At 38.2% G+C, this 46,736-nt stretch carries 39 protein-coding genes; 19 read left to right on the forward strand and 20 right to left on the reverse strand.

What is annotated here, in order from left to right; all coding sequences use genetic code 11:
- Nucleotides 1-382: 382 nt before the first annotated feature.
- The 10 genes from cyoD to acnA all read right to left on the reverse strand — a co-directional run bounded on the left by cyoD (nt 383) and on the right by acnA (nt 13,174).
- Nucleotides 383-874 carry a cytochrome o ubiquinol oxidase subunit IV gene (cyoD, locus tag FS875_RS03525; RefSeq protein WP_246067847.1) on the reverse strand — a complete coding sequence of 164 codons (492 nt, stop codon included), beginning with the start codon at nt 872-874 and terminating at the stop codon, nt 383-385.
- Nucleotides 871-1,539 (reverse strand): cytochrome (ubi)quinol oxidase subunit III, encoded by a 669-nt coding sequence (locus FS875_RS03530; RefSeq protein WP_144753109.1) that lies wholly within the window; start codon nt 1,537-1,539, stop codon nt 871-873. Before FS875_RS03530 ends, cyoD begins: the two co-directional genes overlap by 4 nt.
- Nucleotides 1,536-3,554 (reverse strand): cytochrome o ubiquinol oxidase subunit I, encoded by a 2,019-nt coding sequence (gene cyoB, locus FS875_RS03535; protein WP_144753111.1) that lies wholly within the window; start codon nt 3,552-3,554, stop codon nt 1,536-1,538. Before cyoB ends, FS875_RS03530 begins: the two co-directional genes overlap by 4 nt.
- A gap of 75 nt (nt 3,555-3,629) precedes the next feature.
- Nucleotides 3,630-4,601, reverse strand: coding sequence for a ubiquinol oxidase subunit II (gene cyoA, locus FS875_RS03540; protein ID WP_144753114.1), 972 nt, complete (start codon nt 4,599-4,601; stop codon nt 3,630-3,632).
- Between the two features lie 106 nt (nt 4,602-4,707).
- Entirely contained in the window at nt 4,708-5,175 is a 468-nt protein-coding gene (aroQ, locus tag FS875_RS03545; protein WP_144753117.1) for a type II 3-dehydroquinate dehydratase, read from the reverse strand.
- A 55-nt stretch (nt 5,176-5,230) separates the two neighbouring features.
- Entirely contained in the window at nt 5,231-6,364 is a 1,134-nt protein-coding gene (recF, locus tag FS875_RS03550) for a DNA replication/repair protein RecF (protein ID WP_144753120.1), read from the reverse strand.
- A 20-nt stretch (nt 6,365-6,384) separates the two neighbouring features.
- A complete protein-coding gene (gene dnaN / locus FS875_RS03555) occupies nt 6,385-7,506 on the reverse strand; it encodes a DNA polymerase III subunit beta (protein WP_144753123.1) in 1,122 nt (373 codons plus the stop codon).
- A gap of 189 nt (nt 7,507-7,695) precedes the next feature.
- Nucleotides 7,696-9,267 (reverse strand): chromosomal replication initiator protein DnaA, encoded by a 1,572-nt coding sequence (gene dnaA, locus FS875_RS03560; protein WP_144753126.1) that lies wholly within the window; start codon nt 9,265-9,267, stop codon nt 7,696-7,698.
- Nucleotides 9,268-9,978: 711 nt separating this feature from the next.
- Nucleotides 9,979-10,245 carry a 30S ribosomal protein S20 gene (gene rpsT / locus FS875_RS03565; protein WP_144753129.1) on the reverse strand — a complete coding sequence of 89 codons (267 nt, stop codon included), beginning with the start codon at nt 10,243-10,245 and terminating at the stop codon, nt 9,979-9,981.
- 241 nt (nt 10,246-10,486) lie between these two features.
- Nucleotides 10,487-13,174, reverse strand: coding sequence for an aconitate hydratase AcnA (gene acnA, locus FS875_RS03570; protein WP_144753132.1), 2,688 nt, complete (start codon nt 13,172-13,174; stop codon nt 10,487-10,489).
- 297 nt (nt 13,175-13,471) lie between these two features.
- On the opposite strand from acnA, the gene ccmA reads away from it, so the two are divergent.
- The 5 genes from ccmA to FS875_RS03595 are packed head-to-tail and all read left to right on the forward strand — an operon-like array spanning nt 13,472 to nt 16,408.
- Complete coding sequence (gene ccmA, locus FS875_RS03575) at nt 13,472-14,083, forward strand: heme ABC exporter ATP-binding protein CcmA (protein WP_144753135.1); 612 nt, start codon at nt 13,472-13,474, stop codon at nt 14,081-14,083.
- Between the two features lie 11 nt (nt 14,084-14,094).
- Nucleotides 14,095-14,760 carry a heme exporter protein CcmB gene (gene ccmB, locus FS875_RS03580; RefSeq protein ID WP_144753138.1) on the forward strand — a complete coding sequence of 222 codons (666 nt, stop codon included), beginning with the start codon at nt 14,095-14,097 and terminating at the stop codon, nt 14,758-14,760.
- A gap of 46 nt (nt 14,761-14,806) precedes the next feature.
- Nucleotides 14,807-15,586 carry a heme ABC transporter permease gene (locus tag FS875_RS03585; protein ID WP_144753141.1) on the forward strand — a complete coding sequence of 260 codons (780 nt, stop codon included), beginning with the start codon at nt 14,807-14,809 and terminating at the stop codon, nt 15,584-15,586.
- Nucleotides 15,574-15,825, forward strand: coding sequence for a heme exporter protein CcmD (locus tag FS875_RS10450; RefSeq protein WP_144753144.1), 252 nt, complete (start codon nt 15,574-15,576; stop codon nt 15,823-15,825). The genes FS875_RS03585 and FS875_RS10450 overlap by 13 nt, the downstream gene beginning before the upstream one ends.
- Complete coding sequence (locus FS875_RS03595; protein WP_144753148.1) at nt 15,800-16,408, forward strand: DsbE family thiol:disulfide interchange protein; 609 nt, start codon at nt 15,800-15,802, stop codon at nt 16,406-16,408. Before FS875_RS10450 ends, FS875_RS03595 begins: the two co-directional genes overlap by 26 nt.
- 394 nt (nt 16,409-16,802) lie before the next feature.
- Here the strand turns inward: FS875_RS03595 and FS875_RS03600 are convergent, their stop codons facing one another.
- The 3 genes from FS875_RS03600 to FS875_RS03610 are packed head-to-tail and all read right to left on the reverse strand — an operon-like array spanning nt 16,803 to nt 19,986.
- Nucleotides 16,803-17,804 (reverse strand): Hsp33 family molecular chaperone, encoded by a 1,002-nt coding sequence (locus FS875_RS03600; protein ID WP_144753151.1) that lies wholly within the window; start codon nt 17,802-17,804, stop codon nt 16,803-16,805.
- A gap of 25 nt (nt 17,805-17,829) precedes the next feature.
- Nucleotides 17,830-18,777 (reverse strand): ornithine carbamoyltransferase, encoded by a 948-nt coding sequence (gene argF, locus FS875_RS03605; protein WP_144753155.1) that lies wholly within the window; start codon nt 18,775-18,777, stop codon nt 17,830-17,832.
- A gap of 27 nt (nt 18,778-18,804) precedes the next feature.
- On the reverse strand, nt 18,805-19,986 hold the full coding sequence (locus tag FS875_RS03610; protein WP_144753212.1) for an aspartate aminotransferase family protein: 1,182 nt from the start codon (nt 19,984-19,986) through the stop codon (nt 18,805-18,807).
- A 485-nt stretch (nt 19,987-20,471) separates the two neighbouring features.
- Here FS875_RS03610 and FS875_RS03615 point away from each other — a divergent pair, with 485 nt between their 5' ends.
- The gene (locus FS875_RS03615) at nt 20,472-21,002 is read left to right on the forward strand and encodes a GcrA family cell cycle regulator (protein ID WP_144753158.1); all 531 of its coding nucleotides are present in this window, start codon (nt 20,472-20,474) and stop codon (nt 21,000-21,002) included.
- A 957-nt stretch (nt 21,003-21,959) separates the two neighbouring features.
- Here the strand turns inward: FS875_RS03615 and FS875_RS03620 are convergent.
- Together FS875_RS03620 and FS875_RS03625 are read right to left on the reverse strand one after the other, a co-directional pair.
- Complete coding sequence (locus FS875_RS03620) at nt 21,960-22,550, reverse strand: Smr/MutS family protein (RefSeq protein WP_144753161.1); 591 nt, start codon at nt 22,548-22,550, stop codon at nt 21,960-21,962.
- Between the two features lie 47 nt (nt 22,551-22,597).
- On the reverse strand, nt 22,598-23,290 hold the full coding sequence (locus FS875_RS03625; RefSeq protein ID WP_144753215.1) for a Tim44/TimA family putative adaptor protein: 693 nt from the start codon (nt 23,288-23,290) through the stop codon (nt 22,598-22,600).
- A gap of 170 nt (nt 23,291-23,460) precedes the next feature.
- Between FS875_RS03625 and FS875_RS03630 the strand changes: the two genes are divergently transcribed.
- On the forward strand, nt 23,461-23,955 hold the full coding sequence (locus FS875_RS03630; RefSeq protein ID WP_144753164.1) for an FxsA family protein: 495 nt from the start codon (nt 23,461-23,463) through the stop codon (nt 23,953-23,955).
- A 144-nt stretch (nt 23,956-24,099) separates the two neighbouring features.
- Nucleotides 24,100-24,576 carry a protein-export chaperone SecB gene (gene secB, locus FS875_RS03635; RefSeq protein WP_144753167.1) on the forward strand — a complete coding sequence of 159 codons (477 nt, stop codon included), beginning with the start codon at nt 24,100-24,102 and terminating at the stop codon, nt 24,574-24,576.
- A 67-nt stretch (nt 24,577-24,643) separates the two neighbouring features.
- On the opposite strand, the gene FS875_RS03640 is transcribed toward secB, so the two are convergent.
- Nucleotides 24,644-26,944, reverse strand: a complete 2,301-nt coding sequence (locus tag FS875_RS03640; RefSeq protein ID WP_144753170.1) for an NADP-dependent malic enzyme — start codon at nt 26,942-26,944, stop codon at nt 24,644-24,646.
- 196 nt (nt 26,945-27,140) lie between these two features.
- Between FS875_RS03640 and mutS the strand changes: the two genes are divergently transcribed.
- Nucleotides 27,141-29,885: a DNA mismatch repair protein MutS gene (gene mutS / locus FS875_RS03645; RefSeq protein ID WP_144753173.1), complete on the forward strand. Its 2,745-nt coding sequence runs from the start codon at nt 27,141-27,143 to the stop codon at nt 29,883-29,885.
- Between the two features lie 1,037 nt (nt 29,886-30,922).
- Here the strand turns inward: mutS and ilvD are convergent.
- The 3 genes from ilvD to FS875_RS03660 form a co-directional block, all read right to left on the reverse strand.
- Nucleotides 30,923-32,761, reverse strand: coding sequence for a dihydroxy-acid dehydratase (gene ilvD / locus FS875_RS03650; RefSeq protein ID WP_144753176.1), 1,839 nt, complete (start codon nt 32,759-32,761; stop codon nt 30,923-30,925).
- Between the two features lie 1,055 nt (nt 32,762-33,816).
- Nucleotides 33,817-34,068: a BQ00720 family protein gene (locus FS875_RS03655; RefSeq protein ID WP_005774433.1), complete on the reverse strand. Its 252-nt coding sequence runs from the start codon at nt 34,066-34,068 to the stop codon at nt 33,817-33,819.
- A 26-nt stretch (nt 34,069-34,094) separates the two neighbouring features.
- The gene (locus tag FS875_RS03660; protein ID WP_144753179.1) at nt 34,095-34,526 is read right to left on the reverse strand and encodes an Hsp20 family protein; all 432 of its coding nucleotides are present in this window, start codon (nt 34,524-34,526) and stop codon (nt 34,095-34,097) included.
- Nucleotides 34,527-34,697: 171 nt separating this feature from the next.
- On the opposite strand from FS875_RS03660, the gene nth reads away from it, so the two are divergent.
- The 10 genes from nth (at nt 34,698) to FS875_RS03710 (ending at nt 45,689) form a co-directional block, all read left to right on the forward strand.
- Entirely contained in the window at nt 34,698-35,408 is a 711-nt protein-coding gene (nth, locus tag FS875_RS03665; RefSeq protein WP_373925586.1) for an endonuclease III, read from the forward strand.
- A gap of 157 nt (nt 35,409-35,565) precedes the next feature.
- Nucleotides 35,566-35,769, forward strand: a complete 204-nt coding sequence (rpmI, locus tag FS875_RS03670; RefSeq protein ID WP_144753182.1) for a 50S ribosomal protein L35 — start codon at nt 35,566-35,568, stop codon at nt 35,767-35,769.
- A 33-nt stretch (nt 35,770-35,802) separates the two neighbouring features.
- Nucleotides 35,803-36,204 carry a 50S ribosomal protein L20 gene (gene rplT, locus FS875_RS03675; protein WP_005774428.1) on the forward strand — a complete coding sequence of 134 codons (402 nt, stop codon included), beginning with the start codon at nt 35,803-35,805 and terminating at the stop codon, nt 36,202-36,204.
- A gap of 94 nt (nt 36,205-36,298) precedes the next feature.
- Nucleotides 36,299-37,384, forward strand: coding sequence for a phenylalanine--tRNA ligase subunit alpha (pheS, locus tag FS875_RS03680; RefSeq protein WP_144753185.1), 1,086 nt, complete (start codon nt 36,299-36,301; stop codon nt 37,382-37,384).
- A gap of 32 nt (nt 37,385-37,416) precedes the next feature.
- Nucleotides 37,417-39,831 (forward strand): phenylalanine--tRNA ligase subunit beta, encoded by a 2,415-nt coding sequence (pheT, locus tag FS875_RS03685; protein ID WP_144753188.1) that lies wholly within the window; start codon nt 37,417-37,419, stop codon nt 39,829-39,831.
- 1,550 nt (nt 39,832-41,381) lie between these two features.
- A complete protein-coding gene (locus tag FS875_RS03690; RefSeq protein WP_005774423.1) occupies nt 41,382-42,290 on the forward strand; it encodes a metal ABC transporter substrate-binding protein in 909 nt (302 codons plus the stop codon).
- Nucleotides 42,287-43,117, forward strand: coding sequence for a manganese/iron ABC transporter ATP-binding protein (locus FS875_RS03695; RefSeq protein ID WP_144753191.1), 831 nt, complete (start codon nt 42,287-42,289; stop codon nt 43,115-43,117). Before FS875_RS03690 ends, FS875_RS03695 begins: the two co-directional genes overlap by 4 nt.
- A complete protein-coding gene (locus FS875_RS03700) occupies nt 43,114-43,980 on the forward strand; it encodes a metal ABC transporter permease (RefSeq protein ID WP_144753194.1) in 867 nt (288 codons plus the stop codon). The genes FS875_RS03695 and FS875_RS03700 overlap by 4 nt, the downstream gene beginning before the upstream one ends.
- Nucleotides 43,977-44,882, forward strand: coding sequence for a metal ABC transporter permease (locus FS875_RS03705; RefSeq protein ID WP_144753197.1), 906 nt, complete (start codon nt 43,977-43,979; stop codon nt 44,880-44,882). Before FS875_RS03700 ends, FS875_RS03705 begins: the two co-directional genes overlap by 4 nt.
- Before the next feature lie 420 nt (nt 44,883-45,302).
- Entirely contained in the window at nt 45,303-45,689 is a 387-nt protein-coding gene (locus FS875_RS03710) for a YbaN family protein (RefSeq protein ID WP_144753201.1), read from the forward strand.
- Between the two features lie 265 nt (nt 45,690-45,954).
- Here the strand turns inward: FS875_RS03710 and FS875_RS03715 are convergent.
- Nucleotides 45,955-46,736, reverse strand: a 782-nt coding sequence (locus FS875_RS03715; RefSeq protein WP_483977067.1) for a beta/alpha barrel domain-containing protein, incomplete at its 5' end; no start/stop codon positions are given.

Consider the following 46,736-nt stretch of genomic DNA (forward strand, 5'->3'; position numbering starts at 1 on the left):
TCTAAATTGCCGATTTCAGTTGCGCATTGTTATTAAAAATAACTTCAATGTTTTCTTTAATATAAACCCTTTAAAACTAAAATGTTACGTCTTCGTAGCTTTATTTCACATAAACATAAAAACTTATTTTTTACGCTCTCTTTCTTGTATTGAATTATATAAATGCCATTCTTTATGTATTCTACAAATAGCTATTTGTCTCAAAAATTAAAGCTTAACTCAATACTCAATGGACTTTCTTAAAAATAAAAACACATCTAAAATATAATACTCATTCCACTGGTACCTTACACTTAAGCCCACTCTTCATATCCTACGAATCTTTATGACAACCCCTGTAGAGCTGATACATGCCGCATCAGCTCTACAAGTATTTCTCACTCTATTCTACAGGAGAATGCATACTTGGAACTTGCTCCATAGGCGCTTCTGAGTCTAGCGTCTTTTCTGGCTGTTTTCTTATAGATATATCTTTGTTTGATAACTTCTCAGATACTGAAGAATTATCCATTCTTGATATATCTGGTTCAATAACACGTCCTGAGCCACCCATCATATTATAATTCAAATGGGAAATAGCCCACCATGTACCTCCAATAATAACAAAAACGCAAATAGCAGCAAACCATAAAGCGCTTAAATTCCATTTGGCATCTGGACCAGAGTTCAAGTGTAAAAAGAAAACAATTTGTACTATAATCTGAATAATTGCCATCCCAATAAGATACGCAACTTTTGTACTAATTGCCCAACTTCCTAACATTCCATACATTACAGGAATAAAAGAACCCAAGGTGAAGAATACAGCCAGAATAAAACCAACTAAATAAGAACCAGTACTGGGACCATGTGTTTCATTTTGCATGCTCATCATAACGCTCCTAATAGATAAACCATGGTGAAAACACCAACCCATACAATATCAAGTAAATGCCAAAAAATGGAAAGGCATGCTAAACGTGTTTTATTATTCTGATCCAAGCCATTACGACGAAGATGAAAAAACATCACAACCATCCACAAAAGACCAACACTTACGTGAAGTCCATGAGTGCCAACCAAAGCAAAGAATGCTGACCAATAAGCCGAGAGAATTTCGCGTCCAAAAAGCTGTAGACCTGTTGAAGGATCAATACCCGCATAAGCATTTGGATCGTAATAAAATACCTCACTCAAAAGTTCATGGAATTCGTAAAGTTCCATGCCAATGAAACAACATCCCAATACAAAGGTTATAGCCATCCATAAACGCACACCACTGATGTTGTTTTTATGTGCTTGTACCATTGCAAAGCCATAAGTGACAGATGAAAACAATAAAAAAGCAGTCTCAACCAAAACAAACTTTAAATCAATAAACTCATTGCCCGCTTTACCGCCCCCATAAGAAGCAGAAAAGACAGCAAAACTTGAAAAAAGCGTTGAAAATAGAATTAAGTCTGAAAGAATATAAACCCAAAAACCAAACGTCATGACTGAGCTACTATCGTGGTGAAGTTTATCCACAGTACTCACATTATTCATTGTTACTGCACTCATACTGTCACTCCTTGTTCTTTAAGAACAGCTGTAAAGGCATCTTCAGTTTTTTGTACTTCTTCAGCTGGAATATAATAACCATGGTGATCACCTGTTAATGAATGACACACAAGCGTTGCAATAAAACCAACCAGTCCGATCGCAACAAGCCACCAAATATGCCAAACAAGCGCAAAACCAACAACTAATGAGAAGAATCCAGCAATAATTCCAGCTGATGTATTCGATGGCATATGAATTTTTGTAAATCCACTTGTTGGGCGTTGATAACCACTTTTCTTCATATTCCAATAAGCATCATCAGACTGTATCTTCGGAAGAAGAGCAAAATTATAGGAAGGAGGCGGTGAAGAGGTAAACCATTCAAGTGTACGTGCATCACCCCAAGAATCATTTAACGTTACCGGTAAGTGACCTTTATGCTTAATACCGTACCAAATTGCCAAAACAACCTGTAACACAAAACAAAGGATACCAAGTAAAATAATAAAAGCACCTAGAGCAGCAATAATAAACATCGGCTGCCAACTAGGTTCCATGTAATGCTGAAGACGACGCGTCGCTCCCATTAGCCCGAGGGCATAAACAGGGAAAAAGGCAAGATAAAAACCAATAAACCAACACCAGAAAGATGCAATCCCTAGCATGCGATTTGGTTTATAACCAAAAACTTTTGGAAACCAAAAAGCAAGTCCAGCTAAATAAGCAAAAACCACACCTCCAATAATTGTATGGTGGAAATGTGCTACTAAAAAGAGTGAGTTATGAAACTGCCAATCAGCAGGGACAATCGATAATAAAACACCGGTTAATCCACCACCAACGAAGGTAAAGATCATGCCCATGCACCAAAGCATTGGAGGTTCAAAGCGTATCCTTCCTTTATACATCGTGAGCAACCAATTGAAAACTTTTACACCTGTTGGAACAGCAATAATCATTGTTGCGATACCAAAGAAAGTATTTACAGCTTCACCGCCACCCATTGTGAAGAAATGATGTCCCCAAACAAGAAGCGAAAGAATCAAAATAACCACCATGGCCCATATCATGGAAGTGTAACCAAAGAGGCGTTTTGAAGAAAAAGTTGATACAACCTCAGAAACAATTCCAAAAGCAGGAACAACCAAAACATAAACCTCAGGATGACCAAAAACCCAGACATAGTTAATCCATACCATCGGATTTCCACCACCAACATTGGAAAAGAAATTCATACCCAAATAACGATCACAGGCCAAAAGTGCAAAGGCTACAGTTAAGACAGGATAAATAACTAAAATAAGGACATTACTGACAAAAGCACTCCAACAAAAGACAGGCATTCTCATCATTGTCATTCCAGGAGCACGCATTTTAATCAGTGTCGCAACAAAATTGACAGCCCCCATTGTTGTCGCGATACCAGACAGTTGAAGTGACCATAAATAATAGTCTACCCCTGTATCTGGACTCGTTTGCAATTCTGTAAAAGGTGGATACATGAGCCAACCACCACGACCAAAATTACCAACACCTAGCGATATATTAATCAAGATCGCCCCAGCTGCTGTAATCCAAAAACCTAGATTATTTGCAAAGGGAAAAGCAACATCACGCGCACCAATTTGCAGCGGTATAAGATAATTGAAAAGACCAAATAAAATGGGCGTAGCCATGAAAAAAATCATGATCGTGCCATGCGCCGAAAAAATTTGATCAAAATGCTCAGGGGGCAAATAACCCGCTGTTTCACTCCCAAGAGCTAAAGCTTGATGCGTTCGCATCATAAGTGCGTCCGCAAAACCGCGAACAAGCATAATAATTCCAAGAACTATATACATAATACCAATGCGTTTATGATCAACAGTTGTGATCCAATTTCGCCATAAAATCCCCCACCACCCAAGCGCTGTTAAAGCAACAACAGCAACTAAACCAATCACAACAATCGCGATACATGTATACAAAACGATTGGTTCATGTGCAAGTGCATGAAAAGCACCTGCCGTAGGATCTGTAAGTCTTCCAAACATTTCTCAACCCATTTCAAATGAAATTCAAGTTTTAAAGAAACCTTATATTAAAAGGGCTCTTTCTCTACTGACCCTTTAAATAACATCAGGATCAAATACTGAACACAATGCACCCCATAGTGTCTGAGCAGCTGCACGTTTCATTAAATCTTCATTACATACCGTATTTTCATCGACACACCGATTAACAATACGATAGTAAAGCCGCCGCTCAACAGGTGCAAAATAACGAACTTCAGCATCTTTTTCCTTCGCAGCAATATCACCCATACGAGGCGCAATAGAAAGTTGACGATAAGATTTACGATCAAGTACTTGACCATTAGCCCGAGCTTTTACAATCCAATCTTCAAAATCCTGCGAAGACACAGAATGCCACTTAAACCGCATCCCTGAAAAACCATCACCACTATAATTTGCTGAGGTTCCCTTGAATACGCCTTGTTCTTCAGCGATCAAATGCAACTTAGCATTCATCTGCGGCATCGCGTAAAGAACTGTACCCAATTTAGGAACCCAAAAGGCATTGACAGAATTTTCTGACGTCAATTGCAATAAAACTTGACGTCCTTTAGGCGCGTAAATTTCATTGACCGATGCAACACCATATTGAGGGTAAATAAAAACCCATTTCCAATCAAGAGCTATAGCATCAATCTGCAATGACTCTCCTTCACCCACAACCTCTACTGGAAGAGGCTTTGCAGGCTCAAGCCTATAAGTATAATAAGCCGTTAATGAACCTAAAACCATCACGATTACAATTGGAATACCCCACATTACAGCTTCAATTTTATTTGAATGCGCCCAATCGGGAGAATAGTTTGCTTTCGTATTCGATGCACGATATTTTATCGCTAAAAATACCACACTCACCATGACTGGAATGACAACGCAAAGCATAACAAGCACACAAATAACAATCAAAATGAGCTGTTGTTGTGCTACATAACCTGATGGCTGAAGGACATCCATTTTACAACCAGACAAAAGCAGTGCTCCCCCTAAAACCACAAGCATTCCTAATTGTCGAACAAAGCTTTTCATCTTCTTTTACCCCCGTCATATGCACTAAAAATTGCCATAAATATAATACCTCATATTGTACAGATTTGAAAATAATTATCAAGTGAATTCAATGCCTATATTACTCTTATTCAACACTTAATTCTTTACCTTTACAACTTATTAATTGTTTTGCAATATACTCAAGTGCAAAGCGATATCCATCACTTCCAAAACCACTTATAATAGCGTCTACACCTGAAGATGTATAAGAATGATGACGAAAAGATTCGCGTTGATAAATATGGGATAAATGAACTTCTACTTTTGGCCCTGAAAACATTTTTAGAGCATCAAGAAGGGCAACAGATGTATGACTATAAGCCGCTGGGTTGATGATCAATCCAGAGCTTAGTCCTATTGCTTCTTGTATCCATTCTACTAGCTGACCCTCATAGTTACTTTGATAAAATTTTATGACAACATCAGCTCTTTTTGCCCATTCTCTGCAATTTTTTTCAATATCTTCTAGAGTTTCAGTTCCATAAATTTCCGGCTCACGTTGACCCAGAAAATTTAAATTAGGACCATTTAAAATCGTTATCACCACAGACATGGCATCCCTTTTCTTCTCGACCATCACTTATTTAAAAAAATATTTATCATGTTTTTTACAGTAATAAAGCGCCATCCTTAATCTCAAAAAATTCTGCACGCCCTTTTAAGGCATCAAATAAAAGACGATCTGTTCCTGTCATAAAGGTTTGCACAGCTAAATCATCAAGAATATCAAATAAAGCTGCACGTCGATGTGAATCAAGATGAGCAGCCATCTCATCAAGAAGAAGGATGGGAGCCCTTTCCGATATCATACCCGTTAAACGGGCATGACACAAAACCAAACCTGTCAACAGCGCTTTTTGTTCACCTGTTGAACAAGATGTTGCTGCTCTATTTTTATCCGCATAAAAAACTTGTAAATCTGTGCGATGCGGCCCTTCTAATGTCCGCCCAGCAGCACGATCCATCGCGCGATTACGCTGTAACAGATCACAAAATTGCTCTTCAACTTCAGTGGCTGATAGTTTCTTTAAAGCTGTTTCCAAAAAACCATCAATTTGCAATAAAGCCCGTGGAAAAGGTATCTGTGATGGCATTTGTGTAAACATGTCATTTAAAAGCCGAATAACATCAATACGCGCCGCAGAAATAGCTGTCGCCAATTCTGCCATCTGCTTTTCTAAAGCATCAAACCAAGCAGTATCTTCATTGCCATCTAAAAACAAACGATTACGTGCGCGCATCGCCCTATCATAATCGGCTATGCGGCGACTATGCAAAGGATCAATCGCCAAAACCATACGATCCAAAAAACGACGCCGCTCAAGCGAAGGGCCTGTAAAAAGACCATCCATTGAGGGTGTTAAGATACTAATATGACAGTAATCTGTTAAACAGTCACTTGGCTCACTCACACCATTAATATGGACCTTTCGACTGTTATCGCTAACCTCTAAAGCTGTACCAATCTTTACCTCACCATAAAGAGCACATTCAAGACATGCAAAGACAACAAACCCTTCACCTCCCCCATCTATAAAGCTAACATCAGAATATGCAGCCCGTCGCAAACCACGACCCGGCGAAAGAAAAGATAATGCCTCTAAAAGATTCGTCTTACCAGCACCATTATGCCCCGTGAAAACCACATGCTGGCCCGAAAAATGAATATTAAAAAAAGAATAATTGCGATAACGTAAAAGCTTTAGCTGTTTCACAGCCACTTTGTGCACATGACTTGCCATGCATTGCAAAACAATTGTCCCTAAACGCGAATAGGCATCAGCACATAAAGCACATCTGCATCATCATTATCACGAATCAAAGCTGGCGCTCCAGCTTCAGCCAACATAAAAACCATCTCATCGCTTGAAAGCTGCCCAGCAATATCCAAAAGATAACGTGAATTAAACCCTATCTCAAGTGGTTCAGATGTATAAGTTACGGATAATTGATCTTCCGCACTACCTGAATCAGGACTATTCACAACAAGCCTTAATTGTCCATGCTCAATCGTTAACTTAACTGCACGCCCCCGATCACTTGAAATCGTTGAAACACGATCAACTGCAGAAGAAAAATCCTGCCTATTAACAACTAATTCTTTATCATTTCCAAGAGGAATAACACGTTGATAATCTGGAAATGTTCCATCAATTAACTTTGACGTAAAAATCACAGAACCTACAGAAAAACGAATCTTTGTTTCTGAAAGCTCTATACATACCTCACCATCATTTTCTTCTGAAAGAAGCTTTTGCAACTCTCCTACAGCTTTACGAGGAACAATAACACCGGGCATTCCCTCAACTCCTGAAGGAGCTTCCATCTCAACTTGCGCCAAACGATGACCATCCGTTGCCACCAAACGCAGTTTAAAAACATCATCATGAATAACATGGAAGTAAATACCATTAAGATAATAGCGTGTTTCTTCAGTAGAAATGGCAAATTGCGTGCAATCAAGCAAATGTTTCAACCCTGATGCCGATAGAGAAAAGCGATAACCAAATTGCCCAGGAAGAGACTCTGGAAAATCTGCCTTTGGAAGACATTGAAGCTGAAAATGCGCACAACCAGAAACAACGGACATTGTATTTGCTTGGCTCTCATCAACGGATAATACAACTTCATTGCCATCAGGAAGTTTACGAATGATATCATAAAGCAAATGTGCCGGAACAGTTGTTGCTCCTGCCTCTTCAACATTGACTGTAAAAGATTCTGTAACCTCTAAATCAAGGTCTGTTGTTTTTAACTGTACATGACTATCTTCTGCATCAATCAGAACATTTGACAAAATAGGAACAGTATTACGGCGCTCTACCACACGGTGAACACGACCAAGAGACTTAAGAAATTGATTGCGATCCACTGTAATGCGCATAAAAGCCCCATATGATTTACCAAAAACGATAAGAATTCCTTAGAATTAAAATAACAGACCCTTTTTTAAAGAATCGCCTGCTAGAGTTTATTAAACCTCTTTTAAAATGGCAAGTCACTCCTGCATAAGAAAAAACAAATCCTTTCATTCAATCTCTTAAAGTTTCTTCAAAAAAAGAAATGATAAATGCTATACAGCTTGTTCTCCAATCAACCGCTTCAGTAATTCAAGCTCCTTGGCCAAGGTCTGATCACCACAAACCAAATCTTCAATTTTACGCACAGCGTGTAAAACTGTTGTATGATCACGCCCACCAAAACGGCGTCCTATTTCTGGCAACGAGCGAGGCGTTAATACTTTCGCTAAATACATTGCAATCTGCCGTGGTTTTACAACCGTCCGTGTTCGACGATTAGACAACAAGTCCTGTTTGGAAACATTATAATGGCGTGCTACTGTACGCTGAATTTCTTCAATCCGAATGCGCTTAGGTTCACCTGGACGTGTCAAATGACCTAATAACTCATCAATCCGTTCTAAAGATAAATCAGACTCAAAAGACTGACGAAATAAGAGCTGGTTAAACGCGCCTTCAATATCGCGCCCTGACCCTAAAACCGTTTTCGCAATATAGTCCAAAATATCATCAGAAATCGATACCATGCTATCATCTTTTTGTGCCACCTTCAACCGCTGGCGCAACATTTGCAAACGCATTTCATAGTCTGGTGCCTCAATTTCAAGGGCAACCCCTCCTTGAAGACGAGACCGAACGCGAAGATCAAGCGATTCTAATTCCGCTGGTGGACGATCTGCAGCGACAACAACTTGTTTTGCACTATCAAGCAACATATTAAGTAAATGGCAAAATTCATGTTGTATCGACTTACCCTGCAAAAACTGCATATCATCAATAATCAAAAGGTCGATATCGCGAAGCTGTTCTTTAAAAGAAAGAGCATCATTATCACGAATAGCTGTTGCAAAACGCCACATAAAATATTCAGCCGTTAAATAAATAACACGCGCAGATGTTAAACGTTTCAATGCAGAAGCAGCAATCGCTTGAAGCAAATGTGTTTTTCCTAAACCAACAGACGCGTGAATAAAAAGAGGATTAAAACGCAAAGCACTTTTATGCCCCTCTGCTATTGAACGTGCCGCCGCTAAAGCAACACGATTAGATGCCCCCTCAACAAAGCTTTCAAAAGTATAACGAGAATCAAGCGGAGATCCAAAAACTCCCGCTTGAGAACTTTTTACTGAATGCTCTACACAATTCTCAACAAAAGATGAACTTGCCGGCTCCTCCAGTACAACTGAAGGTGCGCTTGTTTTACAAACAACATCTCTTGAAACCCGCTCCATACCGCGAACGATAACTTCAACACGAAGAATTGCTGAATTCTCTTGTTTCCATAAATGAGTCAAAAGAGAACCATAGTGATTATTAATCCATGAACGTAAAAAAGCTGTCGGAACAGAAAGTTTTACAAGAGTATGACTATACTCAGCAAGCTTCACACGACCAAACCAACTGGTATAAGCCTCAACACCAACCTGTGCCTTTAATTGCGCCATAACACGTATAAAAGCCGCCGCACCCTCCTCCTCTGAAACAATAGAATGCCCTATAGAAGCATTTCTACAAACAGCCCCATCACTCTCTGCCATTCTATTCTTTATTATGTTCTCTGCCGACAGGATATTCACCGAAACCCTTTTAAAGGAACTAGCTTTAGAGTTCAATTTATCCACCATCTTCCATCCTGATAAAAATAAAATTTTGTCCTACCAAACAGCTAAAATAAATCTAGCGAAGGCAAAACGCCCTACCCCAAATAAGATTACTCATCCTCCCCTAGGATAGCCTCATCACAACCCCACTAATAAAGATGACCAATAAGATTTACTTGTACTCATGATATGACCCACCCTTCTAAAATGGTAAACATACCAACCAAGAGAACTAAAAAAACCATCCAAAAATCTACCCAACACAAAAGCTTTTAAAAAGCCTAAACCAAAGATTTTATATTCAACAAAATATAGGATAATGTGCTGATGTGACCCCTTCATGCTTTTTAGTTTTCATAAGAACCATACAAAACAGCAGAGGTAAAATGCAAGAGGTCAAAATACAATCAAAAGCTCCAAAAAAATGCTGTAAAAATGCTTATTTCAATGAGGAATGAGAAAAATAGTTGATTCAATTCATTTTTTTTTTTTGAATTTACCAATCATTAAAGAATCTCTTCAGATTAAAAAAAAAAAATAAAATGCTTGACAAAAAAGACTCTGTAAAAATCCACAAAGCTTGTGGATAACCATACTCCCCCCTATAAACTTTCTCTCCTTTTTCAAGAGGAGAATCGCAGTCGATTCCTGCTTTCAATAGAAACTTTTTGAAACAATAAAAAAAGCCAGCACCCTTACGGACACTGGCTTGACTCTTAATAAAACAGAAAAATCTTAAACGCTGAGAGCCTTTAAACGCTTCGCTAAACGTGATACTTTCCTCGCAGCCGTATTTTTATGAAAAACGCCTTTAGAAACCGCACGCATAATCTCAGGCTCAAAATTCTTAAATGCAATTTCTGCCGATGCTCTATCGCCCCCTGCTAGAGCATCATCAAACTTACGCATAAAAGTACGTACGCGTGAACGGCGGGCCTTATTAACCTGTGTGCGTGCTGCAACCTTGCGCACCGCTTTTCGAGCAGAAGGTGTATTCGCCATAAATATAATCTCTCTTTCAACACCTTGGTAAAATGATTCTCAATAACAACTCTACCAATGTAAACAAACCTAACTCAAGCAAAACTATAAAGCTGCCTATAACTCATGTGGCTTATAGCGCAATGTCAAAGCCAACGTCAATTAAATTTTCAAAGACAGGCATAAAAAACAAAGCCAAATTCTTTGATCCTCAACTTTATAGCTTAATTGTTTAAAGATATTCCTCAACGAACAAAGGCATTTAAACAGCTAGCTTGCGCAAGACATATTGCAAAATTCCACCATGATGCAAATAATCTAGCTCATCTTCAGTATCAACACGGCATAATAATGGAACAGTTTTTATCGTACCATCAGAAAAAGTAATTTTTGCTACGGTCTTTTGACGAGGTTTCAAGTTATGAATACCTTCAATCGTTACCTTTTCATCTCCTTTTAAGCCTAAAGATTTCCAACTTACCCCCTCTTCAAAGACAAAAGGAACAATACCCATACCAACAAGATTAGAGCGATGAATCCTTTCAAAGGATTGTACAATCACTGCTTTGATACCAAGAAGATTAGTCCCCTTGGCGGCCCAATCACGTGATGATCCATTGCCATATTCAATACCCGCAAAAACAACGAGCGGAATACCTTCTTGTTTATACGCCATTGCTGCATCGTAAATGGTTTGTTCTACCGCTGAGGGATAATGAATCGTATAACCGCCTTCTCGACCATTTTCTCCTAACATGAAATTACGAATGCGAATATTGGCAAAGGTCCCACGAACCATAACTTCATGATTCCCACGGCGTGTCCCATATTGATTAAAATCAGCGACGCTAACACCATGATCCATTAAATACTTTCCAGCAGGAGAAGCAGCCTTAATAGAACCAGCAGGAGAAATATGATCTGTCGTTATTTTATCACCAAACAAACCTAAAATTCGTGCCTCCTTAATGTCTGGTAAAACATCTGGTGTTTTCTGCATATCATCGAAATATGGTGGATTACGAACATAGGTGGATTGCTCATCCCAAGAATAGGTAGATCCCGTAGGGATCTGAACTTTTTGCCAATTTTCATCACCCTTAAAGACATCTGCATACTTTTCAGCAAAAACCTTACGTGTGACATTTTCTTCGATAAACGCCTGTATTTCTTGAGAAGTTGGCCAAATATCTCTCAAGTAAACCGGATGACCATCTAAATCTTCACCAAGAGGTTCCTTGGTTAAATCTTTACACACCGTCCCGACAAGCGCATGAGCAACAACTAACGGAGGTGAAGCTAAATAATTTGCTTGCACATCAGGAGAGACACGCCCTTCAAAATTACGATTTCCTGAAAGAACTGCAGCAGCAATGACGCCATTGTCATTAATCGTTTTGGAAATAGCTGGATGCAAAGGACCAGAATTCCCTATACATGTTGTGCACCCGAACCCTACTAAGTTAAATCCTAATGCATCTAAATCTTTTTGCAGACCCGAATTTTTAAGGTAAGCTTCAACAACTTGTGAACCAGGTGCGAGAGAAGTTTTTACCCATGGTTTGCTTTTGAGACCTTTTGCCACAGCATTTCGTGCCAAAAGGCCTGCTGCAATAAGAACACTTGGATTTGATGTATTTGTACAGGAAGTAATCGCAGCGATCACCACATCACCGTGACTAAGCGTATATTCTTCACCTTCAACCGGATAATGCTCATCTTGTCCTGAAGTTTTCTTATAGTCTTCAACCAATGCCTTCCCAAAACCTTGTCCAACATTTTCCAATGCAATACGCCCTTCCGGACGTTTAGGACCAGCCATAGAAGGAACAACAGTTCCCATATCTAATTCAATTGTATCGCTAAAAATGGGATGAGCCACCTTTTCGTCATGCCACATCCCTTGTGCTTTGGAGTAAGCCTCGACTAAGGCAATCCGATTTTCATCACGCCCTGTCATGTTGAGATAACGCACTGTCTCCTTATCAATTGGAAAAAAACCACAAGTTGCTCCATATTCAGGGGCCATATTCCCAATTGTCGCCCGATCAGCAAGAGTCATATGCTCCAAACCAGGGCCAAAAAATTCAACAAATTTACCAACAACACCCTTCTGGCGGAGCATTTGGGTCACCGTTAGTACGAGATCGGTGGCTGTAACACCTTCTTTAAGCTTCCCTGTTAGGCGAAAACCAATTACTTCAGGTAACAACATAGAGACGGGTTGGCCTAACATTGCCGCTTCGGCTTCAATGCCACCAACCCCCCAACCTAAAACCCCCAAACCATTGACCATCGTCGTATGCGAATCAGTTCCCACACAGGTATCAGGATAAACCGTCTCATCCCCTTCTTCATTCTTCATCCACACACATTGTGCTAGATATTCGAGATTAACCTGATGACAAATCCCTGTTCCTGGAGGAACAACACGAAAATTTTGAAAGGCTTGTTGCCCCCATTTCAGAAAACGATAACGCTCACCATTGCGTTCATATTCATGCTCAACATTTTCCTTAAAAGCCATAGGAGTGCCAAAATCATCAACAATAACTGAGTGATCAATAACAAGATCAACAGGGATGAGAGGATTAATTTTTTCAGCGTTCCCACCAAGTTTGACCATAGCATCACGCATTGCAGAAAGATCAACAACCGCCGGAACACCCGTAAAATCTTGCATAAGAACACGTGCAGGACGGTAGGCGATTTCTGCCCCTGCGCTTCCTTTGTCGCTTAACCATTTAGAAACATTGAGGATATCTTCTTTTTTAACTGTGCGCCCATCTTCAAAACGCAATAAATTTTCGAGAATAACTTTCATCGAAAATGGTAAACGCGAAATGCCTTCAAGTCCATTCTTCTCCGCTTCGATTAAGCTATAATAAGTATATTCTTTGCCACCAACCTTTAACGTTCTGCGACAATTAAAGCTATCAATGTGAGTCATGACTGTCCACCCTCATACTATAAACCACCCAATTTCCAGGAATGAACAACACAAACTACGAGTCAAGGTCGCAGCTTGAGCGCAGACGCAATTACCTCCGCCATCCATTTCCCCCTCCACCTTTCAGTAGGTAAATGCGGAAATCAGCGCCAAAAACCATTCTACACCAGATCTTGATGTAACGTATCCCTTATAGAACTATTTCTAGAACTATTCTAGGGACAATTGCATAAAAAAACGTGTTTTTTTATGCAATAATGCAATAAAAAAGAGGGAAATATAAAAATAGGCAATCACATGGTGTTATCAGGCAAAGATTTAGCAGCTTACAGAAACGGGGAAATTCTGTTCAAAGATCTTTCTTTTTGTTTATTTCCACAACAACTGATGACAATCACCGGACCAAATGGCATCGGAAAATCTACATTATTGCGAATCATTGTCGGCCTTCTTGAAGCTGCTGAAGGTCATGTCATACTTAAAGATGATGAACAAAAATATCCTGTTGCCACTGCATGTCATTATATCGGGTCTCAAAATGCCATGAAACCTTTCTTATCTGTCATTGATAATTTGCAATTTTGGGCAGAGTTTTATGGACAGCCTCTGTACTCCCCCCATGAATCCCTTACCGATATTGGTCTTGCTGATCTTGAATATTTACCCTTTAACATACTGTCAACTGGTCAACAAAGGCGTGTCGCTCTTGCTCGTCTTTTGCTCTCCTATCGCCCTATTTGGGTTTTAGATGAACCGATATCAGGACTTGATAGCTATGCTCAAAAATGCCTGACTCATATTTTTCAGCGCCATCTCAATCAAGGAGGGATGATTATCGCCGTCACCCATCATTCCTTAGGTATTCCAGAAAACCATACAATCGCTCTGGAAAAATTTTTACCTCTCTAGGAGAGAATAAAATGAAAGCACTGTTCTGGCGTGATCTTAAACTATTATTAGCGCCACAAACCTCTTCGCTCACAGGATTATTGTTTTTCATCGCTGTTGTGATTATAACCCCCTTTGCCATTGGACCAGATCCAAAAATTCTTGCACAAATAGGTCCAGGGATATTGTGGTTTGGAGCCCTTCTCGCAGGACTTCTTAATCTGAACAAACTTTTTCAAATCGATCGCGATGATGGCAATCTCGACCAATTTATCCTTTCAGGACAAAGACAAAGTTTTATGCTAATTGTCTTTATCAAATGCATCGCTCATTGGGTAGGAACAATGCTTCCTCTCATTTTTACCACACCTATTTTAGCCCTCATGCTCCACTTAGATGTCACGATAACTTTTACAACAATACTTACCCTTTTATGTGGAACACCTGCTATTATTTTTATTGGCGCCATAGGAGCGGCGCTTGCAAGCTCATTGTTACATAGCACGCTTCTTATTTTTATCATTATCTTGCCGTGGATCATTCCAATTATGATTTTTGGCGTTTCTGCGGCGACAGCGCCAACAAATCCAAATGCCTCTTTTCTAACTTCCTTGGCTCTTCTTAGCGCTTTTTCACTGTTTTTGTGTCTCTTTAGCTCTTTTGTTGCCGCTCTAACGCTCAAGCTTTTATCCGAATAATAAAAGATGATTGCCGCATAGAAAAATTCTCCCTATTATGAATTTCATGAATGAACTATCGCCCACATATAAAATGAGGTCACTCCCTATAAGTTTTACCCGTTTTATGAAAATAAGCAAAATCATTTTACCATGGCTTGCCAGCATAACGTTATGTCTTCTGATCTTAGGGCTTATTTTCGTGATATATTCACCAGACGACTATCAACAGGGTATGACTGTTAAGATTATGTATCTCCATGTCCCTTTCGCGTGGTTGTCTACATTCTGTTATATAACGATGAGTGCAGCAGCATTAGGAAATTTGATTTGGAAATATCATCTTGCTGATGTAGCTCTCAAATGTGGAGCGCCCATTGGAGCAATTTTTACCGCTTTGGCCCTCATGACAGGAGCGCTTTGGGGGCGCCCTACATGGGGAACATGGTGGGTATGGGATGCACGATTAACCTCAGTTTTAATTCTGCTTTTTATCTACCTTGCCATTATCTTGCTTGGACGTGCTTTTGACAATCAAGTAAAAGCCGCTCGCGCGACTTCAATTCTTACCCTTGTTGGCTTTGTTAATATCCCTATTATTAAGTTTTCCGTTAATTGGTGGAATACACTGCATCAACCAGCCTCCTTATTACGTGCTGGAGGACCAACAATCGACAATACTATGTTATGGCCTCTTATAACCATGTTATTTTGTTTCGTCTTTATGTTTATTGCGCTTTATTTGATGGCTATGCGAAATGAAATCAACAGCCGTTATATCAAAATACTTCAGATTAAAAAATCCCGTCGTGCACAACAACAGGACTCTTCATCATGCTTGACCTAAATGGCATCCATAGCGGACTTTTAGGAAACTTATCTCAGAAAATCGATTTTTTCCTTGGTACCCTTAAACACAAGCAAATTGTTGTTTTAAGCTATACCCTTTCTGCAATATCCCTCCTCTGTCTTATTGGCTATATTCTTTGCAAGAGCATCTACCAAAAAAAAATTCTCCAACAATTAAACAAAAAAGAACGATCACAAAAAGAAAAATATAATGAAGAACATCCCTCCCAAACTTAAAAAAAATATATCTTTGCCTGTTTTCTTTGTTCTTTTTGGACCATTAATGCTTTTTCTTCTTCTCATGGTGTTTTTTTTCAACTTTATGCATAAAAAATATCCGCAAGATCCTTCTCTTCTCCCAAATGCATTAGCTGGAAAACCAGCCCCCGAGATATACCTTCCCCTTCTTAATCAGGAAAGTTATCTTCATTCAAAACAATTTAAAGGACGTGTCACATTGATCAATTTTTGGGGGTCTTGGTGTTTACCCTGTCGCGAAGAACATTCTCTTCTTATGAAAATTGCACAAGATAAACGTTTTGATCTGATTGGTATTAATTATAAGGATAACAAAGCAAACGCTCTGCGCTTTTTAAATCGTTTTGGTAATCCTTTTAAATTGATTGGCCTTGATATTTCAGGATATACAGCTATTGACTGGGGGGTATATGGACCACCAGAAACCTTTCTCTTGAACAAAGAGAGCATTATCATCGCCAAGCATGTTGGTCCCCTAACATGGCAAATTTATCAAAAAAAAATTCTCCCCAAAATTGAACAAGCAATCGTAATAGAAGAAAATAAAATATCAACATATTGATTTATAAATATAATTTACCATTTCTCTCGATTAAACGAAAACACTAAATACTATGAGATTTTTTTCAAATTCTTTTATCTTGAATCAAAAAAACAGCTTAGAAAAGGTTAAAAATGCCTTTTCGTGTATTTTTAATATAAGTATAATGAACAGCTTTTTAAATTTAAAAATACAAGAATAAATAAAGAAGCTCTTTCAAGAGGAAAAAATATCTTTTACAGGACACTCTTTTTTAAAAAGTATATCCAGTGAATAGTGATTTCAACAAAAAGATCATTGGCACACATCGAAAAATGCTAAAAAAAATATTCAAGAGATCATATGGGCTTATGCTTTAGGTTTTTACAGCGCCAATAAAATGGTTTTTTTGTAATCATCATTTTTATGAAGTTGATTATATTTTTTCTTCTAAAAATTCTTGCAGTGTAAAACGATACATTTTCGAGCAAAACTCGCATGTGACTGAAATATATTTATTTTTAACCATTTCATTTCGTTCATCACTGGGAAAGCTTTCCAGCATTCCTTTAATTTTTTCACGCGAGCAAGAACATTGGTCGACAAGAGAAAGCGGATTAAAAACTCTCACACCTTGTTCATGAAAAAGACGGAATAAGAGCCGTTTACTCCCTACTTGAGGATCTGTTAATTCTGAACTTTCAATCGTTGCCATGAGTATTTTAGCTTCTTGCCATTGGTTATCTAATTGGGTTTGGTCTTTCGTTTCTTCTTGCTTTTGATGAAGGTCATCTATTTGATGATGGGACGATGCTTGGGGCAAAAATTGTGTCAAAATACCCCCAGCTCGCCAGCTTTTCTGAGGTTTTCCTTGGTTGTCACGATTGATTAATATAGCAACAGCCAAACGGATATCCGTAGAAATTTGCTCTGATTGATCAAAATAAATACGAGCAGCTTCTTGTAAATTTGATCCATCTAATGCAACTATCCCTTGATAGGGTTGCATGTGAGGACCTTGATCAATCGTGAAAGCTAAAGTACCCTTTCCTAAAAGTGTTTCTGAAGAGATTTGATTATTATCTATGGCTTGTTTAAGTTGTTCTTTATCAAAACGAGCGTATCCCCGTAAACTGGAAGGAGGAGAAAAATCGCATACCAGCATATTAACCGGTCCATCCGAATGGGTTTGTAAAATAAATTTTCCCGTAAGCTTGAGAGAAGTTCCAAGTAAAACGGTCAAAACCAAAGCTTCTGCCAAAAGATAAGAAACTGGTTCAGGATATTGATGTCTGTTAAGAATAGAATTTAAAGCTTTACCAAGTTGTACAGCACGCCCACGAATATCTAATTCTTCGACTTGAAAAGGAATAACAGTATCATCTTCACTCAAATGGATATTGTTGAGAGGAGCTTCATCTGTGGTTTGTTCACACATATCTTTTCTTTGCCTTTTATATGATCTATTTTGCAAACGATTGTGAAGAAAAAAATGCATCTTGTAAACACCATGCAAGAATTGCTTTTTGAGCATGAAGACGGTTTTCAGCTTCATCAAAAACAACGGAATGTGGTCCATCTATCACAGCATCAACAACCTCTTCACCACGATGAGCAGGAAGACAATGCATGAAAAGAGCATTGGGTTTGGCTAATTTCATTAAAGCTTCATTGACTTGATAAGGCTGAAAGGCAGAATGATCACGGGCCCGAAACTCTTGTCCCATGGAAAACCATGTATCGGTGATAATACAGTCAGCATCTGTAGCAGCCTTTTGTGGATTATACGTTAATGTAATATGAGCTCCTCGTTCACGTGCCCAGTGAACAAATTTTTCTTGTGGTTCACAACCTTTTGGAGTGGCAATACGTAAGTAGAAATGAAAAAGAGCAGCTGCTTCAATTAAGGAGTGAAGCACATTGTTACCATCTCCTATCCATGCAAATGTTTTTTTTGCAATTGGTCCACGATGTTCTTCATAGGTCAAAATATCTGCTAGAATTTGGCAAGGATGTGTATCATCTGTAAGGGCATTAATAACAGGAATTTGTGCATATTGTGCTAATTCAAGCATTCGATTATGTGTTGTTGTTCGTATTGTAACAATATCTACAAAACGCGATAAAACGCGTGCTGTATCAGCAATGGTTTCACAATGACCAAGTTGCATCTCTGAACCTGTGAGCATGATCGTATCACCGCCAAATTGGCGCATACTGATATCAAATGAAATACGGGTTCGTGTGGAGGGTTTTTCAAAAATCATCGCCAGTGTTTTACCAACAAAAGGTTTAGATCCTTTCCCTGCTTTAAAAGATGCTTTAAGGATTTTTGCATAATCGATCAAAGCACGTGCTATTTGCGGGGTTAAAACGGATAAATCAGTGAAATGACGAAGAGCATTTGTCATGTTTATGATACTTGCCTTTTTATTTATTTACGAAAGAGTAGCAATTGCTTTTTCAATACGATGCAAAATTTCATCGATTTCTTTTTCCGTGATGATAAGAGGAGGCAATAAGCGCACGACATTATTGTTGGCACTCGTACAGAGAACATATTCCTTTTCTAAGGCATCCACGACAACATTTGTAGGTACAACACATTGAATACCTATCATAAGACCTACTCCCTGAATTGCACAGATAATATCAGGATAGCTATTGAGAATCTTTGAAAGTCCATGTTTTAGCTTATTGCCTACGTGCTGAACATGCTGGAGAAAACCTGGTTCTAGTATTGTATCAAGAACACTATTGCCGACCGCCATTCCAAGAAGATTTCCTCCAAAGGTTGAACCATGGGTCCCTGATGTCATACTTTTTGCAGCTTTTTCTGTTGCAAGACACGCCCCTAATGGAAATCCACCCCCTAGTCCTTTTGCAAGAGTAAGAATATCTGGTGTGATGTCACTCCATTCATAGGCAAAAAGTTTTCCTGTTCGTCCAATACCCGTTTGAACTTCATCTAAAATCAAGAGCAAACCATGATCATCGCATATTCTGCGCAAAAATCTTAAAGTTTCGTGAGGAACTGTTCGTATTCCTCCCTCTCCTTGTATAGGTTCAATAAGAATAGCGGCTGTATTTTTATTGATAGCGTTTCGCAAAGCGCTTTCATCACGAAAAGGAACTTGAATAAATCCATCAACTTTTGGACCAAAGCCTTCAAGATATTTTTTATGCCCAGTAGCAGCAAGCGCTGCAAGGGTGCGTCCATGGAATGCACCTTCAAAAGTAATAATTTCAACGCGTTTTGGATGGCCAGATGCGTAATGATAATGACGAGCCGTTTTGAACGCACACTCTAGTGCTTCAGCACCAGAATTACAGAAGAAAACTTTCTCAGCAAAGCTATTTGCACAAAGCCGTGCAGCAAAAGCCTCTTGTTCGGGTGATTGAAAAAGATTGGAAATGTGCCAAAGTTTTTCAGCTTGTCTTTTGAGAGCCTCAACCAACTTTGGATGTGCATATCCTAATGCATTAACAGCAATACCAGATGTCAAGTCGAGATAACGCTCTCCTTTATCGGAGATAAGCCATACCCCCTGCCCCTGTTTAAAATGTAAATTTCGTCGTGCAAAACATTCATAAAGTGGCTGTATAGAAATGGCATCCATCATAATTCCCTTTATATTTTAACCTTTTCAATATATATAAAAAGAGACACTACAAATAAAACAACTTGATACATTTCATTCCGGTGCTTTCAACATTTCGCTCGATTAATGATTACACCTCATGGAATAGATCATTACACCAATTGAAAAAAAGTCAATGAAGGTTCTAAAAATAAGCATTTTGGGAAAAAGCCTTAAATAAAAGTGAACGTTTAACCTATGATTGATTTGCAAGTTGGGGAAAACATTCTAAATAAACTTTTCAAGAGGCAAAGGCTCTTGTCATAGAGTGAGTGCATATTGTAATTTATACTATCGTTAAGCAAGATGATATGTTTTGATTTGTAAGTTCCACAGGTTGGATGATTTTTTATGCTCACTTAGAGTGTAAAATTCTTTCATTTAGTGCATTGAGAACATTATTGAAACATTTGAAGATGCAAAGGGGAAGCATCTTAGTGACGTAATCGGAATGGAGTGCTGATATGGGTTGGACATGTGAACGCGTTGAGCTTCTTAAAAAGCTTTGGAGTGAAGGGTTAAGTGCGAGTCAAATTGCCGCTCAATTAGGTGGGGTCAGCAGAAATGCAGTCATCGGCAAAGTGCATCGATTGAAGTTGCCAGGACGCGGAAAAACAGCACAGGGAAATACACGTGCGCAAAAAACTCCCGCAAGCAACCCATCATCTCCACGTGTGCGTCGCAACACCTCCACAGTATCGCCAATAAACACATCATCTGTCAACGTTGAAGAAACAACTTTAAAGACAGAGTTTGTAGCAGAAGATGTCAAAGAAGTTGATATGCCCACAAAATCTAATGTAGTGGTGCCTATATCACGGCAACTTAATCTGCTACAATTGAGTGAAAATACATGTAGATGGCCGGTTGGCGATCCATTATCAGCCGATTTTCATTTTTGTGGCGCTGATTCTGATGAAAATAGTCCCTATTGTGCTTTTCATGCTAAGCTAGCATTTCAACCAATATCTGAAAGACGGCGAATAAGGGTATAATATCCGCCGATATAATTTCGTATTCTGCGCCTTATGATTAAATTTCAATGATAGAATTATTATGAGAAAGAGATTTGATGAGTTTTTTAATGAATGAAAACGTTTCTTCATGAAAATATTCAACGAAATTGTATCTTTTAGTGCTATTGCGCAGCCATGTGTTATAAATTTACGCTCTTTTATTTTCACGATTCTCTTTAATTGAATTGTACAGCTTTTAAAACGATCTATAGCAATATCTTTTGAATAATGCAGTTTCTCAATCTATCATGTTTTTATTCTTTGTGTTCTAATAGCGTAATATCGTGATTTATAAAAATAATTTATCGTTTAACAACCTGAGTAAAATCCACAAATATATCTCTCTTATTTTAAGCTCTCTTATATTGAATCAATCAGAACCTTTGGTTTGCCTGTCATGTGCAAAGGGAGTCCATGCAGAGTAAAAACACTTTAAAAAAAGCATACCGCCAATAACCCCTCTCAAGTTCCAAGGGTTTTGCAATATTAGAGGCTAGAAAATGTGTGATCGTGTGGCTTACACTTTTATTAAGCATAAAAATGGAGATCTATAATTGATTTTATATGCTTCATGGAGATTACTATTGCATGCGCTCATGTCACAGAATAAGCTTGAAATTATTAAGAGATATTGCTCTAAAATAAGCTCGTAAATATGCAATATAAGTACATTCCTACTTGAAACGTTCTATTTTGTGTGAAGAGCGTAGGCCCAAAAGACACGCAATAAACAAAAGTATGACGCAATGCGTAGTGCATAAGATGAATAGTCTTTGTAATTCTTTATAAAAAATTAAAATAAGGAAATATTGTATTCAAAACTCTTATGCAATAGACAGAAATTATAAATTAATATGCCATCATGCCTCTTCTATGATCTATAATATACGAGATCCTTTAAAATAAATATTGAACCTGGAACAACTACAAATAGCATCACATTCCTTTTCTCGACACAAAACGACGCAGCCAAACATAAAGCGCACCTTCACCACCATGCTGACGCGCTGCTTGCTCAAACGCATGAACATAATATCGAAAAGCTGGTGTTGATAACCAATACGGAACAAATCTATATAAAGCTCCATCACTCCCAACAGATCGACCTTTTCCTGTAATCACAAGGACATAACGCAATCCACTCTGTTGAGAGGATTGTAGAAATTTTTTTAAGAGAAAATAAGCTTCTTCCTGCATATAACCGTGAAGATCAAGACGTGCCTCAATAGGATAACGACCTTGGGAAATTTTACGATGTGCAACATGATCAAAGAAATGAATTTTATGCACTTGTGTAACAGCTCTCTTTTCTTTTTTAATAATTGTTGAGCGTTGTTGATTTTCCTGCCTCCCTAGAGGGACTTGAGTTATGCACTGTTTTTTATCATTAATATTTGCAATATTTTCTGATATAGAAGAGAGCCTCTTATTATGAAGTGGTGTTATTGTGTGACAAACTCTCTCCCATAAAAGGCGATCTTGTAAAGCTAATAAATCTCTTTTTTGTCTCCATTCACTTGAGGGCATTTCAATTTCTCATAAATTATTGAGTACTTATAGAAGAAAAAAATACTTTAATTTTCATCTTCTGTAGCGAAAAGCTTCCAGTTTGGATCCGAAGATAGGCTATTACGAACAAACGTCCAAATATCCCTAATTTCTATAATAGCGTCGGAATCACCGTCTATACGCTCACCCTGTTCATTATAAGTAACAGAAATCATCTCACTGATAATACGTACTGTTAAAAGTTCATCCTTTTCTTGCATTGCCGCCGCAACAAACTCGATTTTATTAACTCCAACAAAAGTAAACTCTATTCTTTCTTTGTTTTTTTCTCGTTGTTCAATAGCAGAACAAAAGCTTTCAAAAACATCCTGACAAAGTAAGCTTTTAAGCTGACTTCGATCACCTTTAGCAAAAGCTGTGACAATTATTTCATAAGCAATCCCTGCACCTTTTATAAAAGATTGAGGAGAAAAATGAGGATCAATTCTACGCAGTGCGCGCAAATTTTCATTCAAAATACTCCCTTCTGGTGCAATCTCATCAATTTCACTAAAATCGCCTTTTTGTAAATTTTTTTGATGAGGGAACGAAACAATATTATCCGTCGTTTCTGCCTCAGCTTGCTTTTTAGAGTGACGTGAATAAGGATCAAAAGGAGGCTTTTCAAATCCAATTCGCTTCCCTAATACACTACGGAGTTGCACAAGAATAACAACCATAACAACAAGAGCGATGACAAGTATAACGTCAAATTCCATGGGCGCTGTCAATCTCCAAGCTTTAAGTCTGTAATAAACATTGCAGTCAATACCATTTATCAATAAATATGTAAAATAGGGAATCCTACCATTCAAATATTTTTATAGATTTTATATAAGGAATGCTTTTAAGAATTTCTCCTCTCCTCATTCCATAAGGAAATTTTCATGTGATAAAACTTTATTCTCTAAATCCTCGTTTTTTTGTCATTATCTTTCTCTGCATTCTTTTAATTGAGATCGCTGGTTTTATTTTTGTTGGTCAAGAAATTGGCATTTTGGCAACTTTAAGTTTAGTCATTCTCACAACCCTAGTTGGGGTTGTTTTATTGCGAATTCAAGGGATTAGCCTTTTAAAAAACATACAAAGTGAACTTATTCAAGGACGCACATTAGAAAATAATATTATTCATGATGCTTTCATCATATTGAGTGCGATTTTGCTTATTCTTCCCGGTTTTGTGACTGATCTCTTGGGAATATTCCTTCTTATTAAACCAATTCGCTCTGTTGCGTGGCATTTCTTTTCATCATTAAAAAACACAATAAATCCCAATACGAAAAGAAAAAATGACTCTGAAAAAATAATTGATCTTAACGCTGAAGATTACAAAGTTCATGATACAACAGAATCTCCATGGCGTAAAAATGATGATAACCGTTGAAAGTCCTAGAAAATCTGTAATGAATGAAAAAAAATAATCAAGATAAAGAGCGCATTCCTTGCAACCTTTTGCAAGGCGTGATAACCAGTTCGATCTTTAGATCTAAAATAAATATACATATTATAAATGAGAGAGGTTCGTCATATGGCCGAAGGTGAAATGAACAACAGTGGCGGAGAGCCGGTTTTTGCTGTATTAACGCAATATTTAAAAGATTTATCATTCGAAAACCCAGGTGCTCCCCATTCATTGCGTGCGCGTGAAAAATCACCACAAATTGATATCAATATTAATGTCAATGCTAATCCAATTGGTGATGACAATTATGATGTCGTTTTGTCTCTCTCCGTCAAAGCTAATGATAATACTGAAACCTTATTTCATGTAGAACTAATTTACGGAGGCGTCTTCCACCTTAAAAACATTCCACAAGAACATGTTATGCCTCTAGTCTTTATTGAATGTCCCCGTCTTTTATTTCCATTTGCTCGTCAAATTATATCTGATGCTACTCAAAATGGTGGTTTTCCACCTTTGTGGATTGATCCTATTGATTTTGCAGCTCTCTTTCAAAAGCGTCTCGCTGAAGAACAACAAGACAATCAAATACAGCCTTCTTAAAAAAATTGTTCTTTTGCTATCATAAAGCCCTTTAATATATTATTGATCTATTAAGGGCTTTTTTTCTTTAGATAACTTTTGCCGCATGATAAGCTGCAAGCATTGCAATATTGACAACATCTGTATCGCTTCCACTAAACGGTACAATTTGAACAGATTTTTCCAATCCAATTAAAATAGGACCGATGATGGTTGCTTCTCCAAGTTCTTGTAACATTTTGCTTGCAATAGAAGATGCGTGATAGCTAGGCATAACCAAAATATTAGCAGGCTCTGTTAATCCCATAAATGGATATTGCTGCATCAATTTGGAATTAAGTGCTACATCAGCACTCATCTCTCCATCAAACTCAAAATCGACTTTGCGTTCATGCAAAATATTAATCGCATCCTGAATTTGCTGTGTGACCTTCCCTTTCATATAACCAAACGTAGAAAACGCTAAAAACGCAACCCTTGGCTGATATCCAAATCCACGCACAAACGAAGCGGTTTGTTCCGCTATATCCGCTAGTTCTTTAGCATTAGGATTTTCATAAACAGCAGTATCCGCAATAAACACAGTTCGTCCACGGCAAATAGCCATTGAAATACCAATCAGTCGTTCTTTTGGTTTTTCATCAATTGCCCGACGGATATCAACCAGCGCCGTTTCATAATTGCGTGTCACCCCTGTAACCATTGCATCCGCATCTCCTAATGCCACCATACACGCAGCAAAATAATTTCGATCATTATTGATACGTCGATGACAATCGCGCAACAGCCAGCCTTGACGCTGCATCTTTTTATAAAGATAATTTGCATAAGCATCTGTACGACAGGAAAGCTTAGCATTCATAATTGATATACCTTCACGCTCCAGATCAATTCCAGCGATAAAAGCCGTTTCTCTTACTTGCTCTTCACGACCAACCAAAATCGCTTTTCCTAATTGTTGATGAACATAGGAAACAGCAGCCCGCATGACTTGCTCTTCTTCACCTTCTGCAAAAACAATTTTTTTTGGCGCTTGACGAACATGGTTATAAATCCCACGCATCATTGAAGAAGTAGGATCACGTCTCGCATTCAAATCGCGCTCATAAGCCTCTAAATCATCTATGTTCTTTTGCGCTACACCGCTTTTCATCGCTGCTTTTGCTACCGCGATTGAAACAACCGTAAACAAACGTGGATCAAAAGGAACAGGAATGATATAATTTGGTCCAAATTTCAACCGCTTTCCATGATAAGCTTCTGCAACACTGTCTGGAACTTCTTCATGGGCTAAATTAGCAAGAGCTCTTGCCGCAGCAATCTTCATATCTTCATTAATAACGGTTGCACGCACATCAAGTGCACCACGAAATATATAAGGAAAACAAAGAACATTGTTAATCTGATTTGGATAATCCGAACGACCTGTCGCAACAATGGCATCATTACGCACTTGCATAACTTCTTCTGGGGTAATTTCTGGATCGGGATTAGCCATAGCAAAAATAATCGGCTGCGGTGCCATGGACTTTACCATTTCAGGAGTCAGTGCACCTTTAGCAGAAACCCCGAAAAATATATCTGCCCCTTCCATTGCTTCGGCAAGTGTGCGTTTATCCGTTCGGATAGCATGAGCAGATTTCCATTGATTCATTCCCTCTTTGCGTCCTTCATAAACAACACCTTTGGTATCACATAGGATGATATTTTCAGCTCTAAATCCCATCGCCTTAATCAATTCAATACAAGCAATGCCGGCGGAACCAGCACCATTACAGACAAGCCGCGCATTTTGCATATCACGCCCTGTTAGCTTCAAAGCATTGAGCACACCAGCAGCGACAATAATTGCTGTACCATGTTGATCATCATGAAAAACAGGAATATTCATCACCTCGCGTAAGCGACTTTCAATCATAAAGCACTCAGGCGCCTTAATATCTTCAAGATTGATGCCGCCAAAAGAAGGTTCCAAATGGCGCACTAAATTGATAAAATTCTCTGGATCATTTGTATCAATTTCTAAATCAATGGAATCAATATCGGCAAAGCGCTTAAAAAGCACAGCCTTACCTTCCATCACAGGCTTAGATGCGAGCGCACCTAAATTGCCTAAGCCTAGAATAGCTGTTCCATTTGATATAACAGCAACAAGATTGCCCTTTGCTGTGTAATCATAAGCCAATGCTGAATTTTGAGCAATTGCCTTAACGGGAACTGCAACACCTGGGGAATAAGCAAGGGCTAAATCATGCTGTGTTGCCATAGACTTTGTTGCAACAATCTCAAGCTTTCCTGGTCGACCACGACTATGAAAATCAAGAGCTTCTCGTTCGCTCGCACTGTAAATCGTTTGATACATTTTCTGATCCTGCTCGCTCTTTTTCATCTCACTTTATTTTCTCCAAAAACAGTGTAAATTTTGCTTGATAATGCGTATAATCATTCGATTTGATTCATATGTTAGAAATCGTTATTCTTTGCCTTAGCAAATCTGATGATGCGTTTCAATTTAGAGATAAATAAATATCGAAGTAAACAAAAAAGAGTAAAAGATTCACTGAAAGGGAACAGGCTACGTAAAAATGGATAAAAAAAATGACCATAAAAATAATTTAATTCCACAGCCTGCTTCCCTCTCTGCTTCCTCTTCAGAACGTCTTACACCTATGATGGAGCAATACATAGAAATCAAAGCCGTCCATCATGATTCCCTTCTTTTTTACCGGATGGGGGATTTTTATGAACTCTTTTTTAAGGACGCAATTGAAGCTGCTCAGGCTTTAGGAATAACGCTCACAGCACGCGGAAAACATTTAGGGCAAGATATTCCTATGTGTGGTGTTCCTGTTCATGCTGCAGATGATTATTTGCAAAAACTCATTGCTTGTGGTTATCGCGTTGCTGTTTGTGAACAAACAGAAGATCCTGCTGAAGCAAAAAAACGGGGGGCAAAATCTGTTGTTCGGCGTGATGTTGTTCGCCTTGTAACCCCCGGAACGATAACAGAAGAAAAACTCCTTGATCCAACACGCGCAAATTATTTGATGACACTTTCCCGAATAAAAACTGGCGACGGAGAAGAATTTGCCCTTTCTTGGATTGATATCTCAACAGGTATATTTCGTGTAACTGAAAGCCGCCAAGAAAAACTTTTAGCCGATATTATGCGTGTGGACCCACAAGAAATCATTGTTGCTGATTCCTTTTTTCATGATAAATCGCATAAATCACTTTTTAATGTTCTTGATCGTATCGTTTCACCTCAACCGGCTTGTCTCTTTGATACCCTCACTGCTGAACGCGATATTTGCACTTATTTTAAACTTTCAACGCTGGAAGGTGTTGCCGATTATTCACGCTGCGAACTCTCTGCAATCGTAGCCGCTATCCGTTATATCGAAAAAACACAAATCACGCATCGTCCCCCCCTCATGCAACCTGAGCGTCAAAATGAAAGTGCTACCCTTTTTATTGATGCTGCAACCAGACTAAGCCTTGAGCTTATTCGAACGACATCAGGTCAACGGGATGGAAGCTTATTAAAAGCTATTGATCGCACTGTAACAGGTGGAGGATCTCGCCTTCTCATTGATCGCCTTATTGCTCCCCTTACCACCCCTTCTGCTATTGATACGCGTTTGGATTCTATCGATTTTTTTCTCCGTAATCCTTCTCTTGCAGAAGCAATAAAGCTCACTTTAAAAGGGGGACCAGATATGCCCCGCGCCGTTTCACGTTTGGCTCTTGGACGAGGAGGTCCCCGTGATATGGCAACGATTCAACGCGGCTTTGAAATCATTCGTGAAATTCATCAGCTTCTTAATAATGAGCTCCCGCCTCAAGAAATAAGTGATATACAACAGGTGTTTTCAAATCTCCCCGTTGCTTTACATCGCCATTTAGACCAAGCATTGGCTGATGATCTCCCACTGCTTAAACGTGATGGTGGTTTTATTCGTTCCAATTATCATCAAGAGCTCGATGAAATGCGTGCTTTACGGGATGAATCACGCCGTGTCATTGCTGAACTTCAAGCACAATATGCCCAAGAAACAGAAATTAAGACACTTAAAATAAAGCATAATAATATTCTAGGCTATTTCATTGAAGTCACCAGTACACAAGCATCTTCCCTTATAAATAATCCACAAGCTAAAGCACGCTTTATTCACCGGCAAACAATGGCAAATGCTATGCGTTTTACAACAACAGAGCTTGCTGATCTCGAAAGTCGTATTGCCCATGCTGCCAGCCACGCCTTGACACTTGAACTAGAGATCTTTGATACGCTTGTTCACGAAATTACTGAACAAGTTGATTTTATTCGTAAAGCCGCTGAAGCACTTGCTATTTTAGATGTTTCTGTCGCTTTAGCACATCTTGCTGAAGAACAAGGATATTGCCGCCCTAAAATTGATCATTCACTGACCTTTCATATCACCGCAGGACGCCATCCGGTTGTTGAGCAAGCACTCCGCAAACAAGCAGCAGAACCCTTTGTTGCCAATAATTGTAATCTCTCTGTGCAAAAAAATCAGCAATATGCAGCAATCTGGCTTTTGACTGGACCTAATATGGGAGGAAAATCAACCTTTTTACGGCAGAACGCTCTTATAGCTATTATGGCGCAAATGGGGTCCTTTGTTCCTGCAACTTCAGCACACATTGGCGTTGTTGACCGCCTGTTTAGTCGTGTTGGTGCTTCTGATGATCTTGCTCGGGGGCGCTCAACCTTTATGATGGAAATGGTTGAAACGGCAACGATTCTCAATCATGCAAGTCACCATTCTCTTGTTATTCTCGATGAAATAGGACGTGGAACATCAACCTTTGATGGACTTTCTATTGCTTGGGCTGCTGTTGAATATCTCCATGAAGTTAATCACTGTCGTGCTATTCTCGCTACCCATTTTCATGAAATGACTGCTCTTACCGAAAAACTTGATAGACTGCACAATGTAACCATGAAAGTCAAAAATTGGAATGGTGATGTGGTTTTTCTTCATGAAGTCACGCCAGGAGCCGCAGACCGATCCTATGGTGTACAAGTTGCAAAACTTGCTGGACTTCCTTCAGCCGTTATTACACGAGCAACAGATGTCCTCCATCAATTAGAACAAGGTGAAATGGCTGGAAAAGGACATAAACTTATCGATGATTTACCACTCTTTTCTCTCAAAACAGCCTCTCCCCTTAATGAAGAAAAAAACAAACATGATGTACTTCACGAAGCTTTAAAAAATATTCATCCCGATGAGCTTTCCCCTAAACAAGCCTTAGAAACAATTTATCACCTCAAACAACTTGAAAAAAATAATTCCTTATAAAGGAATAAACATTCCCTTTTATTAAAAAGCTTTCTTAATAGAAAATTAAAGTACCCTTTTTGATATGTTTTAGTATAAAATAGTTGTTTACTGTATCCTCATCACTTTTCTGCACAACATATTTTGATAAGCATAGAGAGAAAAAATCCTACGCATTCTCATATTTTCTTAGATCAAGATTAGCTCTTAATACAAAAAATTAATCAACATCGATTCTTTTTACAACACAGTCCTTTTTTGCAAAAATTGTTATGAAATTTTCTCTCCCCTATAAATAAATAGATTTAATGAATCATACTTTTTTATGATCAATATTATTGTTATCATAGCAACAGCTTTGATTTAAAGCTGTCTGTGTTGGAATGCCACCCAATTTTACATGATAAATTCATAGATAATGGGTTATAGATTTTGTTTACATTTTTAACGATCAGAAAACTCTTTTACTGTTTTTACATACGTTGTATGAATAAACCTACTGCTTTTGATTTTCCTAAAAAGCCTTTGAACTTCTTCTCGCATCTCAAAAATAGAAATTTTCGCTTAAATCTGGGTTGTTTTCAGACTAGATTCTAGAAGCTTTTCCTTGAATTCCAATCATATAATTCACTTAAACTAAAGAATTGACAAGCTTTTTTAAGAATATTCCCACACACTAAAAAATACTTAATGTTGAAGGTCGTTTTATATCACAGCCCCCAATAAGGGTGTTTTACGACATAACATGATAATATCACCGATACAGTAAATATCTTTCCTAAATACGCGTAAAAAGAGCTCGCAATCTCCTACAAAACTTAGAAGATATTATGAAAAGTAATTAATCCCCTTCTTCACCTATCTTAAGCTAGTTACTAAAACGGAAAATCTGCAATAAGCGTTTAAATCATATTTATATTTTTTAATCATACTCACAATGATTCAAAATATTATGATAAGTTCGTAAACTTATAGAATAACCTGCTTAGAATATCGTGCAAAAAATCAGAGCATATTTTCTCTTTAACTTTTCTTATAAGGACGCATCCTTCCTCTCATCAAATATTACGAACAGCACCTTTTGCGGCAGATGTTGTCATCGCAGCATAAGCTTTGAGAGCCTTTGAAACTTTGCGCTGACGCTTCTCAACCGGTTGCCAAGCATCTTTTCCTTTCGCTTCCATCTTGGCACGACGCTGTTTCATCTCAATATCATCAACCAATATATGAATGCTACGGTTTGGAATATCAATTTCTATGATATCCCCTTCTTCCACCAACGCAATTTCTCCTCCTTCAGCCGCTTCTGGTGAAATATGGCCTATCGAAAGCCCTGAACTTCCCCCTGAAAAACGTCCATCCGTAACAAGTGCACAAACTTTGCCCAATCCTTTAGATTTGAGATAACTCGTTGGATAAAGCATTTCTTGCATTCCAGGTCCCCCACGCGGTCCTTCATAACGGATTAAAACAATTTCACCTGTTTTAATTTTATCATTTAAGATCGCTGAAACAGCTGAATCTTGGCTTTCAAAAATTCTTGCTGGACCTTTAAAGGTCAAAATTGATTGATCAACGCCTGCTGTTTTTACAATACAGCCATCTTTAGCAAGATTTCCATAAAGAACTGCCAACCCTCCATCTTGTGAATAGGCATGTTTCCTATCGCGAATCACACCTTTTTCACGATCAAGATCAAGAGTCTCATAGCGACAAGATTGGCTAAAAGCTATCTGTGTTGGAATACCCCCTGGAGCGGCACGATAAAATGTACAAACTGTTGATTCTTTGGTTTGTTTTATATCCCAATGATCAAGAGCTTCTTTCATGGTTTTTGCGTGAACCGTATAAGTTGATGTATCAATGAGTCCGGCCGCATCCAATTCGCCTAAAAGCCCCATAATACCACCCGCGCGATGAACATCTTCCATATGGACATTCGCAACAGCAGGAGCAACCTTACACAAAACTGGAACACGACGTGAAAGGTGGTCAATATCCGTCATGGTAAAATCCACCTTACCTTCTTGCGCCGCTGCTAAAAGATGCAGTACCGTATTGGTTGATCCCCCCATGGCAATATCAACAGTCATAGCATTTTCAAAAGCCTTGCGTGAAGCAATAGAGCGTGGCAAAATTGTTTCATCATCTCTTTCATAATAACGCTTGGCCAATGCAACAATCTTCCTTCCAGCTTCTTCAAAAAGCATCCGTCGATCTGCATGTGTTGCAAGCACCGATCCATTTCCAGGAAGCGAAAGCCCCAAAGCTTCTGTTAAGCAATTCATGGAATTAGCCGTAAACATTCCTGAACAAGACCCACATGTAGGACAAGCAGCACGTTCCATTTTAGCAACTTCTTCTTCTGAATTCTGTTCTGAAGCGGCGGCAACCATGGCATCAACCAAGTCAACCCTTAAATCTTGATCTTTCCATTTAATCTTACCGGCTTCCATAGGACCGCCTGAAACAAAGATTGTTGGAATATTCAATCGTAAAGCAGCCATTAACATTCCAGGTGTAATTTTGTCACAATTAGAAATACAGACAAGAGCATCCGCACAATGGGCATTGACCATATACTCTACAGAATCAGCAATAATTTCACGTGAGGGCAAAGAATAAAGCATTCCATCGTGACCCATCGCAATTCCATCATCTACAGCAATGGTGTTAAACTCTTTTGCAACGCCACCGGCAATGGTTATCTGTTGTGCAACCAATTGTCCAAGATCTTTTAAATGGACATGTCCTGGTACAAATTGTGTAAAAGAATTTGCAATCGCAATAATGGGTTTACCAAAATCCGCATCTTTCATCCCTGTTGCACGCCAAAGACCGCGAGCTCCTGCCATATTACGCCCGTGTGTCGATATTCTTGAACGGTAAGAAGGCATTATTTTTTTCCCCTCAAATAATTCCATTTTACTTGTTGTGCTGTAACTTCATTATAAAAACAAGAGCTTTAATATTCAAAAAAGAAAAATACCTTGTACTGAAGCAGTCGAAGCACAAAATTAAAAGCCTTACATAAACTTCCTCATAAAGTTTTTATTTTGCTATTACCTATTAATCAATATCTAATCGCAGAATAACTGAACGTTTGAGAAAAATTCAAAATGATTCAGTGCAGAACAAACTATTCTAAACTTTTATATGCAAGATTTAGTTGTATATTGCATCAATCTGTTTGCGTAATTTCTGGAAAAAGAGGATAGTCTAATTGGTGAAGAATATGAAAGTATAATGGTATAAGAACCTACCATCTCCTTACACTTTCAGCTTTATGCCTTTCAAAAGCATCCATAGCGATCTCTTAAATAATGATAACACATTCTCTCATGCTTTTGTTTTTCACATGCTTCAATGAAATCAAAATCTTCACGCAAATAGAGTGCTCCAGTGGAATGAACTTTTCCTACCCATTCACGCACTCGTTTTAAAGAAGTATCTCTTAATATGCTCTAGCCCATTTCATCACCGAGCCCCTGAATGATACAATGTCCCCATAAATAAAACTTATAGAGCACCACCACCTTTACACTTATGTAAAGAAAAATTTGGTAAAATCATCCATTTTACTCATCCCAAATGTTGCGAAAATCCTGGACAATTAAGACAATTCATAAGGGAGATATTCTTTCCTTCAAATATTTTTACCTACACACCAATTCTGCTTATGAACGAAAGAAGCTCATAATTTTTAGGTCTCTCATTTCAGTTGTAAAAAATTAATTATGAATAGTCACCAATCTTTTATTTTAGTGATAACACTACCATTGCAGCAAAATGCCAATCCTTCTAAGCCCTCCACACAATACCAAGATACCGCGGCCCTCAGCAACAAAAGAAGGCAAAATCTAACAATACCGTTAAATAGCCCAATATCTTTTAATTGAGAAAAAACGGATAGAATTTATAAAGAGATCCGTTTTTTCTCGTAAAGCGCAATCTAGTGTAAAGTGACAATCTGGAGTTCGTGCTCATTGGCTCCAGCAAGAGCAATAGAGCGCTCATCGGATAAAATGATAGGATAACCTGTCTCACCAAAAAGCGCCCATATGGTAATGCCTGGGGTCATAGGTGGAAGATCTGGAAAGTTTTTAGCCAGATCATCTGTACAAACCTTTTTTAAATAAGCAATCTGTCCCGCATCAGAGTAGGACGTGTTCTGAAATGATAAGCTTTGTTTATGTTCTCCCATTTCACTCTTCCTTTACGCCTTAACTTTTATAACTCATCACGACTGATTTTAATTGGAATCTGTTTTATTTCTTTTTTTAATTTTGGTTGGCATAGATTAATTGATAAAAGACCATTTTTCAACTCGGCATTTGTAACATTCATCCCTTCCGCAAGGACAAAGATCCGCTGGAATTGCCGCGCGGCTATACCGCGATATAAATATTGATGATTTTGATTGTCTGTTTGTTTACCATGAATAACCAATTGATTATCATCGAGCAAAATATTAAGATGATTAATTTTAAATCCAGCAACAGCTAATGTTATCCGGATATGATTTGCATCATCGTTTTTATGTAAACGCTCAATATTATAGGCTGGGTAAGCCTCATCAGCTTTACCGATACGTTGTAATATTTTTTCTACGGTTTCAAATCCTAAAAGGAAAGGATTAGAGAAAGGTGTCACATGTGTCATTCATGAGTATCCTCTTTAAAGCGGCTTTACTTGACCAAACTCTATATAAAGTGTTCGCTACATTCTTCTCATATGGCGAGCGTGAATGATAACTTCAAGAGAGAAGATTAAGAGAGTTCAATGTCTCAAAGTAACATAAAAATATCTCGAAATACCATAAATTTGTCAAAGATGCGAAATTTATCTGGTATATTATATAATGAAGATGAAATTGCAGAAATATTTCGCCGTTTTTCTGTGCAACGCCCAACACCTAAGAGTGATCTTAACTATACAAATACTTTTACACTGTTGATTGCCGTTGTTCTTTCAGCTCAAGCGACAGATGTAAGCGTTAATAAAGCGACAAAAGAACTCTTTCGCCTTGCTGATCAACCGGAAAAAATGGTTGCATTAGGGGAAGAAGAAATAGCACGCTATATCCGTTCAATTGGTCTTTGGCGTGCAAAAGCACGTAATGTTTATGCACTTTGCAACTGTTTAATGGAGCAATATGGTGGTCAAGTCCCTGATACGCGTGAAGCACTTATGGCCCTTCCAGGCGTGGGACGCAAAACAGCGAATGTTATTTTAAACGTTGCTTTTGGTCAGCCTACATTGGCGGTCGATACACATATTTTTCGCTTAAGCAATCGTCTTGGTTTGGCACCTGGCAAAACACCCGAGATTGTTGAGAAAAAATTATTAAAAATTATACCGCTTCATTATCTTCGTCATGCGCATCATTGGCTGATTTTACATGGGCGTTACGTCTGCCAAGCGCGTAAAGCACAATGTAGGCAATGCATCATTGCCGATTTATGTAAAGCCGCAAGCAAAACAAATGCTATTCCGGCTCCTTTGGTTGAAGTTCAAGGCAATGGAGCGCCGATTTTTTTGTAATACACTCTTGCTATTTTATGTATACTAGCTTATGAGAACGTCTGTTGAAGAGCCGCCCGGCAGGGCATGCCGTGGCTGTTTAAATGCTTATTCAAGCGTTGGTCCGCTTGAGTGAATAAAATGTTCGATTGAATTAATTAATGTATGGAGTAGCAAAATGCCCAAGATGAAGACCAAATCATCCGCGAAAAAGCGGTTTAAAATCACTGCGTCAGGCAAAGTTAAAGTAGCAGCTGCCGGTAAGCGCCATGGTATGATTAAGCGTTCGAATAAATTTATTCGTGATGCACGTGGAACGATGGTTTTGAGTGAGCCAGATGCCAAGAAAGTTATTCAGTATTATTTGCCGAATGGTCATTAAACCTTACGCTTTTGATTTTGAGGAGAGTATTACATGGCACGTGTAAAAAGAGGTGTGACAGCCCACGCTAAACACAAAAAAGTTTTAAAACAGGCTGAAGGTTTTTACGGTCGTCGTAAAAATACCATTCGTGCTGCTAAGGCAGCAGTTGATCGTTCAAAGCAATATGCTTATCGTGATCGCAAAAATAGAAAGCGTACTTTCCGCGCTTTGTGGATTCAGAGAATTAATGCAGCCGTTCGCGCAGAAGGTTTAACGTATGGGCGTTTTATTGATGGCTTATCAAAAGCTGGTATTGAAGTTGATCGTAAGGTTCTTTCAGATATAGCAATCTATGAGGCAGAAGCATTCTCTGCTTTAGTCGCTTCGGCAAAAAAAGCTTTAGAATATTTAAAAGATACAACACCTAATGCTTTTGAAAGCGCTGTCAAGTAAGCCAGTCGTGTTCTCTTAAAGCATTTATTTATTCGAGGTCCCGTGCTGGCTATTGCGAGTGCGGGGTTTTTTTATTAAAAAAATAGGCAAAAATATGAACGATATTGAGCGTCTGGAACAAGAAATTTGTTTAGCCTTAGAAGCTGCAGGTGATGAACAGGCCCTTGAAGCAGTGCGTATCGCGGCGTTAGGCAAAAAAGGCAGTATCTCGGAAAGATTAAAAGCATTAGGAAAGATGGAGGCGAGCGAGCGCCAAAAAGTTGGACCCGTTCTTAATGGATTAAAAAATCGCATTTTAGAATTATGGACGCAAAAGCGTGATTTTTTGAAAAGACAAGCAATGAATGCCCGTCTTTCTCGTGAAACGGTTGATATTACCTTGCCTGTTCGCTCTTCACCTATGGAACGGGGTCGTATTCATCCTATTTCACAAGTGATTGAGGAAATTATCGCCATTTATACAAAATTGGGTTTTTCACTTGCAGAAGGACCAGATATTGAAACAGATTATTATAATTTTACGGCATTGAATTTTCCTGAAGGTCATCCAGCACGTGAAATGCATGATACCTTCTTTTTTGATGTTGATAAAATGGGAGAGCGGAAATTATTACGCACCCATACTTCACCTGTACAAATTCGTACACTGGAGAAGCAAAAAGCACCAATACGCATTATTATTCCCGGGAAAACTTATCGCATGGATTCGGATGCAACACATTCTCCTATGTTTCATCAGGTAGAAGGTCTTGTGATTGATAAAACCTCGACCATTGCCCATATGATGTGGTTGCATGAGACTTTTTGTAAAGCCTTTTTTGAAGTTGCCTCTGTAAAGATGCGTTTTCGCCCCTCTTTTTTCCCTTTTACCGAACCATCTATGGAAGTTGATATTCAATGTGATCGTTCTGGTTCAGAAGTAAAATTTGGAGAAGGAGAGGATTGGTTAGAAATCTTAGGATGCGGAATGGTGCATCCTCATGTTTTAAAAAATGTTGGTTTAGATCCCGATGAATATCAAGGTTTTGCATGGGGCATGGGTATTGATCGCATTGCCATGTTGAAATACGGTATGCCTGATTTGCGGGCTTTTTTTGATGCAGATCTACGTTGGTTAGACCATTATGGCTTCCGTTGTTTTGATATGCCGGCTTTTTTCCCCAGTTTAAGAAATGTGTGATCTTATCAGAAGCTTTGATGTGAGGTTTTAAAATGAAATTTACATTGTCGTGGTTAAAAGATCACCTAGAAACAGATGTATCTTTGCATGAAATTTGTGAGAAGCTAACGGCTATAGGACTTGAGGTTGATGATGTTGATGATCGTTCTTCTTTAAAAGGATTTATCATTGCGAAAGTTTTAACAGCCAAAAAACATCCTGATGCAGATAAACTTCAGATTTTATCAGTCGATACGGGGTCTGATACACCTGTTCAAGTTATCTGTGGCGCACCAAATGCGCGCGCTGGTCTTGTGGGTGTTCTTGCATTACCGGGTACTTATGTGCCAGGACTTGATGTAACGCTATCGGTAGGAAAAATCCGTGGTGTTGAGAGTTTTGGAATGATGTGTTCATGGGGCGAGCTTGAATTATCCGGTGAAAATGATGGGATTATCGAGCTACCAGAAGATGCACCGATTGGTGGATCTTTTGCGGCTTATACTGGTTTAGATGACCCAATCATCGATATTGGTTTGACACCTAATCGTTCTGATTGCACAGGTGTTCGCGGCATTGCCCGTGATCTTGCTGCTGCTGGAATAGGAAAATTAAAAGAATTATCCTTACCACAATTCGAAGCAAGTTTTGAGACACCACTTGATGTTTCGTTAGATTTTTCGCAAAGCACATCTTTATGTTTAGGTTTTGCTTGGCGTGAAGTGCGCAATGTTCAAAATGGTCCATCACCGCAATGGATGCAACAGCGTTTAAGTGCAATTGGTCTAAGACCGATTAATGCGCTGGTTGATATGACCAATTATATTAGTTTTGACCTTGGTCGTCCGCTCCATGTTTTTGATGCTGATAAAATTAAAGGAAATTTGTATGTTCGTTGTGCGCGTGAAGAGGAACAACTTCAAGCACTTAATGGAAAAATCTATCATTTGAATGTTCAGGACTGTATTATTGCCGATGAAGAAGGTGTTGTTTCTATTGCTGGTATCATGGGTGGTGAGAGAACAAGCTGTGATGAGACGACGCGGCGCGTTATTATTGAATCAGCGCTTTGGGATGCACAGAGCATTGCACAAACGGGACGTGGATTAGGCCTTATCAGTGATGCACGTTATCGGTTTGAGCGGGGTGTTGATCCAGCCTTTATGGAAACAGGGCTTGAAATTGCAACAGAACTCACCTTACGCCTTTGTGGTGGTGAAATATCCAAGACAAAAATTGTTGGCTATCAGCAACAAGAAACCAAACAGATCGCTTTTCCTTTTTCTGAAATTAAACGTTTAACAAATTTGGAAATAGAGCCTGAAAAAGTCATCTCTATTTTAACGAAACTTGGATTTTGTGTTGAGGGAAAAGAAGATGTCATTACAGTAAAAGTACCATCATGGCGCCCTGATATTATGGGTAAAGCCGATTTGGTGGAAGAAGTCATGAGGATTTATGGGTTAGATAAAATTAAACCTATTCCTTTGGAAAACTTCGTAGAAGGAAAAGATCAAGTTTTAACATGCGTGCAAATTCGTTCACGCGCTACCCGTTTGGCTTTAGCACATCGTGGTATGAAAGAAGCCGTAACATGGTCTTTTATCTCTGAAAATCAGGCTCTTGCTTTTGGGGGAGGTGAAGCACAGCTTAAATTAACAAATCCTATTTCTACTGATATGTCAGTGATGCGTCCTTCTCTTTTACCTGGTTTGCTTATGGCAGCACAGAGAAATGCTGATCGTGGTTTTTCTGATCTTGCTTTGTTTGAAATTTCTAGCATTTATGAAGGTGATACCCCTGATAAACAACGACGTGTTGTAAGTGGAATTCGTCGTGGCACAGAGAAATTTGAAGGGGCTGGGCGTTTTTGGAATGGAAATGCAACAGCTGTTGATGTTTTTGATGCTAAAGCAGATGCTTTAGCTGTTTTAGAAGCATGCGATATAGATGTTGGGAAAGTGCAGATTGAAGTTGGAGCCCCTGATTGGTATCATCCAGGTCGTTCAGGGGTCATAAAACTTGGATCAAAGATTATCCTCGGTTTTTTTGGCGTTTTTCATCCAGCAACCTTAGAAAAATTAGATGTCAGTGGTCCTTTATGCGGCTTTGAAATTTTTCTAGATCAAATTCCAGAACCAAAGAAAAAAACAACGAAAAACCGTCCTCCTTTGAAATTATCACCGTTTCAAATGGTGCGGCGTGATTTTGCATTTATTGTTGACAAAACAATTGCTTCTTCTCTTATTGTTCGTGCTGCTCAAGGAGTCGATAAAAAACTTATTCATTCCGTACAGGTTTTTGATCTTTTTGAAGATCAGAGCCTTGGTGAAGATAAAAAATCTGTTGCCATTGAAATTGTTATTCAACCGATTGAACGCACTTTGACAGATAAAGACCTAGAAGAAATTGCTGCAAAAGTAATAGAAAACGTCACTAAAATGACAGGCGCTTATCTTCGTCATTGAGTATTTTCAAATGGCTTTTATAAAGATAGGAGCACGTTATAAGTGCTCCTTTATTTTTTAAAGGTTCGCAATCTATAGAATTTTTTGAAAGAGAATTTTACAACAATTCATTCATTGATAATTTTTATTTTAAATAAGAATCTTGAATATTATGAGACTTATCATTTCAAATTCTTTTTGAATGAATCAAAATCATTTATTCTCCTACCTTAAAGTGGAGCAGTTGTTTAGAAATCATAAAAAAAATAAAAATGCTTCTTACACAGGCTCTCAAATGCCAAAGACTGTTGCAATATGAGGAATTTATCGTGCAACAATGGGATTGAAAAAAGAAAATAATGGTAGCAATTTTGTAAAATCAATGATGAAGCTCATCCTCTTTGGAACCTGTATCTTTCAACTCAAGCCCATGAAATGAATATAAGGGGGTGTGTTAAAATAAGTCGCATGAATGACATGATAAGTCTTTGTTTTAAGCGTTCTATTTTTATGTGAGAGATGTGATCTCATTGGAAAATGAGAGTAAAAACATGGGGCAATACGCTTTCTATGAATTAAAAGGTACTGTTTGAGATCTTTAGAAAAAACGCAAAAATTGCATTATAACTGTAAATAACTTAACTAACCTGATCTACTAGCACCATCAGCAACGTACTAAAATCCTTTGGATTTTCAAAATTCATTTTATGTAAAAGCTGAATTAAAAAGAGAAGATCATCGGAAGGTGTTTTACTTTGTATCTTTATATTCTCTTTTAAAAAAAGCTGCATTTTTGTTTCAAAGGTAGGTCAAACAGATATGCGCAATATTTTTTCTCCAGTTTAGCAGATAAAAGCAAGAATTGCTTATAAGGCTTTTAAACGTAATATTTTTTCAAATGTGTGCTTATTTTGAGAAACATATTTCAGTGCTTCTAAGTTTATTTTACGACAGCATCCGTGGATAAGCTTATTGGGCATTATCCTCTTTATGTTTAAAGAGCAAATTGACTCCATTATACTTTCTCTTTTCTAGCTTCCATATAGCCGACAAAACCTTGTGTGGGCGAGAGACCATAAGAAGCATTTTTATTCCTTTTTATCGTTTTTGTTTACAGGTTCACTCTGCTTGGAATGATCAAGTAAAAGATAGTCGCGTCATAATAAGAAAGTTTAAAATGATAAAACCCTATGATACTCAGATCATTAACTCAATAAAACGATACGTTATCCTTATAAATTAATATGTTATCATTGGAATGAACTGTTGATTGAACAGCGATAGAAAAGTCACAGGCTTTATGAGATAAAAAGTTCCATAAAACACAAGCTTACCAGCAGTGAATGGAAAAAATATCTCAGCTTTTTATTAAATTCTTTGCAAAACAACAAAGCAATTTTTCTTTTAAATTATTCGCTTTTTTCAAGGTGAATTTTCAAGAAAAGAAAGAATTATTTTTAAAGGGCTTGAAAAGTTAATTTTTGTAAAAATCCTTCATTGCAAATGCAAAAGATAACTGTTATGGCTAAATGATAATGCAAATCATTCGCAATAAAATAAAGAGAAAATTAATGAATATAAAAAAAATTTTTACTCTCATTCTGGGAAGTTTTATTTTTCTTACTCCCAATTTAGCGGTATGTGCTAGTAAATTTAAAGCTGTTACAACATTCACCATTATTGCCGATATGGCACGAAATGTAGCTGGTGATGCTGCTGATGTTGAATCAATCACGAAACCAGGTGCTGAAATTCACGAATATCAACCCACACCTCGTGATCTCATGCGGGCACAAGGCGCAAATCTTATCCTATGGAATGGATTAGAGTTAGAACTTTGGTTTGAAAAGTTTTTTCAAAATATCAAGGATGTTCCAAGTGTCGTTGTTTCAAAAGGTGTTGTACCCATTACAATTGGTGAGGGCCCCTTTAGTGGTAAGCCAAATCCCCATGCATGGATGTCACCGACCTCTGCTTTGATTTATGTTGATAATATTCGCGATGCCTTTGTAAAATATGATCCCGAACATGCTGCTATTTATAAAGAAAATGCTGAAATTTATAAACAGAAGATTCGCGCCACCATTGATCCAATTAGAACTGAATTGGCAGCAGTTCCTCAAGATAAACGTTGGCTTGTAACCAGCGAGGGTGCATTTAGCTATTTAGCACGTGATTTTGATCTAAAAGAACTTTATTTATGGCCGATTAACGCTGATCAGCAAGGAACACCCCAGCAGGTTAAGCATGTTATTGATATGGTTCGAAAATACAATATTCATGCCGTTTTTTCTGAAAGCACAATTTCTCCAGCACCTGCAAAACAAGTCGCAAGAGAAACAGGGGCTAAATACGGTGGTGTACTTTATGTTGACTCTCTGAGTGAGAAAAATGGTGAAGTCCCCACTTATATTGATTTATTACGTGTCACGAGTGGACGTATTAGCAAAGCCTTATTAGAGGGAGTAAAAAGCCAATGACGGAAAGTGGAATATTTGCCCAAGGGGTAACGGTAACTTATCGTAATGGACATACAGCTTTACGCGAAGTAAACTTTGAAAGTCCAAAGGGTTCTATTACAGCATTGGTCGGCGTGAATGGATCCGGTAAATCAACATTATTTAAAGCAATTATGGGGTTTGTACGCCCTTCAAAGGGAAAAATTCGCATGTTTGATTTACCCGTTGATACGGCTTTGAAAAAAAATCTCATTGCTTATGTTCCTCAAAGTGAAGATGTAGATTGGAATTTTCCTGTTCTGGTTGAAGATGTCGTCTTGATGGGGCGGTATGGTCATATGAATTTCTTTCGCTATGCACGCTCACGCGATTATGAAGCTGTTCGTGTTGCCTTAGAACGGGTTGATATGTTGCCTTTTGCCAAACGCCAGATTGGAGAACTTTCTGGTGGACAGAAAAAGCGTGTTTTTCTAGCGCGTGCTTTGGCACAGAAAGCAAAAGCTATTTTATTAGATGAACCGTTTACAGGGGTTGATGTTACAACAGAAGATAAAATCATTGCTTTGTTACAAGATCTTCGTAAAGAAGGAGCAGTCATCTTGGTCTCTACCCATAATTTAGGCTCTGTTCCGGAATTTTGTGATCATACGGTTTTAATCAAAGGAACTGTTTTAGCTTCTGGGTTAACAGAAAAAATCTTCACAAAGGAAAATCTGGAAAAAACTTTTGGAGGATCTTTGCACCACCATATTTTCGATCTTCAAGACACTAAAGAAAATAATGTTTTTATGAGAAGAAAACAGTCTACAGTTTGTGAAAATATTGAAAAAGTGGAGCACGTTGCATGATTTCTTTTTTGCTTGAGCCACTGAGCTACCAATATATGGTAAATGCAATGTGGGTTTCTGGATTAGTGGGGTGTGTTTGTGCCTTCCTTTCTGCTTTTTTGATGTTAAAAGGTTGGTCGCTTATTGGTGATGCACTATCCCATTCGATTGTGCCTGGTGTCGCAGGGGCTTACCTTTTAGGGTTACCGTTTTCACTTGGCGCTTTTTTTTCTGGTGGTCTTGCAGCAGCAGCGATGCTGTTTTTTAATCAGCGGACAAAACTGAAAGAAGATACCATTATTGGTCTGATTTTTTCTTCCTTTTTTGCTTTTGGATTATTTCTTAAATCCTTAAAGCCAATGGCTGTTAATATTGATACCATTGTTTTAGGAAATATTTTAGCAGTCAGTTCATCAGATATTATACAATTGGCTTTCATTGGTTTTTTTTCTTTACTTCTATTACTTTTAAAATGGAAAGATCTCCTTGTTTCTTTATTTGATGAAACACACGCACGTGCCATTGGATTGAACGTAAAGTTTTTAAAGATTCTCTTTTTTACGCTGCTTGCTGCTTGTACTGTTGCTGCTATGCAAACAGTTGGAGCATTTTTGGTCATTTGCCTTGTGGTAACACCTGGGGCAACAGCTTATCTCTTAAGTGATCGTTTTGCGAATATCTTGATTATTGCGGTTATAATTGGAACATTCACAAGCGTATTGGGTGTTTATGTGAGCTATTTTTTGAATGCTCAAACGGGTGGTGTTGTTGTACTTTTTCAAGCATTTTTGTTTATGTTAGCTTTTATTTTTGCTCCTAAACATGGGTATATTGCTGCACGTTTACGGATCAATGCAGCCAAAAAAGGGATGATATTGTCATGATTGATCAATTACTACTTCCTTTTCAGTTTTCTTTTATGCTGAAAGGCATGCTTATTGTTATAATTCTTTCTGTTCCCATGGCAATGCTTTCTTGTTTTCTTATTTTGAAAGGATGGGCACTGTTAGGCGATGCCATTTCCCATGCCGTTTTTCCTGGTGTTGTGGTTGGTTATATGACAACGCCGTGGGTGATAGCATTTTTGACTTCTTTACCATTTGCTTGGCTTCAACATATGCGCCAAGAAAATATTACAATGACTTTGATTACTTGCGGCGCTTTTGTTGCCGGTATGGTTTGTGCACTTACGACAGGCTTTTTGGGAAGCAATAGCCGTATCAAACAAGATACAGTGATGGGTGTTGTTTTTTCATCGATGTTTGGTTTAGGGCTTGTTTTAGCAACATCTATTTATAGTAGTTTAGATTTAAATCATATTCTATTTGGTAATTTGTTGGGTGTTAACTGGCTTGATATTACACAGACGGCGATTATTTCTGCGATCGTTACCTTTATTTTAGGCGCAAAATGGCGCGATTTTATGCTGTATATTTTTGATTCCGTTCAAGGCCGTGCCATGGGATTGCGAATATCACTGCTCCACTATACCCTTCTCACAATGATTTCTCTTACAATTGTTGCGGCTTTGAAAGCGGTTGGAATTGTGCTTGTTATTTCCTTACTGATAGCACCAGGAGCAATTGCCTATCTTGTCACAAAACGGTTTTCTTTTATGTTAATGATCGCAATACTTGTTGCAGCTCTTTCTGGTTTTTTAGGGATTTATCTCAGCTTATTTATCGGCTCTGATTCTGCTTCTACAATTGTGTTGATCTTAACGTTGATTTTTATTGCCATTTTTATGATGATTTTCGTTCGTCAAAACACAGTTCAAGAAACTTGACGGTGATAAAATTCGTGCATATCAGCCATGCATTTTTATACATTGTTTCTCACGCTTATTTTAATTAGAGGTTGAATCGCTAGGTTATTTTTCCTCCTAATGTCTAGCAAGTGAATGCAGTACGTTTTCTCCCCCCCAACGCTGCATTCTTAATTAAGAGGCTGCATTGATTTATTCTGCAGCCTTTTTATTTTTTTACTTTTCTAAAATCTCTTCTTATTTCTTGAAACCATTTAAAATAATTATCATATTGCAAAACGAATTAGTATCCTGAAGGAACTTATGACAGTAAAGGCGCTTACACATAGAAATGGTGAAGAGGGGAAATAGTAAAGCGGAATTATCCACTCAAGCATATAAACAGTGAAACAGATACAATTTTTGTGTAAAGTTTTACGTGGAGCAAAATAATACAAGAGAATGAAGAAATATTTCAAGATATCATCCCCTTTACGCCTCTGCTATTATATAGCAGGTTGGATAATGGTTATATTAGGTATTATCGGTGTGGTATTACCTATTATGCCAACGGTACCTTTTTTGTTGGTTGCCTCATGGTGTTTTATGCGTTCTTCTCCACATTTTCATCAGTGGTTGAATAATCATCGTATTTTTGGTCCCCCTCTTAAACAATGGGAAGAAAGAAGAGCTATTTCTCCATTTGTTAAAATTTTTGCCGTGATGAGTATGACAGGAGGGGGATTATCCTTTTTCGTAATGATACACCCTCCTTTATGGATTTCTTTACTCGTTACCGTTATATTATTTTTGATTGCTATTTATATTGTGACACGTCCATCTTCATAATGATAGAAAAGGCTTTATTTTTGTAAAGCATGTAAGTTTTACTAAACTTCCTTGATACATTAAGTTTTTTAAATGCATCGTACATATTTTAAAGTTTTTCTTATTGACCTTACGTAAGTAAACTGCATGTATGAGAAACCAAGTGGAATCTTCTCAACAAGAAGCTGAACGATTTACTGTGGCCTACAAGGGTTAAGAATACTCGTCCTTAAAGTAGGATAAAGGTTGACTTCTTAAACAATATATTCGTTTAAAGAGCCAAAAACTACATCTTTATAGGTCTAGCAAAGCGCTTTTTATTGCCAAAAAAATTGAGATAACGTTGTATTTCTTGTGGTTCACCGATCGTTTTTTCAGGATTATCTGAAAGTTTTACGGCTGGTCGCCCGTTAGCATGGGTTACTTTACAAACAAGGGAAAGAGCATCAAGGGTTGCAATTTCTTGAGGAGCACAGCCTGTAAAATCATTGGTAAGATCAGTGCCCCATCCAAAACTCATGCGCACTTTTCCCTGGAAGTGGCGATAGGTTTTTTCAATTGTATCGACGTCAAGTGCATCGGAAAAAATCAAGAGTTTTTCCTGTGGATCTTTCCCTTTTTCTTTCCACCATTGAATAATGCGTTCGCCTCCTTCAATGGGAGGAGCACTGTCAGGTCTAAAACCTGTCCAGTCGGAGACCCAATCTGGTGCATTGCGTAAAAATGTTTCTGTGCCAAAGGTATCAGGCAAAACAATGAGAAGATTCCCGCCGTAATAACGGTTCCAATCTTGCAAGACTTGATAGGGTGCTCTGCGTAAATCATCATCATTTTTGCTAAGAGCAGCAATGACCATGGGTAATTCATGGGCATTGGTTCCAAGAGCTTCTAGATCTGTATCCATAGCCAAAAGGACATTGGAAGTTCCGGTAAAGGAATTACCAATCCCCTCTTTTAATGCTTCAACACACCAGCGTTGCCATAAAAAAGAATGACGACGCCTTGTACCAAAATCAGATATTTTAATATCAGGTAATTTTTTGAGACGTTCAACTTTACTCCACATTT

This window comes from Bartonella saheliensis, assembly GCF_902162175.1.

Coding starts and splice junctions, on each gene's coding strand:
- cyoD (WP_246067847.1), bottom strand. CDS start 874: ATGATGAGCATGCAAAATGAAACACATGGTCCCAGTACTGGTTCTTAT.
- FS875_RS03530 (WP_144753109.1), bottom strand. CDS start 1,539: ATGAGTGCAGTAACAATGAATAATGTGAGTACTGTGGATAAACTTCAC.
- cyoB (WP_144753111.1), bottom strand. CDS start 3,554: ATGTTTGGAAGACTTACAGATCCTACGGCAGGTGCTTTTCATGCACTT.
- cyoA (WP_144753114.1), bottom strand. CDS start 4,601: ATGAAAAGCTTTGTTCGACAATTAGGAATGCTTGTGGTTTTAGGGGGA.
- aroQ (WP_144753117.1), bottom strand. CDS start 5,175: ATGTCTGTGGTGATAACGATTTTAAATGGTCCTAATTTAAATTTTCTG.
- recF (WP_144753120.1), bottom strand. CDS start 6,364: ATGGCAAGTCATGTGCACAAAGTGGCTGTGAAACAGCTAAAGCTTTTA.
- dnaN (WP_144753123.1), bottom strand. CDS start 7,506: ATGCGCATTACAGTGGATCGCAATCAATTTCTTAAGTCTCTTGGTCGT.
- dnaA (WP_144753126.1), bottom strand. CDS start 9,267: ATGGTGGATAAATTGAACTCTAAAGCTAGTTCCTTTAAAAGGGTTTCG.
- rpsT (WP_144753129.1), bottom strand. CDS start 10,245: ATGGCGAATACACCTTCTGCTCGAAAAGCGGTGCGCAAGGTTGCAGCA.
- acnA (WP_144753132.1), bottom strand. CDS start 13,174: ATGACTCACATTGATAGCTTTAATTGTCGCAGAACGTTAAAGGTTGGT.
- ccmA (WP_144753135.1), top strand. CDS start 13,472: ATGGTGTTATCAGGCAAAGATTTAGCAGCTTACAGAAACGGGGAAATT.
- ccmB (WP_144753138.1), top strand. CDS start 14,095: ATGAAAGCACTGTTCTGGCGTGATCTTAAACTATTATTAGCGCCACAA.
- FS875_RS03585 (WP_144753141.1), top strand. CDS start 14,807: ATGAATGAACTATCGCCCACATATAAAATGAGGTCACTCCCTATAAGT.
- FS875_RS10450 (WP_144753144.1), top strand. CDS start 15,574: ATGCTTGACCTAAATGGCATCCATAGCGGACTTTTAGGAAACTTATCT.
- FS875_RS03595 (WP_144753148.1), top strand. CDS start 15,800: ATGAAGAACATCCCTCCCAAACTTAAAAAAAATATATCTTTGCCTGTT.
- FS875_RS03600 (WP_144753151.1), bottom strand. CDS start 17,804: ATGTGTGAACAAACCACAGATGAAGCTCCTCTCAACAATATCCATTTG.
- argF (WP_144753155.1), bottom strand. CDS start 18,777: ATGACAAATGCTCTTCGTCATTTCACTGATTTATCCGTTTTAACCCCG.
- FS875_RS03610 (WP_144753212.1), bottom strand. CDS start 19,986: ATGGATGCCATTTCTATACAGCCACTTTATGAATGTTTTGCACGACGA.
- FS875_RS03615 (WP_144753158.1), top strand. CDS start 20,472: ATGGGTTGGACATGTGAACGCGTTGAGCTTCTTAAAAAGCTTTGGAGT.
- FS875_RS03620 (WP_144753161.1), bottom strand. CDS start 22,550: ATGCCCTCAAGTGAATGGAGACAAAAAAGAGATTTATTAGCTTTACAA.
- FS875_RS03625 (WP_144753215.1), bottom strand. CDS start 23,290: ATGGAATTTGACGTTATACTTGTCATCGCTCTTGTTGTTATGGTTGTT.
- secB (WP_144753167.1), top strand. CDS start 24,100: ATGGCCGAAGGTGAAATGAACAACAGTGGCGGAGAGCCGGTTTTTGCT.
- FS875_RS03640 (WP_144753170.1), bottom strand. CDS start 26,944: ATGAAAAAGAGCGAGCAGGATCAGAAAATGTATCAAACGATTTACAGT.
- mutS (WP_144753173.1), top strand. CDS start 27,141: ATGGATAAAAAAAATGACCATAAAAATAATTTAATTCCACAGCCTGCT.
- ilvD (WP_144753176.1), bottom strand. CDS start 32,761: ATGCCTTCTTACCGTTCAAGAATATCGACACACGGGCGTAATATGGCA.
- FS875_RS03655 (WP_005774433.1), bottom strand. CDS start 34,068: ATGGGAGAACATAAACAAAGCTTATCATTTCAGAACACGTCCTACTCT.
- FS875_RS03660 (WP_144753179.1), bottom strand. CDS start 34,526: ATGACACATGTGACACCTTTCTCTAATCCTTTCCTTTTAGGATTTGAA.
- nth (WP_373925586.1), top strand. CDS start 34,698: ATGCGAAATTTATCTGGTATATTATATAATGAAGATGAAATTGCAGAA.
- rpmI (WP_144753182.1), top strand. CDS start 35,566: ATGCCCAAGATGAAGACCAAATCATCCGCGAAAAAGCGGTTTAAAATC.
- rplT (WP_005774428.1), top strand. CDS start 35,803: ATGGCACGTGTAAAAAGAGGTGTGACAGCCCACGCTAAACACAAAAAA.
- pheS (WP_144753185.1), top strand. CDS start 36,299: ATGAACGATATTGAGCGTCTGGAACAAGAAATTTGTTTAGCCTTAGAA.
- pheT (WP_144753188.1), top strand. CDS start 37,417: ATGAAATTTACATTGTCGTGGTTAAAAGATCACCTAGAAACAGATGTA.
- FS875_RS03690 (WP_005774423.1), top strand. CDS start 41,382: ATGAATATAAAAAAAATTTTTACTCTCATTCTGGGAAGTTTTATTTTT.
- FS875_RS03695 (WP_144753191.1), top strand. CDS start 42,287: ATGACGGAAAGTGGAATATTTGCCCAAGGGGTAACGGTAACTTATCGT.
- FS875_RS03700 (WP_144753194.1), top strand. CDS start 43,114: ATGATTTCTTTTTTGCTTGAGCCACTGAGCTACCAATATATGGTAAAT.
- FS875_RS03705 (WP_144753197.1), top strand. CDS start 43,977: ATGATTGATCAATTACTACTTCCTTTTCAGTTTTCTTTTATGCTGAAA.
- FS875_RS03710 (WP_144753201.1), top strand. CDS start 45,303: ATGAAGAAATATTTCAAGATATCATCCCCTTTACGCCTCTGCTATTAT.